The sequence below is a fragment of the Actinomadura hibisca NBRC 15177 genome (assembly GCF_001552635.1).
Classification (GTDB): domain Bacteria; phylum Actinomycetota; class Actinomycetes; order Streptosporangiales; family Streptosporangiaceae; genus Spirillospora; species Spirillospora hibisca.
Genome location: NZ_BCRO01000031.1, coordinates 169,171 through 215,278 on the forward strand (window position 1 = coordinate 169,171; position 46,108 = coordinate 215,278).

Genomic DNA, 46,108 nt, shown 5'->3' on the forward strand with positions numbered 1-46,108 from the left:
CGTTCAACGTGGCCGCCCGCGGCGACGTCCACGGCACCCCGCTGCTGGAGATCCCGGCCGCCGACTTCGTCAAGCCCGTGACGCGGGGCATCACCGGCTCCTTCCACACCGCCCGCGCCGCCGCCCGGCAGATGGTGGCGCAGGGATCGGGCGTCGTCGTCGAGCTCGACAGCGCGTCGGGACGCGGCAGCGGGCCGAACATGGGCGGCACCGGCGCGGCCGACGGCGCCAAGGACGCGCTGGTCCGCGACCTCGCCCAGGAGGTCGGACCGAGCGGCGTCCGGGTCGTCGGCATCTGGACCGCCGGGCTCACCGACAGCCTGACCGCCGAGAAGCTCGGCGCGACGCTGGGCGCTCCGGTGCCGCAGGAGATGGTCGACACCATCATCGCCAACCTCGACTCGTTGCGGATGACCCGGAAGTCCCCGGTGACGACGCAGATCGCCGCGACCGCCGCCTTCCTGGCCTCCGACGACGCGGCCGCGATCACCGCGACCTGGATCAACGCGACCGCCGGAATGTTCCCGAGCTGAACCACCACGACGCGCGGCAGCGCCGAGTCCGGTGGGACGCCGTATCAACAGATACGGCGTCCCACCGGATCACACTTCTCGGCGCGGCCTCGATCCCGTCCACGACGCCGAGAGCAAAGAAGACGACGATGTACGCCGCACGCGGGGAAGGCACGGCCAGCCTTGACCGCGAGCACGCAGAAAGCGGGCCGCGCACTCGGACCAGCCCGGCGCGACGCCACCACTCGGCGGCGCGGCGTTCGACGGGACGCAGGCCGAGAACGGAGTGGAACAACGCGATGTGGGCCATGAGATCATCGTGCTGGATGGAGCCGTTGTGCGGATATCGGCCCGATGGCTTGCGCCTGACGCAGGGTCAACCTTTCAGCATGGTCGACATGACCACGAGCGCTGAACGGAACATGACCATGCGTTACTTCACGATCCACCACGACGGCGTCACGATCCCGGTGACCCGCAGCGGTCAGGGGCGGTCGCTGGTTCTGTGCCCTGGGCTCAACTCCACGCAGGCTGACCTGCACGAGCTGGCCGGGCTGCTGCGGCGTGATCACGACGTCATCACCTTCGACCTCCGAGGCCACGGCCTCGCCTCGGCCGCCGACCGGTACTCCTTCGAGGCGTTCCTCAGCGACCTGGCCGCCGTACTGGCAGATCCGGAACGCCTCGGCCTGTCCGCGGCGCCTCTGCTCGTGGGCTACTCGCTGGGCGCGGATCTGGCCGTCCACTACGCCTCCGAGCATTCGGATGTCGTCGCCGGGCTCGTTCTCATCGACGGGGCCAACCCGGTGCCCGAACCGTTCATCACCAAGGCCGATCGGCCGGAGTTCCGCGCCATGTGGGACGGCCTGGCCGCGCAGCAGCAGGCCAGGCGGGGCACCGAGCGTCAGGTCCTGCTCACCGGCCAGGAGATCCTGGACGTGAACGTCGAGATCGACGCCGTGCGGTCGCGGATCCTCGACCGGTACCGGAAGATCGACCTGCCCATCAGCATGATCATGTCGACCTCGATGACCGGTGACGGCGGCGACGACCGCGCGGCCCGGTTCAACCGCAACTGGCGCGCGGGCGTCGAGCGGCTCGTCCGGGAGCAGCCACGCATCTCCACCACCTGGCTCGACGCCGATCACCGGCTCGTCTTCACCCACGCCCCAGAGATCGCCCAGATCATCCGGAGCGCCCGCACGGCCCCTGGGACACTGGCCTGATGCTGACCATCGGCGAGCTGGCGTCGTACGCCGGAGTGACGGTGCGCGCGGTGCGGCACTACCACGCCAAGGGCCTGCTGCCCGAGCCCGAGCGCGATCATTCCGGCTACCGCAGGTACGACGCCGCCGCCGTGATCGAGCTGATCAGAATCCGCACCCTCGCCGGGGCCGGCGTCCCTCTGGCGCGGGTCCGGGAGCTGTTGCGCGCCGACGAGGATGAGTTCGCCGCAGCGGTCGCCGACATCGACAGGCGGCTCCAGGCGGAGATCCGCGAACGGCAGCGGCACCGCGAGCAGATCGCCCGGCTCGCCGCCGGAGACAGCCTGGCGCTGCCCCCAGAGGTGGTCGCCTTCCTCGACCGCCTGCGGGCGCTCGGGATCGACGAGCGCATCGTCGAGGTCGAACGTGACGGCTGGATCCTGCTGGCCGCGCGCTCACCCGAACGTGTCCCCGAGTGGACGGCGCGCAAGCAGGAGCAGATCGCCGACCCCCGCTTCATCGACTTCTACCGCACGCTGGGCCGAGCCCTCGACTGGCCCGCCGACGATCCGCGGCTGGTCGAGCTGGCCGACGAGGTGGCCGCCTACATCACCCGGATGGCCGACGAGAGAGGCGAGGACTACGTCAACGACGTCGATATCGAGCCACCGTTGATCAAACTGATGGACGCCCTGGCCTTCGACACCGCGCCGCCGGCCCGCCACCTGATCGAGCTGTTGAAGAAACGCGGCTGGCGTGGCTGGACCAAGCTCGAACGCGTTGAACAAGCCTGAGCCGCCTCACCTCCCGTCCTGAGGGAGACGTCCGGCGGCGACGCGGCGTGGGTCTGGCCACTTCACCTCGCGCGCCCACCCCGCCTGCTCGAAAAGGCGGATGAGGCGTGCGCTGGGGTCGAACTGGCCTGGCAGGACGCCGTGCCGCGCGCAACTCGGGTCGGCGTGATGCCAGTTGTGCCACCCCTCGCCGAGCGTCAGGAACGCGACCCACCGGACGTCAGCCGACCGGTCCCGGGTCTTGAAGTGCTGGGTGCCGAAGGTGTGCGCGATCGAGTTGACCGACCAGGTCACGTGGTGCACGACGGCGTAGCGCACCAGGCCGCCCCAGAACAGCGCCGTCCAGAACCCCGACCACGCCCCGGCCCACAATCCGCCGACGGTGGCGGGCAGCAGCAGCGCCAGCGCCACGACGGCGGGGTAGGCCGCGTCGATGCGCCGCAGGTCGCGGTCGGCGAGCAGGTCGGGCACCCAGTGCCGCCGGTCGGACCGGCGGCGGGCGGTGCAGAACCAGCCGACCTGGGCGTGCAGCAGGCCGCGCAGCAGCGCGGTGCCGCCGTCGCCGTAGCGCCAGGGCGAGTGCGGATCACCGGGGCGGTCGGCGTACTTGTGGTGGCGGCGGTGCTCGGCCGCCCACAGGGAGACGGGCCCCTCCATCGCCATGCCGCCGGCCAGCGCGAGCACCGCGCGCAGCGGCCTGCCGCACTTGAACGAGCGATGCGTGAACAGCCGGTGGTAGCCGATGGTGATGCCGAAGATGCTGATCACGTACATGACGGCGGCGATCACCGCGTCGCGCGCGCCGAGCCCCCGTCCCCAGGCGACGGGCACGGCGGCGGCCAGCAACACGACCGGCAGCACGACGAGGACGACCAGGTAGGCGGCGCGCCGCCCGGCGGTGACGGGCAGGGTGCCGGGAGGGCTGTTCGGTGCCGGTGGGGCGGGCGACTCGGCGGGAGGCCCGGTGCTTGCTGACATGTCGCTCCTTGCCGCCCGGGTGCGTGTCACCGAATCATCAGGAGCCCGCCGACCGCAGGAACAGTCACCTGCCAGTGATGATTACGTTACGGGTGGAGTTGGTCGCTATCCGCTATTGCGACGCTCCGTGGTTGGTGGTGACAATGCGCAGACGCTCCATCACCACCTGACAGCAGCGCCCCAGAACTCCCCCGGAGGTGGCCCCGGCGTGAGCACGACCGACGAACGAGCGGAAACGGCCAGCACGGACCACCTGGCCGAGTACGACGCCGCGGCCGAGACCGATCCCGCCGTGGCGATGATGCTCGCCCTGGGCTGGTTGCGGTCGGACTGGCGGGCCTTCACCGCGGCGCTCCGCGCGCACCGTCCCATCCTGGTCACCCCCGCGTTCACGCTGGTGACGCGCTACGCCGACGTCACCGAGGTGCTGTCGCTGGAGCGGGTCTTCACCGTCGCCGACTACGCGCGGCGGCTCGACCCGGCGCTGGGCGGTCCCTGCGTCCTCACCCAGGACGGCACCGCGCTGAAGTGGCGCGAACGCGGCCTCATGCAGGTCATGCTCGCCCCCGAGGACGTGCCGCACGTCCGGACGCTGGTCGGGCGCGCAGCCGACGAGGCCCTCGACAGAGCACAACCGCTCGGCCGGATCGACGCCGTCCAGGACGTGTTCCGCCACGTCGCCCTGCGGGTCTGCGCCGACCATTTCGGCTTCCCCGGCCCGGATCCCCAGACGATGTCGCGCTGGTCCCGCGCGGTCATGACGCACGTCACCGCCAACCCGCTCGACGATCCCGCCGTCCGGGCCGACGCCCTGCAAGCCGGTGGCGAGATGATGGCCTACCTGCGCGAACTGCTCGCCCGACGGCGCGGCCGGGGCGATCTCGACGGCGACGTGGTGGCCCGGCTGCTGCACACCCGCCTGCCTCCCGGCGTCGCGCTCGACGACGAGAGGCTGGCGATCAACGTCGCGGGCCTGCTCCTGGGCTTTGTGGAGAACGCCTCCGGCTCCCTGGTCAACCTGGTCGAGCAGATGCTCACGCGGCCGGGCCTGCAAGCCGAGGCGGCGGCCGCGGCGTCCGGCGCGCCCGAACGCTTCGACCCGTACGTGTGGGAGGCCCTGCGCTTCAACCCGTTCCTCAAAGCCATCGCCCGCCGCGCCGGACGTGACCACGTGATCGCGGCGGGCACGTCCCGCGAGACGCCCGTGCCCGCCGGAACGCTGGTCCTCGCCGTCGTGGCGTCCGCCATGTTCGACCAGGCCGCCGTGCCGGAGCCCGACCGCTTCCGCCTCGACCGGCCCCGCCACGCCTACCTGCACTTCGGCCACGGCCACCACGACTGCGTGGGCGGCGACGTCGGCGCGGTCGTGCTGGCCGAGACCGCCCGCCGCCTGCTGGCGCGTCCCGGCCTGAGACCGCTGCCGCCCCCGGAGGGGACCGTCGTCCGCGACCGCGACGTCTTCCCCGACCACTGGACGTTGCGCCTGGACGGCACCGGCGCCGAGGAGGACTGACATGGCCGACGCCCCCGCCCCCCAGGGCCCCCGGCCGCGGAGCATCGCCAACGACGGCGCCCACAACCGGCTGCTCTACCTCGCCATGACCCACGCCAAGCCGCTGTGGCGCACGGTCGAGAGCGTCCCGCCGCTCCGGCTGCGCCTGAACGCCAAGCTGATCGACCGCATGATCGGCGAGGCGCCCCCGCGTCCCGAACCGCTCAGCACCATGGCGCCCTACACCTCGTGGGCCTCGCTCACCGACCGCACCTACAGCAGCCGCCACCTGCCGCCCGTGGCCGGTCTCGAAGGCCGCCAGCCCAGCGTGGAGCGGGCCGCCGACCTGTTCCTGCGGACCGGCGACACCGACCCGTGCCCCCGCTCGACGGTCCTGTTCGCCTACTTCGCCCAGTGGTTCACCGACGGCTTCCTGCGCGGCGACAGCAACGAGCCCCGCGACCCGCGCCGCAACACCTCCAACCACCACATCGACATGAACCCGCTGTACGGGCTCACCCCGGCGGCGACGGCGCAGCTGCGCTCCTTCGACGGCGGGCGGCTCAAGAGCCAGACCGTCGACGGCGGCGAGTTCCCGCCCTACCTGTGCGAGAACGGCAAGATCAAGCCGGAGTTCTCCGAGCTGGGCGTGATCCGCTTCGACGAGCTGCCCGACGCCCGCCGCGACACGCTGTTCGCGCTGGGCAGCGACCGGGGCAACGGGCAGATCGGCTTCACGATGCTCACCGTGCTGTTCCTGCGCGAGCACAACCGGATCGCGGGCGTCCTCGCCGACCGTTATCCGCGCTGGGACGACGAGCGGCTGTTCCAGACCACCCGCAACATCGTCATCGTGCTCCTCACCAAGCTGGTGATGGAGGACTACATCAACCACATCACCCCGTACCACTTCCGGTTCCTGCTCGACCCCCGGCTCGGCTCCCGGTTGTGCCGGGCCACCTGGAACCGCGAGAACTGGGCGTCGATCGAGTTCAACCTCGTCTACCGGTGGCACAGCCTCATCCCGTCCACGCTGACGGTCGGCGGCCACGACCTGCCCATGGCGCAGACGTTGTTCGCCGCCGACCGCATCACCGGGCCGGGCCTCGGCCAGGTGTTCGCGGAGGCGTCCGAGCAGCGGGCCGGGCGCATCGGCCTGTTCAACACCGACCCGGTGCTGCGGCCCGTCGAGATGGCCAGCATCGCCGAGTCCCGCGCGGTGCAGCTCGCGCCCTACAACAGCTACCGGCGGCACTTCCGGTTCCCCAGGGCGCGCGGCTTCGAGCAGATCTCCAGCGACGCGCGGGTCACCGAGGCGCTGCGCGAGCTGTACCGCGAGGTCGACGACGTCGAGCTGTACGTGGGGCTGTTCGCCGAGGAGCCCGCCTCGGCGGACGCCATCCTGCCGCCGCTCCTCACCAAGATCATCGCGATCGACGCCTTCTCGCAGGCCCTGACCAACCCGCTGCTGGCCCCGCGCGTCGCCAACGCCGAGTGCTTCACGCCCGAGGGGATGGCGATCATCGGCGGCACCCGGACGCTGGCGCAGATCCTGCACCGCAACGTCCCCGAGGACCCGCGTCCCCGCTTCGTCAGCCTCACTCAGCGCGGGGCGCTATGACCACGGCCCGCTCCGAAGAGGTCATCCGCCTCCTGGACGCCGCGCGCGAACTCGCCGAGATGGCGGTGGAGATCCGTGAATCGTCGCTCCGGGTCGCGGGGGCCGCCAGTTCCGGCCGCGACGCCGGGACGTCCGCCCGCTACCGGCTACTACGCGCGGTCGCCAACCCGCGTGGCCTCGGCTTCACCCCGGGCGGCGGCCGGTTCGGCGGGCTGACGGCCCGCGTCGGCGGAATGCTGGGCGCCGAGAGCATCGCGGTCCGGCTGCTGGTGGCCTCGCTCCGGCTGCGGATCGCCGCCGTCGCCCTGGAGAACCCCGAACTCGCCGACGACCCGCTGCTGCGCCGCCTGCTGGACGAGGTCGCCGCCGACCGCCGCGCCCAGGCCGCCCGCACCCTGCGCGCCCTGCTCCGGGAGCGCGGCACGATGGGCACGATCACCGCCGTCGCGCCCGTCTTCAGCGAGTTGCTCGCGCTGAACGCCCTGCTCGACGAGAACCCGTTCAACGACCGCACCGCCTGGCTGATCGCGACCGGCACCGGCACGGCCTGCGCCGACCCCGTCAGCGGTATCAGCAACATGGCCGTCGCGGTGCTCGACAAGGGGCGCGGCGCTGTCCGCCCGGCGACCCTGGACCGGGCCGAGACCGCGCGGCTGCGGACCGAGGGCTCGCTGCTGGCGTTCCTGGGCAACATCGCCGTGATCGGCACGACGGGCCGCATCCTCCTCCAGGCCGTGACCGGCCCCGACGGCGCGACCCGCTACGTGCTCCAAGCACCGGGCATGCGCGCCGGAAGGGCCAACAACGAATCCCCGCAGGACCTGCTCGGCGCGTTCAGCAGCACCCTGATCGCCCAGTCGCCCTACAGCCGGTCGCTGATCCGGGCGGTCGAGGAGTACGGCGTGCCCGACGGCGCGGAACTCGCGCTCATCGGGCACAGCGCCGGGGGAGCGGCCGTCATGAACCTCGTGCAGGACGCCGCGTTCTGCGCCCGCTACACCGTCACCCACGCCGTCGCGATCGGCTCCCCGATCGACTTCAAGGCCCCGGCCGACCCGCTCACCTGGGTCGCGGGCGTCGCCAACCAGCGCGACATCATCCCCAGCCTCGACGGCCAGGGCGCGGGCAACTGCTTCGACCTGCACCCCGGCTGGTACGTCGTGGACTACCCCGACCCGGCCGCGACGTTCCCCGAATGCCACTCCATCGAGCACTACATCGCCGACATGGAACGCCGCGTCCCCGAGGCGCGCGAGCACATCGACGAACAACTCGCCCCCTACCGGGGCCCGGTGACCCGCTCCCAGGTCTACCGCCTGTTCGACCGCGCGCCGCGTCCGGACGGCTTCCCGTTCCTGACTGTGCCGACCTACACGATGCCGTGCGCGGAAGAGACCCTCGAACTGCCGATCCGGTCACCGTCCGGCGCGACGCTCACGGCCTACTTCGCCGCCGACACGACCACCGCACGGGACCTCCTCGCCGACACCGGCCTCACCGACGTGATCGCGTTCGGCCGCCGCTGCCTGGTCGCCGTCCACGCGTTCGCCCACCCGCAGGCCAGCATCGGCGCGCACAACCGGATCGACCTCACGATTCCGGTGCACGATCCCTGGTCGCCGCAGCGCCTGCCGGGCTGGCCCGACCTGCTCCGCCCCGTCGATCGCCGCCGGGGCGGCGACTTCGTCACCGACTCGGCCGTCAGCACCGCCGGAGCACGCCTGGCCGTCCAGGAGATCTGGGGCCACCCCGCGTTCGAGACCCACGTCGACGTCGCCGTCGGCTCCCGCAACGCCTGCCTGAAGATCGGCGACGTCGCGGACCGCGTCCTCACCCTGACCGGCCAACTGGGCTTCGGCCTCCCCACCAGCGCCCGCGACCTGCTCACCTACTCCCAGCGCGACGGGACGATCCTGCGCGCCGGTACCGAACTCCGGGGCCGCGCCCGACTGCACCCCCGCCCACGACTCCGTCTGCGCGTCACCGCGTCCCCCCACCCGATGGCGGCCCACCTGCGCGCCCTGGGCCTGGACGGCGCGCGCCCGCTCTTCTGCCTGTCGGTGCCGAACTGCCAGTCCAGGGCGTCAGCGGGAGTTCCGATCCAGCTCACCTGAAGGAAACCATGGCCTACGAAGACCTGATCGCCGAATCCGAACTCCTAGCCCGGTGCGCGGCCCGGCTGGACGAGATGGCCGCCGAACTGGGCGCGACGACCGCCGCACCACCCTGGCTCGCCACCACGCTGACGGGCCTGGCCATCCGCTGCCGCGTCGGCACATCGGACATCCGCTCCGCCGCCCGAGCCCTCCAGGACCACCGTCCCGGCCGAGACTCGAACTGAAGGCTACTACGACCGCCCGGCCGGGGCGTCCGCAGCGGTGTGCAGGAAGGCCGCGAACTCCCGGGCGAGCGCGGTTGGCCGCCGACGTTGCACGATGCAGATCTCGCGCGCGGGAGCGGTCCCGCGCAACCCGTGGACCGAGATCCCGGAGCGGTCGGCACTACCGATCATGCTCTCGGGCACGAGCGCGACCCCCAACCCGGCACCGACCAGCGCCAGAATGACGTGGTAGTCGGCGGACTCGTAGGCGACACGGGGCTCGATGCCCACATGCCGAGCGAGGGTTTCCAGGCAGACCCTGTTCGGAATGCCCGGCGCACCGGAGATCCACGTCTCGTCCGCGAGCCGGTCGAGACCGATGCCCCCGGACGGGGCGTCCTGGGCAAGCGGGTGCCCGGCCGGGAGCACCAGCCGGAGCGGATCGTCGAGCAGTGGCCGCCGGTCGAGCCCGGGGTGCGGTGTCGACGTCATGCCGGGGTAGCGATGGGTGATCAGCACGTCGAGATCGCCCGACATCACCAGCCCGTAGCCGTTGGGCGGCTCGATGTCGACGAGCGACAGTTCGGCCCGGGGATACCGGCGTCGGAGGGCGGCCAGCGCAGTCGGCACCAGCACCTGCGCCGCGGTGGCGAAGGAGCCCACCGCCAGACGCAGCGGCTGCGCTCCCATTGCGGCCTCGACGGCGGCGCGCGCCTGCCGGAGTTCTCCGATCACACGCTCCGCGTGCTCGACCAGGACGGCGCCGACCGGTGTCAGGGCGACGCCGTTCGGGCGGCGTTCGAGCAGGCGGGCGCCGAGTTCCGCCTCCAGCTTGGAGATCTGCTGGGACAGCGCCGACGGGGTGAAGGAGAGGGTGCGCGCCGCCTCGGCGATGGAACCGGCGTGCGCCACCTCCATGAGGACCCGTAACCGGTTGACGTCCAGCTCTCCCACCATACGCCCATCGTAAGCACTGCTAATGGTGGCTTACCGATCGTTGCTGGCGCTAAAGCCAAGGCCTCTGGAACATGGACGGCGTGCAGACCCAGACCCCCGCGCTTTCGGCCGCCGACGTCCAGACGGCCGCCGCCAGAATCCGTCCCTACGCCCGTCGCACCCCGCTGCTCGATCTGGAGATCGACGACCGGCGCGTCCTGCTCAAGCTGGAGCACCTCCAGCGCAGCGGCTCGTTCAAACTGCGGGGCGCGCTCAACGCGATGCTCTGCGGATCGCCGGACGACCATGTCGTGACCGCGTCCGGCGGCAACCACGGCCTGGCGGTCGCGACGGCCGCCTCCCTGCTCGGCGTCTCGGCGACGGTCTACGTGCCCGAGACGGTTCCGGCGGCGAAGGCCCGCCGCATCGAAGCTGCGGGCGCACGCCTCATCCGGCACGGCGCCACCTTCGCCGAGGCAGCTGCGGCGGCGTCGGACGCCGCGACACGACCGGGACACCGGTTCCTTCACCCTTACGACGCCCCGGCCGTCGTCGCGGGACAGGGCACCGTGGCAGCCGAGATCGTGGCCGACGCACCCGGGGTGGACACGATCGCCGTGGCCGTCGGCGGTGGCGGTCTGGCAGCAGGTGTCGCGCTCGCGAGCGGCGGACGCCACGTCGTCGCCGCCGAGCCGGAGCACTGCCGCTGCCTGCACGACGCGTTCGCCGCAGGGAAGCCGGTGGACTCCGCCGTAGACTCCGTCGCCGCCTCCGCGACAGGGGCGAGCAGGGTCGGCGCGGTCCCTTTCAGCGTCCTGACCACGCACGACGTGTCGTCCGTGCTGGTGGACGAGAAAGAGATCTTGGAGGCACGCGACCGGCTGTGGGAGGAGTGCCGGATCGCGGTCGAACCGGCCGCGGCGATCCCGTTCGCGGCGTGGCTGGCAGGTCGGGTCCCGGGAGACCTGCCATGCCTGGTCCTGTGCGGAGCGAACGCCGACTGGACCGCCGAGTGAGGGACGACGCCACGCCGATCGAGTGGAAGGGGAACTAGGTCAGCTTCCGGCGAGCCACCACCGCGTGCACGCGCGAAGTGCATCTGGCTCCGATCATGGCGGCAGGGCGCCCTGGCTAAGGGGCCTCGACGTCGGAGATCCGGTACTTGTTCACCTCCGCGTCGTGGATCTGAGCCGTCTGCTCGGGCTCTGGTCCCGTGCCACGGAAGTGTGCGAGTGCCTCGTCTGTCTCCCACCGTTCGTACACGTTGATCCGGTCCGGCTCGATCGGGTCGGGTGACAGAGCGAAGTCAAGGCAGCCGGCGGTTGCCCGGGCCTGCTCCATGACCTTCGAGCATCCGGTCAGGTAGGCGTCGCGGTCGGCGGCGGCCACCCACAACTTCCCGGCAATGATGATCATGATGCTCCTCGCCTGACGGTGTGTGCAGCGTGACCGCCTATCGGCATGGCCACTGGGAGGTTGGACCGCGGCGGGTCACGAGAATCATCGGTGGTATGAGCCGCCAGAGCGAAGAGACAGGCCCACGTCGGACCGCGCGCTCACGCGTCGGCGGTGCGAGCCAGTTCGCGCAGTACGGCGTTGTAGGGAGCGGGATGCTCCAGCGGTCCCAGGTGGGCTGCCCCCGGGACGCCGACCGTCCTGATGAGGTTCGGTAGCAGCGGGGCGTAGCGGTCGGTGCAGACTGAGGGGACGGCGCGGTCCCGCTCGCCGTAGACGGCGACGGTGGGCACCGTGAGCGAGGGGACCAGGTCGTGCTGGTCCAGGTGGGTCCAGCAGGTGATGTCGCCGATGCGGGCGGAGGACGGGCAGGCCAGCAGGATCGAGGCGGTCTCGGTGCCGATGGCCGCGGCCGTCCGGGAGCCGATCATGCCGCCGCGGAGCAGCAGCGTGGTCCCGGAGCGGAACGCGCGGTGGCGGGGCAGGCGGCGTGGCGTCAGCATGAGCCGGCGGGTCAGCTCGCGGGTGCGGGGGTTGCGCAGCAGCAGCGGCAACATCAGCGTGTCCAGGAGCGGGTCGCCCATGGTGGTGTGCAGTAGGGCGGCCGCGCGTACCCGCCGCTCGGGCCGGTGGCGGGCGGCCCAGGCGACGACGATGATGCCGCCCAGCGAGTGCCCCGCCAGGACGGCCCGCTCGCCGGACGGGACGCACTCGGCGAGGACGGCCTCCAGGTCGTCGGCGTAGGCCCGGAGGGTGTGGCCGTCCGGGCCCGCCGGGCCGCTGTCGCCGCGGCCGCGCAGGTCGTAGGTGATGACGCGGTGGTCGGCGCACAGGCCGGCCACCTGGCGTCGCCAGAACGCCCGGGTGATGCCGGTGCCGTGCACCAGGACCACGGTCGGCGCGCCGTCCGGGCCCTGGATCTCGACGTGCAGCCGGGTGCCGTCGGGGGTGGTGACGCGGTGGCCGGTCACGAGCGGTACATCTCCTCGATCAGGTCGGCGTACTTGGCGGCGATCGGTCCGCGGCGCGGCTTCAGCGTAGGGGTCAGCTCGTCGCCCGGCAGCCAGGCGCCGTCCAGCACCCGGTACTTCCTGATCTGCTCGACCCGTGACAGGCGGGCGTTGCCGCGGGCGACCGCGGCCGCGATCTCGGCGACGGCCTCGGGGTCGTCGGCGGTGCGGCCCGCCTCGGGGTCCAGCGCGATCAGCGCGACGTTGTAGGGGCGGCCGTCGCCGACGCACACCACGTGGGCGATGAGCGGGCTCTGCGCGTGCACGGCCAGTTCGATGTTGGCGGGCGACATGTTCTTGCCCCCGGCGTTGATGATGATCTCCTTCTTGCGGCCGATCAGGGTGTGGTAGCCGTCGGCGTCGATGGTGGCCAGGTCGCCGGAGTGCAGCCAGCCGTCCTCGTCGAGGGCCTCGGCGGTCCGCGCGGGGTCGCCGCGGTAGCCGCGCATCAGGCCGGGGCTGCGGATCAGCAGCTCGCCGTCGCCGGTGAGCCGGGTCTCCACGCCGGGCATCACGCGGCCGACGGTGCCGGGGCGGTTGTCGCCGAGGCGGTTCAGCACGCCGACCGGGCTCGCCTCGGTCAGCGACCACGCCTCGCGGATCGGGACGCCGAGCGACAGCACGAACTCCAGCGCCGCCAGGGAGATCGGCGCGGCGCCGGTGAAGGCGATCAGTGCCCGGTCCATGCCGATCCGCCGCCGGATGCCGGACAGCACCAGGCGGTCGGCGAGCCGGTGCCGGGCCCGCAGGGACGGCGACAACCGCTCGCCGGACGCTTCGGCGCGGGCCGCGGCCAGGCCGAGGCGCAGCGCCTGGCGGCCGACGCGGGCGCGCGGACCGGACTCGGCGGCGACGGCCCGCTCGACCCCGGCCTTGATCTTGTACCAGAGGGCCGGGACGCCGAGGAAGACGGTCGGGCCGACCTGCGGGAGCACGGCCGCGACAGTCCTCAGGTCGGCGACCGTGGTCACCTCGACGCCGCCGGCGAGCGGGGCGTAGTGCGCGAACCAGCGGTTGGCCAGGTGCGCGTCCGGCAGGTAGGAGAGCGCGCGGCCGCCGTTCAGGGCCGCGCCGAGCTCGGGCACCTCCAGCGCCGACGCCAGGCTGAACAGCGTCGCCCCGTGCGTGATCTCCACGCCCTTGGGCGGGCCGGTGGTGCCGGAGGTGTAGATCAGGGTGAGCAGGTCGTCGGGGCGGACGGCCCGCCAGGCGGCGTCGAAGTCGAAGCCGGGGTCGGCCCCGGCCTCCAGGTCGGCGAGGTCCTCCACCAGGACGACGCGCTCGACCGCCGTGCCCTCGGCCGCCTCCCGGACCCGGCCCAGGAACTGCTCCTCGCACACCACGACCCGGTTCCCGGCGTTGCCGAACAGGTGCGCGATCTGCTCGGCGGCGCTGGTGTTGTACACCGAGAACGGGACCGCGCCCAGATGGAACGCGGCGGTGTCGATCAGGTGGAACTCCGGCCGGTTGGTCAGCATGAGCCCGACGGTGTCGCCGCGCCGGACGCCGAGCGCGTGCAGCCCGGCGGCGATCCGCCGGACCCGGTCGCCGTACTGCCGCCAGGTCAGCTCCGTGCGGCCGTCGGACGAGCGCAGCGCCACCCGGTCCGGCAGCGCGGCGACGGTGTCCTGGAACAGCTCGCACAGTCCGGCGGCGGACCGGACACGATCGGCGGTGAGGCGGAACCGCGCCATGTTCTCTTTCCGTCCCTGTCCGGACGAGCCGCTCACAACGACCGCCCGATGATCTCCTTCATGATTTCGTTCGTGCCGCCGTAGACCTTCTGCACGCGGGCGTCGGCCCACAGGCGCGCGATCGGGTACTCGGCCATGTAGCCGTAGCCGCCGAACAGCTGCGCGCACTTGTCCACGACGACGCACTGCTGCTCGGTGAGCCACCACTTGGCCTTGGCGGCGCCGACGATGTCCAGGCGGCCCGCCATCGCCCGGACGATGCAGTCGTCGGCGAAGGCGCGCGCGACGGTGACGATCGTGGCGACCTCGGCCAGCTCGAACCGGGTGTTCTGGAAGGCGGTCAGCGGGCGGCCGAAGGCTTCGCGCTCCTTGGCGTAGGCGAGCGTCAGCTCCAGCGCCTTCTCCATCTGGGCGACGGCGCCGACCGCCAGGACCAGGCGCTCCTGCGGGAGCTGCTCCATGAGCTGGACGAACCCCTGCCCCTCGGCGGCGCCGAGCAGGTGACCGGCGGGCACCCGCACGTCCTGGAAGAACAGCTCGCAGGTGTCCTGGCCGTGCTGGCCGACCTTCTCCAGGTTGCGGCCGCGGGCGAAGCCGGGCCGGTCGGTCTCGACCAGGAACAGCGAGATGCCCTTGGCCTGCCCGTCCGGGTCGGTCTTGGCGACGACGACGACCAGGTCGCACAGCAGCCCGTTGGTGATGAACGTCTTGGCACCGTTGATGACGTACTCGTCGCCGTCGCGGATCGCGGTGGTGCGCACCGACTGCAGGTCCGAGCCGGTGCCGGGCTCGGTCATCGCGATCGCGGACACGACCTCGCCGGTCGCCATCCGCGGCAGCCAGGTCCGCTTCTGCTCCTCGGTGCCGTAGGCGTTGATGTAATGCGCGATGATCCCGCTGTGGACGGGACCGCCGAAGCTGGTCGCCAGCGCGTGCAGCTGCCCGAAGCCGATGGCGGCCTCGTGCGCCAGCGTGCCGCCGCCACCGCCGTACTCCTCGGGGATGCTGGCGCACAGCAGGCCCAGCTTGCCCGCCTCGGTCCAGACCTCCCGGTCGACGTGCTGCTGGCGGGCGTAGCGCGGCTCGTGCGGTGCGACCTCCTTGGCGAAGAAGTCGTGCGCGAGCCGCTGCAGCGCCTCGGTCTCGTCGTCCATCCAGCGCGGACGTTCGGTCATGGCGGGTCTCCGGTTCCGTTGAGCGGGCACGGAACCGATGGTGCTGACCCGGCCGGGACGGCGGCCATGACCGGGGCGCGCCCAACCCGTGACCGTGGCGCTCAGCCGGTGCCGCGGTAGGCGCCGGGCGGGCTGCCCGTCCAGCGCCGGAAGGCCCGCCGGAACGCGCTGGCCTCGGAGAACCCCAGCCGTGCCGCCAGCTCGTCGATGCCCTCCTCGCCCCGCACCAGGCTGGTCACCGCGGCGTCCCGGAGGATCTCCTCGCGGATGCGGGTGACCGAGGTGCCCTCGTCGTGCAGCAGCCGGCGCAGGTGTTGCGGGCTGACCGCCAGCCGGGCGGCGATCTCGGCGGCGGTCGGCCAGGCGCCGCCGAGCCCGTGCTCCAGGATGCTGCGGACCCGGTCGGCGGTGGTGGAGCCGTAGTCGCGGACGGCGTAGAAGTCGGCCGGGGCCCGGCCGATGTAGTCGGTCAGGTCGGCCTCGCCGCGCACGACCGGCGCGTCCAGCAGCCCGCTGTCGAAGGCGAACGCGGTGCGCGGCGCGGCGAACACCGGCGGCCGGCCGTAGATCGACACATAGTCGGCGGCGTGCGGCGGCGCCGGATAGGGCAGCTCCAGCGAGCGCAGCACGATCCGGCTGCCGACCAGCCAGCCGAGCAGGCGGTGGCCGAGCGCGACGGTCCACTCGGTGACCAGGCGCTCGGGGTCGTCGAGCCCGCCGGTGTCGATCTCCAGCACGGTCAGCGACCGGCCGTACTCCACCGTCACGCGCGGCACGCCCGCCACCACCCGGCTGCCGTTCACCAGCCGCTCCAGCGCCGACCGCAGGTCGGGGGCGTGCACCAGCGTGAGGCCGAGCATCTGGAAGGTGCCGCGCGGCACCGGCGGCCCGCTGCCGAACAGCTCGTCGTCGGTCAGCCGCCACAACTCGCGGGTGACCCGCACCATCTGCTGGGCGGTGATGCGCGCCCGCGGGTTGGCCGCGACGTCGGCGGGGATGCCCGCGTCCCGCAGCACCGGCCGCACGTCGATGCCGCGCCGCTGCCCGATGAGCAGCAGGCGGTGCGCGAAGTGGATCGGCACCGTCGGGTCCGGCCCGGCTGGGCCCGGCACGGGGCGGGGCGGCATGACCCGAACGTAGCAGCGCGGCGTGCGCGCTCCGGTCATCGACTCCGCGCACACCGGTCCTGCGGCGCGCGCGGGGCGGCCTCCTAGCGTGCCGGGGGAGAGCTGAGGAGCACCATGAGCGAAGCGTTGATCTACGACGCCGTGCGCACGCCGCGCGGCAGGGGCAGGAGCGGTTCCCTGCACCGGGTGAAGCCGGTCGCGCTGGCGGCCGGGCTGCTGCGGGCGCTGGCCGGCCGCAACGGACTGGACACCGCGCGGGTGGAGGACGTGCTGCTGGGCTGCGTGACGCCGGTCGGCGAGCAGGGCGGCGACATCGCGCGGACCGCCGTGCTCACCGCCGGCTGGTCCGAGACCGTGCCGGGGACGCAGGTCAACCGGTTCTGCGGGTCGGGCCTGGAGGCGGTGGCGCTGGCCGCGGCCAAGGTCGCGTCCGGGTCGGAGGACCTGGTGGTCGCGGGCGGCGTGGAGTCGATGTCGCGGGTGCCGATGGGCTCGGACGGCGGCGCCTGGTACGCCGACCCCGAGACGGCGGTGACCACCGGGTTCATTCCGCAGGGCGTCGCGGCCGACCTGCTGGCGACCCTGCGCGGCCATTCGCGCGAGGCGCTGGACGCCTACGCGCTGGAGTCGCAGACGCGGGCGGCGGCGGCCCGCGACAAGGGCCGCTTCGATCGTTCGCTGGTGCCGGTGATCGACCGCAACGGGCGGCCGGTCCTCGACCACGACGAGGCGATCCGCCCCGAGGCCATCGCCGCCGGGCTGGCCGGGCTCAAGCCCGCGTTCACGGTGCCGGGCGAGTTCGGCTTCGACGCGGTGGCGCTCGGCCGGTTCCCCGAGCTGGAGGCGGTCGAGCACCGGCACACGGCGGGCAACTCGTCCCAGATCGTGGACGGCGCGTCGGCGCTGCTGGTGGGCAGCGGCCGGATCGGCGGCGAGCTGGGCCTGACGCCGCGCGCGCGGATCGTCGCCTCGGCGCAGACGGGCGCGGACCCGACCCTGATGTTCACCGGCGTCGTGCCGGCGACGCGCCGGGCCCTGGCCAAGGCGGGGCTGACCCTGGACGACATCGACCTGTTCGAGGTGAACGAGGCGTTCGCCGCCGTCCCGCTGGACTTCCACGCCGCGACCGGCGTCCCGCTGGACAGGGTCAACGTCAACGGCGGCGCGATCGCGCTCGGCCACCCGCTCGGCGCGACCGGCGGCATGCTCCTCGGCACCGTGCTGGACGAGCTGGAGCGCCGTGGCCTGCGCCGCGGCCTCGTCACCCTGTGCGTCGCCGCCGGCATGGGCGTCGCCATGATCATCGACCGGGAGCCGTGATGACCGTCCGCCACGAGGAGTCCGACGGGATCGTCACGCTCACCTTCGACGCGCCCGGCCGGGAGGTCAACACGCTCGACGCGCGGTTCCGCGCGGCGTTCGCCGAGGCCGTCGGCCTCCTGGAGGCGGACCGCGAGCGGCTGCGCGGCGTCGTCCTGACCTCGGCCAAGAAGACCTTCGCCGCCGGCGCCGACCTGACCGAGGTCATCGGCATCACCCGCGACGACCTGGACCGGCTGGACTCCCTGGAGGAGTTCCGGGGCGCGCTGCGCCGCCTGGAGCGGCTCGGCCGCCCCGTCGCCGCCGCCCTGACGGGCAGCGCGCTCGGCGGCGGCCTGGAGATCGCGCTCGCCTGCCACCGCCGTTTCTGCGGCACCGATCCGGCCATCCGCCTCGGCCTGCCCGAGGCGATGCTCGGCGTGCTGCCGGGCGCGGGCGGGCTGGTGCGGACCGTCCGCCTCCTCGGCCTGCAAGAAGCGTTGCCGCTGCTGCTCCAGGGCACGGCGCTGCGGCCCGAACAGGCGCTGGCCAAGGGCATCGCGGACGAGCTGGCCGACGACCCGGTGGCCGCCGCGCGGGCCTGGATCGCGTCCGGGCCCGAGGCCGTCCAGCCGTGGGACCGGCCCGGCCACCAGATCCCCGGCGGCACGCCCGGACCGGACAACTACCAGCTGCTGGCCGTCGTCCCGGCCATGCTCCAGAAGGAGACGCACGGGGCCTTCCCCGCCCAGCGGCGCATCCAGGCGGCGGCGGTGGAATCCCTCGCGGTGGACTTCGACACCGCGCTGCGGATCGAGCTGGAGTACTTCGTCGAGCTGCTCACCGGCCAGACCGCCAAGAACATGATCGGCACGCTCTGGTTCCAGCTCAACGCCTTGAACGGCGGCGCGTCCCGCCCGGACGTCCCGCCGTCCCCGACCCGCCGGCTCGGCGTGCTCGGCGCGGGCATGATGGGCGCGGGCATCGCCTACGTCGCCGCCCGCGCCGGGATCGACGTGGTCCTCAAGGACGTCTCGGCCGAAGCCGCCGAACGCGGCCGCGACCGCTACCGCGCGCTGCTCGACCGCCGCGTCGAGAAGGGCCGCATGACGCCCGAGGAGCGCACCGGGATCCTGGACCGCATCCGGCCCACCGGCGACGCCGCCGACCTGGCGGGCTGCGACCTGGTCGTGGAGGCCGTCTTCGAGGACCGCGACCTGAAGAACGCCGTCCTGGCCGAAGCCGCCGCCGCAGTCGGTCCCGGAGCCGTCCTGGCCTCCAACACCTCCACCCTGCCGATCACCTCGCTGGCCGAGGCGGTGCCCGACCAGTCGCGGTTCGTCGGCACGCACTTCTTCTCCCCGGTCGACCAGATGCCCGCCCTGGAGATCGTCCGAGGCGAGCGGACGGCGCCGGAGGCGGTCGCCAAGGCGGTCGACCTCGCCCGCGCCCTCGGCAAGACCCCGCTGGTCGTCGGCGACGGCCGCGGCTTCTTCACCACCCGGGTGTTCACCGCCTACGTGCTGGAGGCCGCCATGCTCGTCGGCGAGGGCGTCCCGGCCGCCCTGATCGAGAACCTGGCCCGCCAGGCGGGCATGCGCGTCGGCCCCCTGGCCGTCCTGGACGAGGTCGGCCTGGACCTGGCCCTGCGCGCCAAGGCGGCCACCGAAGCCGATCTGGGCGAGACCGGCGTCACCGAACCCGCCCGCCGCGCCTTCGCGGTGATCGACCACCTGGCGACCGGCTCCGGCCGCACCGGTCGCGCCGGGGGTGCGGGCTTCTACGACTACCCGACCACCGGCCCGAAGCGCCTGTGGCCCGCCCTGGCCGAACATTTCGGCCGCGCTGACCACGGCGTCGACCACGCCGACGTGCGCGACCGCCTGATGTTCACTCAGGCACTGGAAACGGTCCGCGCCCTGGAAGACGGCGTGCTCACCGACGTCGCCACCGGCAACGTCGGCACCATCATGGGCCTCGGCTTCGCGCCCCAGACGGGCGGTGCCCTCCAGTTCATCAACGCCCAGGGTCTCCCGACCTTCACGACCCGAGCCCGGGAACTGGCCGACGCCTACGGCGAACGCTTCCTCCCGCCCCGCCTCCTCTGCGACAAGGAGGCCGTCGGCGAATCCTTCTGACCTCGTGTCGACGACCTCATCGAGCAGCTCACCGGCCCCGTTCACCGCGCGGCCGGTGAGCGTGCTGCCTGCCTGGTGGCAGGCGGGTTGGCCGATCGGGCGGTGTCGATGATCTTTTCCCAGGTCTTGTCACCGGGGTCGAGCGGCGGGAACGGCCGCGGCCTGCCCGCTCGGGCCTCGCAGAACGAGCAGGGTTTTCTCGCGATCACTCCGGCGGCGCTCGGCTAGGGACGCCGGGCCTGGACGGTGGCCGAGTGCAGGCCGTCCCCGGCGTCGGTGGTGGGAGTGACGGTGATGTCGGTGAAGCCGGTCACGGCCAGGAGTCGCTGGTACTGGACGACGGTGAGGGTGCCGCGGGCGCAGCCGACTCGGGCTTCGGCGGCGGCGCGCTGGGCGGGGTCCAGGTGCTGGTCGGCGATGACGTCGCTGATGCCGATGCGCCCGCCGGGGCGCAGGACTCGGAAGGTCTCGGCCAGCACGCGGGGTTTGTCGGCCGACAGGTTGATGACGCAGTTGGAGATGACGACGTCCACGCTGGCGTCGGGCAGGGGGATGTCCTCGATGCGGCCGTGCAGGAAGTGGGTGTTGGTGGCACCGGCCTGGGCGGCGTTGGCGCGGGCCAGCTCCAGCATGTCTTCGCTGGCGTCCAGGCCGTAGGCGGTGCCGGTGGGGCCGACGCGGCGGGCCGACAGCAGCACGTCCAGGCCGCCGCCCGAGCCCAGGTCCAGGACGGTTTCGCCGGAGTGCAGGTCGGTGACGGTCAGGGGGTTGCCGCAGCCCAGACTGGCGCGCAGCGCGGCCTCGGGCACGTCTCCGCGCTCAGCCGACTGGTCGGTGTAGGCGGCGGCGCCGAAGCCGCCGTTGGTGGAGTCGCCCGGGTCGCAGTCCAGCGGGGTGCCGCCCGCCTGAGCGAGGCGGGCCAGGCCGGAGTAGCGCTCGACCACCTGATCGGCGGGCCGGCCGGTGGCGGGGGTGGGGGTGGGGCCGGTCATCGGGGTTCTCCTGTGGTGGGGGCGCCGGAGGCCGGGGTGGCGGGTGCGGGGCGGCCCATGATGATGTCGGCGGCCGAGGGGAAGCACCGCACGCAGGCGTCGTTGATCCGGTAGAAGCGGGCGGTGCCCTGGGCTTCGGCCAGGACGAAGCGGACCTCGGCCAGGACCTTCAGGTGGGCCGAGACGGTGGACTGGCCCACGTGCACCTGCTCGACGATCTCGCCGACGTTCATCGGGCGGCCCCGGCGGGCCAGCAGCGAGACGATCTGCACGCGGGTGGGGTCGGCCAGGGCCTTGAACCAGGAGGCGTACTCGGTGGCGGTGGGCCGGTCCAGCGGCCCTTCGATCTTATTCATCGTTCATCGACGATAGACGATGAAGCGAGAAAGGGGAAGCCCTGGAACAACGACGGCGGCGGCGCTCACCGCAAGGTGGGCGCCGCCGCAGGGCGTGCGAGATCTCAGGGCAAGGCCGGGACCAGCTCGGCGAGCAGTTCCCGGACGCGGGTGTCGATGGCGTCGCGGATGGGGCGGACCGACTCGATCGGCAGTCCGGCGGGGTCGGGAAGCCGCCAGTCCAGGTAGCGCTTGCCGGGGTAGAAGGGGCAGGCGTCTCCGCAGCCCATGGTGATGACCACATCAGCGGCGCGCACCGCGTCATCGGTGAGCGGCTTGGGGAACGCGCGGGTCAGGTCCAGGCCGATTTCGTTCATCACGGCGACCACGGCGGGGTTGATGGTGTCGGCGGGCGCGGACCCGGCCGAGCGGACGCGGACGCGTCCGGCGGCGTGGTGGTCCAGCAGGGCGGCGGCCATCTGGGAGCGCCCTGCGTTGTGCACGCACACGAACAGCACCTCGGGCACGTCGGCGGGCCGGGATGTGGAGGCGTCAGGCATGAGAGCTTCCTTCGGAGGACCGGCCGGGGGCGGTGGCGCGCCAGGTGAGGCGACGGCGCAGGGCCAGGGAGACGTACACCAGAGCGACCAGGACGGGGACCTCGATCAGCGGGCCGACGACCCCGGCCAGGGCCTGGCCGGAGGTGACGCCGAAGGTGGCGATGGCGACCGCGATGGCCAGTTCGAAGTTGTTGCCCGCCGCGGTGAACGCCAGCGTCGTGGTGCGCTCATACCCCAGGCCGATGGCGCGGCCGATCGCAAACGACCCGGCCCACATGAGCGCGAAGTAGACCAGCAGCGGCACCGCGATGCGCGCCACGTCCCACGGGCGGGCGGTGATCTGCTCGCCTTGCAGCGCGAACAGGATCACGATGGTGAACAGCAGTCCCCACAGCGCGGCCGGGCCGACGCGCGGCAAGAACTCCTGCTCGTACCAGGCCCGGCCCCGGGCGCGCTCGCCCAGGCGGCGCGTGAGGTATCCGGCGACCAGCGGCACCCCGAGGAAGATCAGAACGCTGCGGGCGATGTCCCAGGCCGAGGCGTCCAAACGGGCCTGTTCCAGGCCCAGCCAGCCGGGCAGCACGCTCAGGTAGAACCAGCCCAGCACGCCGAACGCGACCACCTGGAACACCGAGTTCAGCGCGACCAGCACGGCGGCGGCCTCGCGGTCCCCGCACGCCAGGTCGTTCCAGATGATCACCATCGCGATGCAGCGCGCCAGCCCGACGATGATCAGGCCGGTGCGGTAGGCGGGCAGGTCGGGCAACAGCAGCCAGGCCAGCGCGAACATCACCGCCGGACCCAGCACCCAGTTGACCACCAGCGAGGGGATCAGCAACCGCCGGTCGCCGGTGACGGTCTCCAGCCGGTCGTAGCGGACCTTGGCCAGCACCGGGTACATCATCACCAGCAGCCCGGCGGCGATCGGCAACGAGATCCCGTCGAGCTTCACGGCGTCCAGCGCGCCGCCCAGACCGGGGATCATCCGTCCGGCCAGCAGGCCGATCACCATGGCCGCGCCGATCCACACCGGCAGGAACCGGTCCAGCCGCGACAGCCGCCCTGCTACCGCCTGTTGCTGGGCATGGGCGATCGTCGTGGTGGGAGCCTTCTCGGTACTGGTCACGCCGGGACCGTCGCGGTGGCGCGCGTTCCCAGGATCGCCGACAGGCGCTCCAGCACGCCGGGGTTGAGCCAGTAGTAGACCCAGGTGCCGCGCCGCTCGGAATCGATCAGCCCGGCCTGCTTGAGGACCTTCAAGTGGTGGCTGATCGTCGGACCGGTGAGGTCGAAGGCGTCGGTCAGGTCGCACACGCACGCCTCCCCGCCCTCGTGGCAGGCGATCAGCGACAGCAGCCGCAACCGCACCGGGTCGGCGATCGCCTTGAACAGCGGGGCCAGCTCGGCGGCCTCGCCTTCGGTGAGCGGCTCGCACACCAGTGGCACGCAGCACGCCTCACCCTGCTGGTCTGCGGTGACCTGGCTCGTGGTGACGGCGACGACCGGCAGCTCTTGCTTCGACATGCCTCTAATTTGACATCCATCTATGCAGCGGCGCAAACTCGGGCCACCCGGCTGATTAGACAGCCATCGAAACAGGAGGTCGCGATGTCCCGCGTCCAGCTCGCCCTGCGCGTCCCCGACCTGGAAGGCTCGATCGCCTTCTACGCCAAGCTGTTCAACACCGAACCGGCCAAGCTACGCCCCGGCTACGCCAACTTCGCCATCACCGAGCCCCCGCTCAAGCTCGTGCTGATCGAGGGCGAGGGCGACGAACCCACCCGCCTGGACCACCTGGGCGTCGAGGTCGAGGACTCCGGCATCGTCACCGACGCCGCCCAGCGCCTGACCGCCGCCGGCCTGGCGACCCTGGAGGAGAACGACACCTCCTGCTGCTACGCCCTGCAGGACAAGGTGTGGGTCCACGGCCCCGGCAACGAGCCCTGGGAGGTCTACGTCGTGAAGGCCGACGCCGACACCCTGGAAAAGGCCGAAGACTCCGCCTGCTGCGCCACCACCACCTCCGAGACCACCGACAACGGCGTCCCGCTGCCGGTGGCATCGACGACCGGATCGTCCTGCTGCTGAACCACGCGCCCAACAACCTTCAGGTGCCGGTCCGCGTATCGCGGACCGGCACCTGGTCGCAAAGGAATGATCCGGCTGCAGCCCGCTCCTCGGATGCAACTGAGCCGCAGGTCGGGAGGGGGAGCGGTGGACGGTCGGAAACGTGCGCTCCGCTTCCAAGCCCGGCCTTGGGGCTGCGGTCAGCTCTGGGAGCGGGACGCCGACTACGCGGGTAAGGGCGTCTCCGGCAGTCGGCACCGGTCATCCCACCACTTTGGGGTAGCTGGTCATGTCACCGGCGTATGTCCGCGTCAGCCGCCGGTTCGCTCACCCACCCGCTATGGCGCTTCAACCCTGGTTAGGGCTGGTCAAGTGGGCTTCATGTACCAGCGGTCGGCGGTGCCGTTGATGAGGGAACGCATCCGGCGCTGGAGTTCTTGGCGGGAGAAGGGGTCGCCGTGGGCGTTGCGGATGTGGATGCCGATGGCGTAGAGGTCGCGGATGTGTTGGAGGGTCTCGTAGCCGGGCCATGTGCGTAGGTCGTGGCCGTAGGCGGTGGCGAAGGTGTTCACGTCGTGCTGGTTGAGGCCGAAGCGGGTTTGGCCGTGGTAGCTGTGGATCAGGTCCCATTCGCGGGGACCGAGGGCGACGCTGTCCCAGTCGCCCAGGACGACGTGGCCGTCGCGGTGGCGGAACAGGTTGTCGATCCAGGCGTCGCCGTGAACCAGAGCGGGAGGCCCGACGAACGGCAGGTGCCCCCACTGCTCGGTGAGGTCGGTGATGCGGTGGTTCAGCCAGTCGCGTTCACCGGACGTGAGGCTTTCTGGATGTTGCTGGAGGTTGGCGCGGACGCTGGCCAGTGGGTCGTCCAGGCGGCACAACGCGACCGGCGGGGCGGGGAGGGCGTGCAGTTCGCGCAGTAGATGGCCGAGTTCGCCGGTGGTGGCGGGCACGTCGTTGCCCGGCACGTAGTTCCAGAAGGTGACCGCGACGCCGTTGCACATCACCGGTTGGTCGGCGACGTGGTCGGCGGGGCGGACGGTGGGGAAGCCGTGCTCGTCGAGCCAGCGCGTGACGGCCAGGACGGCGGGCAGCCGCTCGGTGGCGGTGGGCGCGGTGGCGATCCGGACGATGATCGGGTCTTTGAGCTTGTAGACGGCGTTGCTGCGCAGCCGCAACAACTCAGCGCCGCCATGGTCCAGCCCGACGGTTTGGCAGACGGCGTGCAGGATCTGTTGGGCGCGTTCGGCGAGGCTGGTGACGCCGGCCGGTGATTCAGCCATGGAGCCTTTCGCGGTGGCCATCAGGAGCGGTGGGTTGGGTGCCCAGTACCTCATCCAACCTACGCAGTTCCCGGGGCGAACGAGGGCCGGAGCCGATGACGCGTCGGACGTCTCGGGCACGAACGAACACGATGGATTTACGGCACAGGGCGAGGGCGTGTTCCTGGACGGCTCGGGCCTGCCGTGCGTCGGGCATATGGGCGTGGGCACCGCTGAGGTACAGGTAGAGACGCTCTTCGGTGAAGTCGAACGCCAGGTCCGCCGAAGCGGAGGCTTTGATCTTCGAGAAGATCCGCTGGGCTTCGGACAGTGCTTGCCCGGCCCTGCCGTGGTCACCGAGGCGGGCGCGGGCGCGGCCTTCGGCTGCGGCGGCGAGCGCGGCGGGGGAACACGGGATGGCCCGTGCGATCGACTGGGCTTCAGGTGCGTTAGCGGGTCAGCGTCCAGAGGTGGTTGTCCCAGCCGATTTCTTGGGTGGTCAGTACCTTCAGGCCCGCCTTCGTCAGGAGTTCCGTCACCTCGGACGGGGTGCGCAGGCCGCTGCCGAAGGCGCACTTCAGGCGCAGGTGGTGCAGCGTGTCCTCCGGGTCCGGCGTCCGGGTCTGCTCGATGACCAGCAGGTTCCCGTCGGCGGGCAGGCGGGCTGCCGTGGTCGCCAGCAGGTGGATCGCGTCCTCGTCGGGCAGCCAGGGCAGCGCGTTGGCCAGCAGGTACGTCGTGTCGCCCTCCGGCGGGGCCTGGTCCGTCTGGGGGAGCAGGTCCAGGCGGGGGAGGATCTCGGGGGACAGGATCGTCTCGCGGATCAGGCGCAGGGTTGACGGGGCGGCCGTGATCCGGGCCTTGAGGGCGGGGTGGGCCGTGAGGAGGGCGTTGGTGATCGACGCTGCGCCGTGGCCTGTGGACGTCAGCGTTTCCACTGTTGACCAGTCGTAGGACGTCAGGACGCTGGGGGCTACCCAGAGGGCCTGGTCTTCGATGGCCGTTCGTGAGGTCTCGGCCAGCTGGGGGTCGGTGAGGAAGGCTTCGGTTAGGGGTTCGCCGGTGGGGGTGCGGTAGTTGCCCTGGTTGGTCAGGGTGGGGACCAGTGCGGTCAGGGAGAGGTCCAGGGCGGCGGTTGCGCCGTTCAGGTCGTACTCGTCGGCGGAGTGGTCGTCTTCTGCGATCTCCTCGCCTACCGGGGACAGCGTGTAGCCCTCGGTGGTGGGAGTGAGGATCTCTATTTCGGCTAGGTAGGCCAGCAAGGCTTCTAGGGTGGATGGTTCGCAGGACGTCTTCCGGGCCAGGTCGGCGGGGGTGGTGACGCCCTTGTGGATCAGGTCGATCAGGCCCAGCGTCACGGCGGCGCGGATGGCCAGGGGCGGGGCCAGGTCCGTCAGCTCGTGGAGGCGGTCGTGCGCGTCGTCCTCGTCGTGGGCGTCCGCGGTCTCGGTGCGACGCCAGTAGCCCGTGATGTGCATCTGGTCGCGCGACAGCTCGCGCTCGGTCTTCAGGTGGCGGCGGATCGGCTTGAGCGTCACCGCTTCGCCGCCCGCCCAGACGAAGACCTTGCCCGGCAGCCATTCCAGGTCGCGCAGCGCGTCTTCCAGGAGGGTGGTCGTGCCCGCCGGGGCCCCGTTGCGGTACAGCCAGGTGATCTCGACGTCGGCGCGGGTCGGGAGGTGCTGGCGGTGCGACTTGGCCGCCACCTCGATCAGCACCTTGGCCCGGGTGCCCTCCGGCATCTCCTCCAGCCAGCGGCCGATCGCGGGCAGGGCCGTCTCGTCGCCGATGGCCAGGATCCAGTCGGCCTCGGGGTGGCCCTCGGCCATCTTCGGGCCCGCGATCCACGCCTTCTGGCCGGGGACGGCCTGCTGCGCCCAGGTGGAGGCGACGCCGTGGCCGTGGCGGACGAAGTCGAAGTCCACCTCGCCCGCCACCGGGTCGAAGCGGCGGGGCGTGTAGTCCTTGGCGAGCGGGCGGGCGTCCTCCGGCCAGTCCAGGCTGCTGATGTTCTGGCGGGGCAGGACCGGGTGCTCCTCGCCCTCGGCCGTGAAGAAGAACTTCACGTGGTCGTCGAAGCCCTCGGTGACGAACGGCGGCATGTCGAAGCCGTTGCTGCGGAACGCCTTGAGCTGCTCGCCGCCCAGCGTGACGCGGCGCATTCCCGGGGTGATGTCGGTGACGCGCAGGACGGTCAGTTCCCGGAGGACGATCGGGAACGTGACGAGCTTTCGGGACGACATCGCGGGAGGCTCCTTCACCTGGTTGACCAGGTGAAGGCTATGGCGAACCCGATGGTGCCGATCCAAGCCAGCGGCCAGATGCTGTGAACGAACGCCGACTTCGACAGGTCGTGCTTTGTCTTGGATGCGGAGCGCGTCCGGTTTTCTAGGCTTCCCTGGTGACGACGACCCTTCTGCGTAGCTCCCTGGGAATGGCGCGGCCCGACCTGGTCCGGGCGTTCGGTTCGGCCGCGGTCCGGCAGGTCGCCTTCCTCAGCCTGCCCTGGCTGCTCGGCAAGGCCGTGGACCGGGGGGTCCAGGCCGGTTCGGTGACGGCGGCGGCCTGGTGGGCCGCGGCGTTCCTCGTCGCCGCCGTCGTGGAGTACGCCGGGATGTGCGGCTGGCAGCGCTGGGCGACCCTGGCCGGGGTCCGGACCGGGGCCTGGCTGCGGGGACGGCTGCTGCGGGCCGTCCTGATGCTGGACACCGAGACCATGCGGTCGGGGGAGGCCGACGACCTCACGACCCGGGCGACGCGGGACGTGGACGCCGTCGACCGCTGGGTGCACGGCCTGGCCACCTGGATCGTCATCGGGATCACCGTGGTGGTGCTGGTGCCCGCGCTGGCCGGGCTCGACCCGTTGCTGCTGGTGGCGGCCCTGGTGACGGTGCCGGTCCTGGTGGTGGTCAACCGCTTCTTCCCGCCGCTGTTCGACCGGCGGGCCCAGCGGCTCTCCCAGGCGCACGGGCGGCGGGAGAGCGTCACCGAAGAGTTGCTGACCGCGCTGCTGCCGCTGCGGGGCGTCGGGGCCGAAGGGCTGATGGTCGCCCGGCACCACGAGCGCAGCGGGGAGGTCACGCGGCGCACGATGCGGCTGGCCTCGGTCAGCTCGTTGTGGGAGGCGACGGTCTACCTGGTGCCCAACCTGGCGGTGGCCGGAGGCCTGCTCGCCGGGGGGCTCGCCGTGCTGGACGGCCGGATCACCGTGGGCGCGCTGACGACCTTCGTGTTGTGGATGGGGACGGTCTCGGTCGCCACCAACGTGCTGATCGCGCGGCTCGGCGACCGGGCCGAGGCGCGGGTCGCGGCGGCCCGGATCGAGGAGATCCTGGCGATGTCCGGGGAGCCGGGCGGGACCGCCGTGCTGCCGGAGTCGGGGGAGTTGGCGGTGCGGGGCCTGACCGTGCGGCGTCCCGGACGGGCCGTGGTCGGGCCGCTGGACGTGGTGGTCCGGCCCGGCGAGTGGGTGGTGCTGACCGGGGCGACGGGCGCCGGGAAGAGCACCTTGTTGCGCGCCGTGGCCCGGCTGGTGCCCGCCGAGGGGGAGGTGACGTTCGATGGCGTTCCGCTGGAAGAGGCCAAGGACCTTTACGAAACGGTCGGGTTCGTTCCAGAAGGGCCTCTGCTATTGCACGGCACCATTCGTGACAATCTGCTTTTGTGCGGAGACCGCAGTGAGGATGAATTGCGGGCTGCCGCCCATTCGGCCGGGCTCGATCTCGCCGGACTTGAGGACGGCTGGGACACCGAGGTCGGGGAACGCGGTGGGGCCCTGTCCGGCGGGCAGCGGAAGATCGTCGCCCTGACCAGGGCTTTGTTGCGCGACACCCCCGTCCTGCTGCTCGACGACGTCACCTCCGCACTGGACGCCGTGACCGAGGCCGAGGTGCTGCGACGGCTGCGCGCCGCCACCGAAGGGCGCGTTGTGCTCTTCGCCGGGCATTCCCCGGCCGTCCTTTCCCAAGCCGACCGTGAGGTGCGCCTGAGCGGCCTTTCCGACGATGTGAGGACCGCGCGTGTCTGAGAACGTTCGTGTGCTGAGCGACCTGCCCGACGAGGGCCATGTCTTTCGGCGATCGTTGCCTTTCCTACGCGGGCACTGGGCCGGGCTGACCGGCGTCGTCGTCCTCAACCTGGTGGGGACGGCGCTGGCCGTCGGCGTGACCGCCGTGATCGGACGCGTCATCGACGCGGCGGGCGACGGGCGGCGCGACGACCTGGTGTCCTGGGCGGTGACGCTGCTGGCGATGGTCGTGGCCGGAGGCGTGCTGACCTGGCAGTCCCGGTACCGGATCGTCCGCGTCGGCGAACACGCGCTGGCCGGGCTGCGGGAGCGGGCCACCGCGTCGGTGGCGTCCGCGCCGATGCGGTTCCTGGAGGAGCACCGGCGCGGGGAGCTGCTGCGCAGGCTCACCGGGGAGATCAACGGGCTCGGCCAGTTCGTCGGCGGCACCCTGCCCGACCTGGTGACCACCGCGACCGTGCTGGTGTTCACCGTGATCATGCTGGCGGCGCACTCGCTGGTGCTGACGGGCCTGCTGCTGGTGTTGTTCGTGCCGCCCGCCGTCCTGGTCGTGCGGGGGTTCAAGCACCGGGCCGGGCCCGCCTACGGGGAGGTCGCCGAGGCCGAGGCGGGCGTGGCGTCGGCGTTCTCGGAGTCGGTGCCCGCGCACGAGCAGCTGCGGATCACCGGGGCCGTGCCGCGCTGGCTGGAGCGGTTCGGCCGCGCCAACGACCGGCTGCTGGCGGCCGAGGAGGTGCGGGTCCGCACCGAGCTGCGGCTCAACCGGCTCGCGCTGGTGCAGGCGTGCGGCGTCGGCGCGCTGCTGGTGGCCGGGGCGGCGCTGGTCGGGTCCGGGTCGCTCAGCGTCGGCGTGGCCGTGGTGTTCGTGCTGGCCACGCGGGACATCTTCAGCCGGTTCGACGACCTGGCGGGCCTGGTCGGTGACGCGCGGGAGGCCCAGGTGCGGCTGGCGCGGGTGCTGGACCTGGTCGAGGCGTCGGGCGGCGAGCCCGCCGGGGACGCGCCGCTGCCCGAGCGGGGCGCGCTGGCGGTGGACGGCGTCGGGTTCGGCTACGACGCCGGGCGGCCGGTGGTGGAGGGGTTGTCGTTCCGCGTGGCGGCCGGAGATCACTTGGTGATCGCCGGGGCGACCGGGTCCGGGAAGTCCACCGTCGGCAAGCTGCTGGCCGGGGTCTACCGGCCCGGCGCGGGGTCGGTCGCGTTCGGCGGCGTCGATCTGCGCGACGCCGACCCCGCGCAGGTCCGGGCGCGGATCATGACGGTGCCGCAGGAAGTGCTGCTGGTGGACGGCACGCTCGCCGACAACCTCGCCATGGTGCCCGGCGAGCCGGGCCGCGAGCGGATCGCGGAGGTGCTGGAGCGGCTGGGGCTGGCGGAGTGGGCCGACGCGCTGCCCGACGGCCTCGACACCCGCGTCGGGCGGAACGGGGCCCGGCTGTCGGCGGGGGAGCGGCAGCTCGTCGCCGTGGCCCGCGCCGCGCTGGCCGAGCCCGCCGTGCTGATCCTGGACGAGGCCACCGCCGACGTGGACCACGCGACGGCGGCCCGCCTGGAGACGGCGTTGGCGGTCGCGGCGGGGGACCGGACGCTCGTGATGATCGCGCACCGGGCCGCCACCATCGCGCGGGCGCGGCGGACCCTGGCCATGCCCGAGGGCCGGATCAGCGCAGAATGAGCGAGGCCCCGGCGCGGATGTCCGCGCCGGGGCCGTCGAAGCCGGTCAGGGTCAGCCCTTCTTGACGACCTTCTCCAGGATCGGCGTCAGCTGCTGCACCACCCACGGGTAGCTGAGCGCGTCCGGGTAGGCCATCGTCGAGGCCAGGCCGTTGTCGGACGGCAGCACCGCGAAGCGCTTCTCCTTCACCGACGGCAGCGACGTGAAGATCTTGTTGCTCTCCAGCTCCGAGGCGCTCAGCAGGCCCCGGTCACCGAACGGGTAGGCCACCAGCAGCACGTCGGCGTCCAGCTTGTCGAGGTTCTCCAGGCTGATGGCGTTGGAGTTCACCTTGTACTTGGCGGCGTTGGCCGTCTTCTGGAAGCCGAGCTGCTCGAACACGCCCGGGTCCTGCTCGCCGTACGACATGAAGCTGACCTGCTCGGGGTGCACGACCGCGTAGGTGTAGGTCTTGCCCTTGAACTGCGGGTGCGTCGCGACGGCGTCGTCCACGACCTTCTGGTTGGCCTTGATGACCTCTTCGGCCTTGCCGGACAGGCCCAGCGCCTTGGCGGCGGTGCGCAGGCGCTCCTGCCAGGTCAGGGTGTCGGCGTGCTTCTTGTCGGTGTAGGTGACGACCGGGGCGATCGGCGACAGCTTGGCGTAGTCGGTGTTCACGTCCCAGCTGTTCATGGCCAGGATGACGTCGGGGGCCTCGGCGGCGATGGCCTCGTAGTCGGTGCCGTCGGCGGTCTTGTAGGTCTTGAGCTTGCCGCCGGCGACCTTGGCCACGGCGTTCTTCTTGTACTCGGCCATCGGCGAGCCCGCCTCGACGTCCGGCGCGATCACCGGGGTGATGCCGAGCGCGAGCGCGATGCTGATGTCGCCGTCGGACACCACGGCCACGCGCTCGGGCTTCTTCTTCACCTCGGCCGAGCCCCAGGCGTTGGCGAGCTTCATCGGGTACGCGGCGTCGGCGGGCGCGGCGGTGCCCTTGGTGTCGTCGGTGCCGCCGCAGCCGGTCACCAGGGCCGCGCACACCGCGGTGGCGGCCAGCAGGCGGGCCGGGACGCCGAATCGGAACGATCTCATTTTCTGCGTGTTCTCCTATACGAGGTCGCGGCGGCCCAGCGGGAAGATCTGCGGGGCTCCGTCGCGGGGATGGGGGACGACCAGGGCCGACAGGCCGAACACCTCGGCGACGGTCTCCGCGGTGAGCACCTGGTCGGGCGGGCCCTGCCGGACGATGCGGCCGTCGCGCAGGGCGACGATCGTCGAGGCGTAGCGGGCGGCCTGGTTGAGGTCGTGCGAGACCAGCACGATGGTCTTGCCGGTCTGCTCGTTGAGGTCGGCGAGCAGGTCCATGACCTCGATCTGGTGGGCGATGTCGAGGTAGGTGGTGGGTTCGTCCAGCAGCAGCGTCGGGGTGTCCTGCGCCAGCGCCAGCGCGATCCAGACGCGCTGCCGCTGCCCGCCCGACAACCGGTCCACCGGCCGGTCCACCAGGTCGGCGGTGCCGGTCGCGGTGAGCGCCTCGGCGATCACCAGGTCGTCGGCGGCGGTGCGGCGCTGGCCGAGCCGGCGGTGCGGGTGGCGGCCCCGCCACACCAGGTCGCCGACGGTGATGCTCTCGGGGGCGATCGGCGCCTGCGGCAGCACGCCGAGCCGCCGGGCGACCTCGCGGGTGGGCAGCGCGTGCACGTCCGCGCCGTCGAGCAGCACCGACCCGGCGGCGATCGGCAGCAGCCGGGCGATCGACTTCAGCAGCGTGGACTTGCCGCAGGCGTTCGGGCCGACCAGCGCGGTGATCTGCCCGGCCGGGATCTCCAGGGAGAGCCCGTCGATGATCAGGGATTTGCCGTAGCCGGTGCTGATGCCGCGGGCTTCGAGCGCGGGGGTCGTCATGTCGGGTCTCCGGTGGTGCGTCGCAGGATCAGCCAGACGAAGTAGGGCGCGCCGATCAGCGCGGTGCAAGCGCCGGTGGGCACGGGGCTGATCACCGGGGCGTGCTGGGCGATGACGTCGGAGGCCAGCACCAGGACCGCGCCGACCGGGGCGGCCAGCCAGCCCGCGCGGTCGGCCCCGGCCAGCCGCGCCGCGATCGGGCCGCTGATCAGCGCGACGAAGGCGATCGGCCCGACGACGCTGGTGGCTAGGGCGGCGGCGGCCGCGCCGAGCAGCAGCGTCGCCGTCCGGGCCAGCGGCACCCGGGCGCCGAGGCCGGTCGCCATCTCGTCGCCGAGGGTCAGGCCCGACAGGGGGCGCTCCAGCAGCACCGCGCCGAGCGCGCACGCGCCCAGCGACCAGGCCAGGATCGTGACGCTCGTCCAGTCCGCGCCCGCCGCGCTGCCCACGAACCAGCGCATCGCGGTGGCCTGGTCCTGGTCGTCGGCCAGGGTGAACAGGTAGGTGTGGTAGGAGGTGAACAGGGCGCTGAGCCCGATGCCGACCAGCACGACCCGGTAGGTGTCCACGGTGCCGCGCCGGCGGCTGAGCGTGTGGATAACGCCGACGGCGGCGAACGCCCCGGCGAGCGCGGCCAGGGTCATGCCGTGCGGCAGGGCGGGCAGTAGCACCAGCATGGTGAGCGCGCCCGCGCCCGCCCCCGCCGAGACGCCGATGATGTCGGGCGTGGCCAGGGGGTTGCGGATGAGGCGCTGGTAGAGCACGCCCGACAGGCCGAACAGCGCCCCGGCGAGGACCGCCGTCAGCGCCCGTGGCATCCGGATCTTGAAGATCACGTAGTCGGCCAGGCCGTCGCGCAGGCCGAGCGCGGCGGGCGCCACCTCCGACAGCGGGACGCGCTTGAGGTCCACGGTCAGCGCGACCGCCAGCAGGCCGACCAGCAGCGCCGCCAGCAGCGTCACCAGGGCGGCGGTGCGGCGGGCCGCAGCGTGGCGACGGCGGCGCAGGAGAGCGGCGGTCTCGGTGGGCGAGGTCTTCGCGGCGTGGTCGAGGACGGTCATCACACCCGCACCAGGTCCGCGCGCCGGGCCAGCCACACGAAGAACGGCGTGCCGATCACGGCCGTCATCACGCCGACCTGGACCTCGCCGTCGCCGCCGGCCAGCCGTCCGGCGATGTCGGCGGCGCACAGCAGCACCGCGCCGCACACCATGGACATCGGCAACGACCAGCGGTGGTCGGGGCCGACCAGCAGCCGGGCCGTGTGCGCCCCGACCAGCCCGACGAACGCCACCGGGCCGACCGCCGCCGTCGCCGCCGCGCACAGCAGCACGCCGATCGCGGCGCCGACCAGGCGGGCGCGGGCGACGTTGACGCCGAGGCCGGTGGCGGTATCGGCGCCGAGGCCCAGCACGTTGAGGGTGCGGCCGAGCGGCAGCGCCGCCAGCAGCCCGACGGCGGCGAACGGCAGGATGTCGTCCAGCACGTCGGCGCGGCCGGTGAGCTGCCCGACCGACCAGAACCGCAGCTGGGCGAAGGCGGCCTCGTCCCGCACGACCAGCAGCGTGATCACCGAGACGGTGAGCGCGGCGACCGCGACCCCGGCCAGGACCAGGCCGAGGGTGGCGCTGCCGGTGTTGGCGCGCACGCCGATCGTGTAGACCAGCAGCGCGCTGACCGCCGCTCCGGCGAGCGCCAGCCAGAAGTAGTCGTGCGCGTCGTTCAGGTCCAGGAACAACACCCCGCACACCACGAACAGCGCCGCGCCCTGCTCCACGCCCAGGATGCCCGGGTCGGCGAGCGGGTTCATCGTCAGCGCCTGCATGATCATCCCGGAGCCGCCCAGGGCCGCGCCGACCAGCACGGCCAGCAGCGTGCGCGGGATGCGCTCGGTCCACAGGACGTGGGCGTTGTAGCCCTGCGCGTCGGGGTGCAGCAGGATGCGCACGGTGTCCCAGGGCGCGATGTCGCGCGCCCCGAGGCCGATGCCGCCGACGACCACGACGATCAGTGCGACCGCGCCGAGCAGCAGCACGGCCGCGCCCCGGGCGGGCCGGGCCGCCGGGGGTGATGTATCGGACATCGCTCGTTTACCGCTCTCTACCAGGCATAAGGCGAGTTAGGTTAGCCTTACTTCGTCATCGCCCGTCCAACGGTGGAACCGACCGGTCCCACTCAGCGGCCATCACCCGGAGGTCCACTACCGTGATCCAGGACGTTCTGCCCCGCCCGGAACTCGTGGTGGACGGGGACGAGGTGGAGGCGTGGGGGCACCTGACGCACGTCCACGAGTTCCACCAGTTCCTGTACGTGCCGCTCGGCTGGATCTCGGTGACGGCGCTCGGCCGCAGCCACCGGCTGTCGGGCGCGACCGCGCTGTGGATCCCGGCGGGCGTGCCGCACAGCGCCCGGTTCGGCGACGACGCGCTGATCATCTCCGAGGACTTCGACGCCGACCGGCACCGCCCGCCGTTCGATGCGCCCACCACCGTGACCGTCACCGAGCCGCAGCACCGCCTGCTGCTGAGCGGGTTGCGCGGCACGCCCCCGAGCGACGACGAGCTGTTCGCCGCGCTGATGACCGGGCACCGGCCGTGCCTGCCGCTGCCCCGCCCGACCAGCGCCGTCGCCGCCGCCGTGGCCCGCGACCTGGACCGCGAGCCGGGCGACGCGCGCACCGTGGAGGAGTGGGCGCGGGACTACTACACGAGCTCGACGAGCCTGCGCCGGGCCTTCCGCGTCGAGACGGGCCTGCCGTTCTCCGAGTGGCGGACGCGGCTGCGCCTCAACCGGTCCCTGGACCTGCTGGACCAGGGGTACCGGGTCGGGGCGGTGGCGGCACGCATCGGGTTCGCGAGCACGAACGGGTACATCCTGGCGTTCCGACGACACTTCGACCAGACGCCGGGCGCTTACCTGCGCGACACGCTGCCTGCGCCCCGTCGCGCCACTGCCTGAGGCTTCGGTGAGGAAACCGGGCTCTGCTTGATGCGGGCCCGGGGTGTTCGCGTGCCCTCCCGCCGTCACCGTTCGTTCCGCAGCGATTTACGCGAAAGCCTTTCCGAAGAAGGTTTAGGTAATAGTTGGCGAAGCGACTTGTCCCATCGTGGTCAGAGTCGAGTCAAGTAGCTAGTAAACAAGTTCGCTTGGTGAAGTCGTCCGCGAGCGATAAAACATGGCCTGACGTCGGAGTCTGTGCGGTCGAATCATGGTGTGCGGCCGAGGGCGGTCATCGGCGTAGCTAAATTTCCGACGTTACTGAAATGCTTTGGCGCGTAAGTCCCCCCGAGGAAGGGTTGGAAATGCGCCAAAGAAATGGTGCGCTACGGCGCCTGTTCATCGGCGGAATGGCGGGCGCCCTGGGCGCCTCGGCACTCGTCATGGGAGGCGCGCCGGCCGCGGTGGCGGCTCCGGCGGCCCCGGGCACGGCGGTCACCGCGGCGGCGCCCGTCAGCGCCGACGTCCAGAAGGCGATGAACACCAAGCGCATGTCCCGTGACGGGGCGGTCCAGGCGTACTGGACTCCCGAGCGGATGCGCGCGGCCATCCCGCTCGACCCGACGTCCAAGCGGACCATCGGCGGCCCCGCGCCCAAGGCCGGACCGGTGCGCACCGTGGCACCCGTCAAGGGCACGGCCAAGGCCCCGGCGGCCCGCAGGAGCGCGGGCAAGTCCCCCACCGCCAAGGCCGCCCTCGCCGTCAACGCCACCAGCACCGTCGGCAAGGTCTTCTTCCGCGACGCCACCGACGGGCTCGACTACGTCTGCTCGGCCGGCACCGTCAACAGCGGTTCCAAGCGGATGATCAGCACGGCGGGCCACTGCGTGCACCACGGGGCCGGCGGCGGCTGGCACCAGAACTGGACCTTCGTCCCCTACTACAACTACGGCAACCGCCCCTACGGCACCTGGAGCGCCAACCAGCTCGTCAGCTTCACCGGCTGGACCGCCAGCGGGAACCTCGACTACGACGTCGGCTTCGTGAAGGCGAACGACCTCAACGGCGCGCGCATCGTCAACAGCGTCGGCGGCAACGGCATCCAGACCGGCCAGTCCAAGACGCGCGCGATCACGATCCTGGGCTACCCCGCCGAGGCGCCCTACCCGGGCGACTGGCAGTACTTCTGCCAGGGCACCACGGCGGCGTCGGGCAACCGGATCTCCATGCCGTGCCCCCTCACCCGGGGGGTCAGCGGCGGGCCGTGGCTCTTCGGCTACGACAACAACACCGGCCTCGGCTACATCAACGGCACGGCCAGCACCACCAACGCCACGAGGACGACGTTGTGGAGCCCCTACTTCAGCAATGACGTCTGGAATCTCTACAACTACACCAACAACCTGGGCTAGGAACCACTAAGCCACTGCCCGCCAAGCCCGTCGCCCAAAAGGCGGCGGGTCTGCGCGGCATATCCTGGTCACCTGAGAAGGGAATTCTATGGCCCTCCCGCGCAAAACCGGATTGGCTGTTCTGGTCGCCGCCGTGGCGGTCGGACTCATCCTGGGTGCGACCCGCGCCCTCAACGCGTCGAACCGCCCTACTCCGCCCCCGAAAGATCCAGCGGCGCCGACCTCTCACCGTCCCGACCCGGCGCCGTCGGACTACTGGACCAAGGAACGCATGGAGAGCGCGCGGCCGGCGCCCATGCCGACCATCGAGGAGTAGCCGGCCGCTTCGTCGCGGACAGCTCCGGCGTCCGGGACTCGCGCATGAATATTAACAAACGCTGCGTGGTGGTACATTTACCTTCCGTAGCATCTTCCTCATGGTCAAACCCCCTCATGAGGCGATGCACCAGACCTTCCGTGACGACGATCTGCTGATCACGGCCGCCCTGCACTGCCTGAAGGGCGCCACCGTCGAGAAGGTCAGGCATGTCGACGAACTCCCCGGCGACATCACGACGCTGCTGCTGGAGGGCCGGGTCGACTCGGTGCTGATGGTGGAGCTGGACGGCGTCCCGTGCGTCCTGGCGGTGGAGGCGCAGAACGAGAAGGACGACGACAAAGAGACGCAGTGGCCGCTCTATGTGGCCTACCTGTACGCCAAGTACCGGGTCCCGGTGGCCTTGCTGGTGGTCACCAACCGGGCGAGCACGGCCGCGTGGGCCCGCCGCCCCCTGAAGGTCGAGGTGCCGCACCTGTGCACCACGATGACGGTGCACACGATCGTGTTCGGCCCGGACAACGTGCCGCTGGTGACCGACCTGGCGCAGGCCCGCGTGAACGTGGGCTTCGCGGCCTTCGCCGCCCTGGTGCACGGACGATCACCGGAGGTGACTGGCATACTGGAGACGCTGCATGTCGCCCTGGACAGCGTTGACATCAAGACTGCCAAGAACCTCGCCCGCATCACCTCGGCCGGTCTCATCAACCCGATGGCCAAGCAGAAGTGGAAGGAACTCATGTCCGCGCGAACCTTCGAATACCAGACCGACCTCGAAGCCGAAGGCGTAGCCAAGGGCGAAGCCAAGATGCTCCTGCACGTCCTGGACGGTCGCGGCATCACCCTGTCGGAGGAAGGCCGCGAGCGCATTGGCTCGTGCACCGACGAAGCCCAACTCCTGGCCTGGATGGACCGCGCCCTCAACGTCACCTCCGAAGAAGAACTCTTCGCCTGACACCACGCGGTGATCACACCTGAGGCCCGGACCATCCACGGTCCGGGCCTCACCCGTTATCGCCTCGCTGGGCCTGTATGAAGAAATAAGCGACTACCCGCGCAGTTCCCCAGTCACAGGCGATGACATTTCCGCTCAGCCGCTTTCCGGGGTGGGGCTCTGCCCGGGTAGGGGTGCGTTATCCCGAGCGGTGTCGCGGCGCTGGGTCAGCAGGAAGCGAGCTGCTGCCAGGAAGGCCACGAGCAGGGCGGCGACGAACAGCAGCGCTACGGAAGAGCCCAGATGGTGCACCGAACTCAGGTAGCTGGACTCCGTCCGGCCATCGCTCAGCTGCGTCAAGGTCAGTGCCTCGCGGCCCCCGATCGTCAGGGCCCCCGCGATCGGGCCCAGGACGGCCGGGGTTCCGCCCCAGCGTGTCGTCTCCGGGGCCACCGCAGCGACGGCGCAGGTCACCGTGGCCACCAGCAGAGCCAGGAGCAGGCCCGCCGGAATCCAGCGCGCCTGTGTGATCAGCTTTTCGGGAATTCCGCCGGTCGCCGCCACCAGCACGAGCAGCACCAGAGCGCTGGCCACCGCCCCGGAAGCCGCCAGGGCCGCTCGCCATCGGGTGAACCCGGCCGCGGCACCCGCCGCCAGTCCCACCAGCGCCGCCGCCACGGCGAAGACCCGGTGTTGCGGGGTCGCCGACAGGCCGAGCAACATCGGTGCAGCCATACCTGCCTGCACCGCCGCCACCGCGAGCGCGGCGACCCCTGCCCACACCCCTGCCAGCAGCGCGGCGAGCCCCGCGACGACCAGGGTTGCGAGGCCGAGCACCCCGACCATGACATACGAACGGCGTGCCAGCGAATCTCCGGATACCTCCAGCAGGCGGCTCACCCGGTCCAGCGTCACCACAGGCGGCAGGAACGCGATCAGTGTCGCCAGCGCTCCGGCCAGCGTGACGCGGATGCCCGGCCATCGTCCTGTCGCCCCTCGGAGCCGCGCCACCGCCACTCCGCCGCCCGCTATGGCAAGCACGGTGAGGGCGAGGAACAAGGCGTCTGTTCGCCACGGCAGGCTGAGCCAGGCGGCACCGACCAGCGTCGCGCCGACCAGTCCCGCTCCCACCGCGCAACCCGCCAGCGCCACCCCCGCCCCAACGGAACCGTCGTCTATGAGTTCCTGGGCTGCGGCCAGCACCGCCAACAGCACCAGCGCTGCCCCCGCCGTGCCCAGGGAGCCAACGGTCGGACGGGCTTGCAGCGCTCCCACGTAAGGCGTCAGGACGGCCGGAAGTGTCAGCGCCGCTCCCGCCAAGAGCAGCCACGACCACCGGCGGACCAACACCAGGCCGACGATGACCGCCACCACCGGCAGCCCCGCCAGCAGGAGGGCATCGCTGTTCCACGGGCCGCCCGCCGTCCGGACGGCGATCGCCCTCGGTATCGGCCCCTGACCCGCCCCGGTACCGACCAGCACTCCGATTCCGGACGCCGCCACGGCGAGGATCAGTCTCCGCCGCGCCACCCGCTCATCCGACCCTTGACCGTCCATGCCGACGACGGTCGCACGAAACGATCACCCTGTCGTGAGTACCGGTACTCATTCGCGGGCATCGATTCGATCACGGCCGCCCGCCCCGACCACCCCGGGACTTCCGATGAGCACCGACACCGCCGGTCCCGGCCCGGCCCGCGCCCGCCTCGCCGACCAGCTCACCGAGCACGGCGACCTGCGCTCACCTGCGATCCAGGCCGCGTTCCGCGCCGTGCCGCGCCACCTCTTCCTCCCGGGCACCCCGGTCGCCGACGCCTACACCGACGAGGTCGTGGTCACCAAGCGCGACGCCGACGGCAACGCGCTCAGCTCCGCCAGCCAGCCCACCATCGTCGCGCGCATGCTGGAGCAGGCCCGGCCGCGGCCGGGTCAGCGCGTCCTGGAGATCGGCGCGGGCACCGGCTACAACGCCGCCCTGTTGCGCGAGCTGGTCGGCGGAACCGGCCAGGTCACCACCATCGACATCTACGACGATGTCGTGCACGATGCCCGCCGCAACCTGGCCGCCACCGGCTACGGCGACGTCCAGGTCCGCAAAGGCGACGGCGCGGACGGCGCGCCCGACCGTGCCCCCTTCGACCTCATCGTGGTGACCGCCGGAGCCTGGGACATCCCCGCCGCCTGGTGGGCCCAGCTCGCCCCGCACGGCCGCGTCGTCGTCCCGCTGCGCTGGCGCGGCCTCACCCGATCCCTGGCCCTCGACCACCGGCCCGGCCCGCCCGCCTCGCTCACCGCCACCTCCCTGCACCTGTGCGGCTTCATCGCCATGACCGGCCCCAGCGACGGCGAACGCGCGGTGCCCATCGCTGACGACGTGGTGCTGATGGCCGACGAGGACCAGGACTTCGGCGACCTGCACGGCGTCCTCGACCAGCCGCGCGCCGAGGTCTGGTCCGGTGTGGTCATCGGCGGCGACCAGTCCTTGGAGGGGATCTGGTTGCGCATGGCCGCCGCCGAACCCGGCACCTGCCGTATCAAGGCCGCCCCCATCGCCGTAGCCACCGGTCGCGTCAACCCCGCCACCACCGTCAACCCCGCCCTCGCCGAACACGGTTCCTTGGCCTACCTGGCGATCCGCCGCACCGCCGAGGACAACTCGCGCGGCGAGATAGGCGCGATCACCCACGGCCCACACGCCGAAGACCTGGGCGAACGCATCGTCGCGCAGGTCCGGGCCTGGGCCGCCGCCCCCGACGCCCACCCCGCCATCACCCTGTACCCGGCGGCCACTCCTGCCCACGGGCCGACCGTCCCCAAGCGGGACAGCGTCCTTCTCATGAGCTGGTGACCACCGGGCTTGCGCGCCTCGTACCCCAACTGCCAGACGGTGCTCCTTGACCTTCGCGCTCGGACGGCCGCCCAGGTGGAACATCACCGCGGTCGAGGCGGCGATGACGGGCCGCCGATCACGATGACTTCGGTGTTCTCCGTCATGGTGTCTCCGTTTTCGGGGACTCGACGTCAGGACTCCGCGCCGCCGACAGATGTGACACCGTGTGAGGCGGATCACCTGCGTGGGCGGCGCCGCTCCGGGAGCGGCGCCGCCCCTCGCGTCACTGGAACGCGGGCATCAGGTGCTCGTGCACCAGGCGCAGCTGGGTGTCGACGTCCGCGACGCCCTCCAGCTCGCGGCCGGTGAACGACTTCACCAGCGCCGAGTCGGTGATGGCCAGGATCATGTGGTTCACGCCGGTCGGCGCGATGTCCTTCTCGATCTTGGCGCGGACCTCGTCGGGGGTGCCGGCGATCGACAACTTCTCGGTGATCTCCGGGGTGGTCAGCTCGATGCCGCGGGCCAGGTCGCCCGCGCCGATCGCCTCGATGATCGGGGCCACGTCGGCGGGCGAGACGCCGTTGCGCTCCAGCTGCTCGGCCGGCATCGCCGAGGCGTACAGGCCGACCATGCTGCGCGCGGCCTGCTTGGCGGCCTCGGAGTCGGGGCCGGTCGCGAACACGACCCAGGCGCCGATGTCCAGGGAGCGCCAGTCCTTGCCCGCCCGCTCGGCGCCGATGCGGAAGTGCTCGACCGCGTACTCGTACGCCTCGCGCGAGTAGCTGAGCGCGTGGTGCACGCCGTCGGACAGCTCACCGGCCGCCTCGAACGACTTCGGCCCGCGCATCGCGCCGATCTTGACGGGCAGCCGCTCCTGCACCGGGCGGGCGAAGGTGAACAGCCCGTCGTAGGAGTAGAACTCGCCGTCGCGGGTGATGGTGCCCTCGTCCAGCAGCGTGCGGACGACCGCGACGGCCTCCTTGACGCGGGTCAGCGGCTTGGTCTTCGTCCAGTCGATCTTGTACTGGGCCAGCACGCCGAAGTTGCCCGAGCCCAGCACGACCTCGGCGCGGCCGCCGGTCAGCTCGTCCAGGGTGGCGGCGGCCTGGGCGATCAGGGTCGGCTCGCGCAGCGTCACCGCCGACACGCTCGGGCCCATCTTGATCTGCGAGGTCTGCGCGGCGGCGGCGGCGAACAGCAGCCACAGGTCCTTGTGCCAGGGTTCGTCGGCGGCGTAGACGGCGTGGTAGCCCAGCTCGTCGGCCAGCCTGATCGAGGCCAGCGACTCGGTGAGGGGGTAGTCGGGGAGCATGGCGTAGCTGAACTTCACGGACAGGCCTTTCCTTGTTGGGGGGATGGAACGGTTCCTGTGTGGTTCGGGGTCAGCCCTTGATCTGCGTCCATGCCTGGGACCAGCGCGCGTAGTCCACGCACGTGTCGTCCCGGTCGTCGCCGCAGTCGCGGACGGGGGTCTTCCAGAACGCGACCCGCTTGTAGAAGGCGGCGTCGCCCACGTGGAAGGTGTTGCAGAAGCCCCGCGCGGTGTACCGGCACGCCTGCGGGTTGGCGGGCGCCTGGCCGAACCACTGGCCGACCTGGGCCTGCACCTTGGCGGTGGTGATCCAGTTCATCCAGCGGTACATGCAGTTGGGGTGCTGGGCCTTGGAGGAGACCATCCAGGTGTCGGACCAGCCGGTGGCGCCCTCGACGGGGATGGTGGTGGCGACCGGGGCCTTCTGGTCGCGGGCCAGGTTGGCGGTCACCTGCCAGGCGGTGCCCGCGTGGATGTCACCGATCTTGAACGACTGGATCTCGTCCAGGTAGCTGTGCCAGTACTGCACGACGTTCGGGCGCTGCTTTTTCAGCAGGTCCACCGCCGCCTCGAACTGCTCGTCCGACAGCGCGTAGGGGTCGGTGATGCCGAGATCGGGCCGGTGCGCCTTGAGGTACAGCGCGGCGTCGGCGATGTAGATCGGCGAGTCGTAGGCCGCGAGGTTGCCCGCGGCCGGCGAGTCGGGGTCCCACATCACCTTCCACGAGGTGAGGCCCTGCGGGAACTTGTCGGTGCGGTACATCAGCATGTTGGCGCCGTAGCCGTGCGGCACCCCGTACATCTGGCCGCCCGCCGAGTTGTAGGGCTGGTCCTTCAGGAACGGGGCGATGTCGCCGTAGTTGGTGAGCAGCGCGGTGTTCACCGGCGCGACGTCGCCGCCGTAGATGAGCCGCACGCTGGCGTCGCCGGAGGCGGACACGCCGTCGTAGCGGCCCGACTTCATCAGCGCGACCATCGAGTCGGAGGTGTCGGCGATCTTCGCCGACACCCGGCAGCCGGTGGCGCGGGTGAACGGGGTGACCCAGTCGACCTTCTTGTCGCTGGAGCCGTTCTCGGCGTAGCCGGCCCACACCACCAGGTCGAGCCGGCCCTCGCCGGGGCCGATGGTCTGCTGCACGGCGATCCGCGGCAGGGGCGTGCCCTGGCCGCCGGAGGAGCCGCTGCACGCGCCCGCCGTCGCCGCCGTGAGCAGGGCGAGCAACGCCGCCAGGCGGGTGGGGCGGCCGGCTCCGCGCGGGCGGGGTCGTCGGGGGCGCCGTCCCAGGGGGAGCCGGGCGGGAACGGCGCGCGGACGGTCTTCGGGCGGGGTCCTGAAGATCACTGAACGGGATTGTAGAGGGACAGGGCGCGTCCGTGTCACGCGAAACGACAAGATCGATTCCTTTGCCGGTCGGGTGCGCAAACCGGTGCGAACGGTTGTAGGGTCTCCTGCATCCAGTGACCGACAGCTCCCGACACGCCCGTCTCCGTCACCGTCAAGGGACCGTTGAGTGGGATCACGCACCAGCCGCCGGCGGCCCCGCCCGGGGACCGCCCGCTTCCGCACCGTCCGTTTCAAAGTCGTCTCGCTCGTCCTGGTCTCGCTGGTCTCGCTGGCCACGCTGTGGGCGTTCGCCGCGAGCCTGACGCTCGGCGAGGGCCTGAACCTGCGCAACGTCCGCACCGTCCAGGAGCACTTCGCCTACCCCTCCGGCGCGCTCGGCAGCGCGCTCCAGGCCGAGCGCCGCCTCACGCTGGTGTTCCTCGGCAGCCGCGCCCCCGGCGACCGCGCCGCGATGGAGTCGGGCCGCCTGGTCACCGACCGGCAGGCCGCGCTGTTCCGCCGGCTGGCCGGCGACCGGGGCGCCCAGGACGTCGCGCCCGACCAGGCCCGCCGCCTCGCCGGCGAGGTCACCGGCGGGCTGAACGCGCTGCCCGCCCGCCGCGCCGCCATCGACTCCGGCGCCACCGCCCGCCCGCAGGCGTTCGCCGACTACAGCGGGCTGCTCGGTGGCATCGGAGCGCTCCAGGGCTCGTTGTCCACGCTCAGCAACCCCGAGGTCGCCAAGGACGCCCGCGACCAGCTCGCGCTGGCCCGCGCCCGCGAGGCGCTGGCGCAGGAGGACGCGCACCTGGCGGGCGCGCTGGCCGCCGGCCGGATGACGCGCGCCGAGCACGCCGACTTCGTCAAGCTGGTGGGCACCCAGCGCTCGTTGTTCGGCCTCGCCGCGCCCGAGCTGCGGCCCGGCGACCGCGCCTACTTCGGCCGCGTCACCGGCACCCCCGAGTACGCCCGGCTGCGCTCGCTGGAGGACCGCGTCACCACCGCGTCCCGGCTCTCCCGCGTCGCCCAGGACCTGCCGGTGTTGTGGAAGACCACCGCCGACGCCAACCTGACCCGGCTGCGCGGCCTGGAGCTGTCGCTGTCCGCGCAGGCCGAGCGGCGCGCCGAGCCGATCTCCGACACCATCCTGCTGCGCGTGGTGCTGGCCGGCGCGCTCGGCCTGGTCGCGGTGGTGGCGACGGTCGTGCTGGCGATCTGGGTCGCCCGCTCGGTCATCCGCGACCTGTCGGGGCTGCGCCGCGAGGCCCTGGACCTGGCCGACCGCCGGCTGCCGGGCGTCATCGCCCGGCTGCGCCGCGGCGACGAGGTGGACGTGGCCGCCGAGGCGCCGCCGCTGTCGTTCCGCACCGGCGAGATCGACGAGGTCGGCCAGGCGTTCAACGCCGCCCGCCGCACCGCCATCCAGGGCGCCGTCGAGGAGGCCGCGCTGCGCCGCGGCATCGGCGAGGTCTTCGTCAACCTGGCCCGCCGCAGCCAGACGCTGCTGCACCGCCAGCTCAAGCTGCTGGACGCCATGGAGCGCCGGGTCGCCGACCCCGACGACCTGGAGGACCTGTTCCGCATCGACCACCTCGCCACCCGCATGCGCCGGCACGCCGAGGGCCTGATCATCCTGTCCGGGCAGACGCCCGGCCGCGGCTGGCGCAATCCGGTCGGGGTCATCGACGTCGCCCGCGCCGCCGCCTCGGAGGTGGAGGACTACACCCGGGTGTCGGTCGCGCCGATGCCGCCCGCCGCCATCTCCGGCGTCGCGGTCGCCGACGTCGTGCACCTGCTGGCCGAGCTGATCGAGAACGCCGCCGCGTTCTCGCCGCCGCACACCACCGTGCAGGTCACCGGGCAGCAGGTCGCGCACGGCTTCTCCATCGAGATCGAGGACCGCGGCCTCGGCATGGACCCCGAGCGGCTGGCCGAGGCCAACGCCCGGTTCGCCGCGCCGCCCGAGTTCGACCTGTCCGACAGCGCCCAGCTCGGCCTGTTCGTCGTCGGCCGGCTGGCGCGGCGGCACAACGTGCGGGTCACCCTGCGCACCTCGCCGTTCGGCGGGATGACCGCCATCGTGCTGCTGCCCGAGGAGCTGGTGGTGCGGGCCTGCGACGGCCGGGACGAGCCCGACGACGCGCCGCTCGCGCTGACCCGACGCAGCGAGGACGCCCTGGTCACCGCCGGTGTCGTGCACGGCCGCCGGCACGTCGCCGAGCTGTCCGCCGGGCCGCCCGACCGCGACGCCGACCCGCTGCTCGCCCCGGTCGAGCGGCTCATCACCGCCGCCCCCGAGCCCGACGAGCCGCCGCCGCCCCGGCCGCTGCGCTCGCCCGAGCAGATCCGGGGCCGCGAGCCGTCCCGCCCGCAGGCCGTGTCCCACCCCGAACCCCCGCCGGGCGCGCCGCGTCCGGAACGTCCCCCGGCCGCGCCGCGCGGCGAGCGCCTGCCGCCCGCGCAGCGCCCCGAACGCCCGCCC

39 protein-coding genes (1 of these 39 cut by a window edge) are annotated in these 46,108 nt (G+C 72.2%); 18 read left to right on the forward strand and 21 right to left on the reverse strand.

Going from position 1 to position 46,108, the window contains the following annotated elements:
* The 3 genes from AH6_RS16250 to AH6_RS16260 form a co-directional block, all read left to right on the forward strand.
* Nucleotides 1-533: the 3' portion of an SDR family NAD(P)-dependent oxidoreductase gene (locus AH6_RS16250; protein ID WP_067480241.1), read on the forward strand. 247 nt of this gene lie to the left of the window's left edge; only the last 533 of its 780 coding nucleotides appear in the window; its start codon lies beyond the left edge, outside the window; the stop codon is at nucleotides 531-533.
* 377 nt (nucleotides 534-910) lie between these two features.
* Nucleotides 911-1,738 carry an alpha/beta fold hydrolase gene (locus AH6_RS16255; RefSeq protein ID WP_245679332.1) on the forward strand — a complete coding sequence of 276 codons (828 nt, stop codon included), beginning with the start codon at nucleotides 911-913 and terminating at the stop codon, nucleotides 1,736-1,738.
* Nucleotides 1,738-2,511, forward strand: coding sequence for a MerR family transcriptional regulator (locus tag AH6_RS16260; protein ID WP_067480247.1), 774 nt, complete (start codon nucleotides 1,738-1,740; stop codon nucleotides 2,509-2,511). Before AH6_RS16255 ends, AH6_RS16260 begins: the two co-directional genes overlap by 1 nt.
* A 6-nt stretch (nucleotides 2,512-2,517) precedes the next feature.
* Here the strand turns inward: AH6_RS16260 and AH6_RS16265 are convergent, their stop codons facing one another.
* Entirely contained in the window at nucleotides 2,518-3,489 is a 972-nt protein-coding gene (locus tag AH6_RS16265; protein WP_067480249.1) for an acyl-CoA desaturase, read from the reverse strand.
* 208 nt (nucleotides 3,490-3,697) lie between these two features.
* On the opposite strand from AH6_RS16265, the gene AH6_RS16270 reads away from it, so the two are divergent.
* Genes AH6_RS16270 through AH6_RS16285 form a run of 4 tightly spaced genes read left to right on the forward strand, consistent with a single transcriptional unit; the run spans nucleotide 3,698 to nucleotide 8,943 of the window.
* Nucleotides 3,698-5,002 (forward strand): cytochrome P450, encoded by a 1,305-nt coding sequence (locus AH6_RS16270; RefSeq protein WP_067480252.1) that lies wholly within the window; start codon nucleotides 3,698-3,700, stop codon nucleotides 5,000-5,002.
* Between the two features lies 1 nt (nucleotide 5,003).
* Complete coding sequence (locus AH6_RS16275) at nucleotides 5,004-6,602, forward strand: peroxidase family protein (protein WP_067480255.1); 1,599 nt, start codon at nucleotides 5,004-5,006, stop codon at nucleotides 6,600-6,602.
* Entirely contained in the window at nucleotides 6,599-8,716 is a 2,118-nt protein-coding gene (locus tag AH6_RS16280; protein ID WP_067480258.1) for a hypothetical protein, read from the forward strand. The genes AH6_RS16275 and AH6_RS16280 overlap by 4 nt, the downstream gene beginning before the upstream one ends.
* A gap of 8 nt (nucleotides 8,717-8,724) precedes the next feature.
* The gene (locus tag AH6_RS16285; protein WP_067480261.1) at nucleotides 8,725-8,943 is read left to right on the forward strand and encodes a hypothetical protein; all 219 of its coding nucleotides are present in this window, start codon (nucleotides 8,725-8,727) and stop codon (nucleotides 8,941-8,943) included.
* Between the two features lie 6 nt (nucleotides 8,944-8,949).
* On the opposite strand, the gene AH6_RS16290 is transcribed toward AH6_RS16285, so the two are convergent.
* The gene (locus tag AH6_RS16290; protein WP_067480264.1) at nucleotides 8,950-9,879 is read right to left on the reverse strand and encodes a LysR family transcriptional regulator; all 930 of its coding nucleotides are present in this window, start codon (nucleotides 9,877-9,879) and stop codon (nucleotides 8,950-8,952) included.
* Nucleotides 9,880-9,959: 80 nt separating this feature from the next.
* Here AH6_RS16290 and AH6_RS16295 point away from each other — a divergent pair, with 80 nt between their 5' ends.
* Nucleotides 9,960-10,874, forward strand: coding sequence for a serine/threonine dehydratase (locus AH6_RS16295; RefSeq protein WP_245679333.1), 915 nt, complete (start codon nucleotides 9,960-9,962; stop codon nucleotides 10,872-10,874).
* Nucleotides 10,875-10,989: 115 nt separating this feature from the next.
* On the opposite strand, the gene AH6_RS16300 is transcribed toward AH6_RS16295, so the two are convergent.
* The 5 genes from AH6_RS16300 to AH6_RS16320 all read right to left on the reverse strand — a co-directional run bounded on the left by AH6_RS16300 (nucleotide 10,990) and on the right by AH6_RS16320 (nucleotide 16,319).
* Nucleotides 10,990-11,274 carry a putative quinol monooxygenase gene (locus tag AH6_RS16300; protein WP_067480269.1) on the reverse strand — a complete coding sequence of 95 codons (285 nt, stop codon included), beginning with the start codon at nucleotides 11,272-11,274 and terminating at the stop codon, nucleotides 10,990-10,992.
* 140 nt (nucleotides 11,275-11,414) lie between these two features.
* Nucleotides 11,415-12,284: an alpha/beta fold hydrolase gene (locus AH6_RS16305; protein ID WP_067480272.1), complete on the reverse strand. Its 870-nt coding sequence runs from the start codon at nucleotides 12,282-12,284 to the stop codon at nucleotides 11,415-11,417.
* Entirely contained in the window at nucleotides 12,281-14,017 is a 1,737-nt protein-coding gene (locus AH6_RS16310) for an AMP-dependent synthetase/ligase (RefSeq protein ID WP_067480275.1), read from the reverse strand. The genes AH6_RS16305 and AH6_RS16310 overlap by 4 nt, the downstream gene beginning before the upstream one ends.
* Before the next feature lie 32 nt (nucleotides 14,018-14,049).
* Entirely contained in the window at nucleotides 14,050-15,192 is a 1,143-nt protein-coding gene (locus tag AH6_RS16315) for an acyl-CoA dehydrogenase family protein (protein WP_067480278.1), read from the reverse strand.
* A gap of 101 nt (nucleotides 15,193-15,293) precedes the next feature.
* The gene (locus AH6_RS16320; RefSeq protein ID WP_067480392.1) at nucleotides 15,294-16,319 is read right to left on the reverse strand and encodes an AraC family transcriptional regulator; all 1,026 of its coding nucleotides are present in this window, start codon (nucleotides 16,317-16,319) and stop codon (nucleotides 15,294-15,296) included.
* 114 nt (nucleotides 16,320-16,433) lie between these two features.
* On the opposite strand from AH6_RS16320, the gene AH6_RS16325 reads away from it, so the two are divergent.
* Both AH6_RS16325 and AH6_RS16330 read left to right on the forward strand, forming a co-directional pair.
* Nucleotides 16,434-17,639, forward strand: coding sequence for an acetyl-CoA C-acetyltransferase (locus AH6_RS16325; protein ID WP_067480281.1), 1,206 nt, complete (start codon nucleotides 16,434-16,436; stop codon nucleotides 17,637-17,639).
* Nucleotides 17,639-19,756, forward strand: coding sequence for a 3-hydroxyacyl-CoA dehydrogenase NAD-binding domain-containing protein (locus tag AH6_RS16330; RefSeq protein ID WP_067480285.1), 2,118 nt, complete (start codon nucleotides 17,639-17,641; stop codon nucleotides 19,754-19,756). Before AH6_RS16325 ends, AH6_RS16330 begins: the two co-directional genes overlap by 1 nt.
* A gap of 224 nt (nucleotides 19,757-19,980) precedes the next feature.
* Here AH6_RS16330 and AH6_RS16335 read toward each other — a convergent pair whose 3' ends face one another.
* From AH6_RS16335 to AH6_RS16355, 5 genes are all read right to left on the reverse strand, one after another.
* Nucleotides 19,981-20,748, reverse strand: a complete 768-nt coding sequence (locus AH6_RS16335; RefSeq protein WP_067480288.1) for a methyltransferase domain-containing protein — start codon at nucleotides 20,746-20,748, stop codon at nucleotides 19,981-19,983.
* Complete coding sequence (locus AH6_RS16340) at nucleotides 20,745-21,104, reverse strand: ArsR/SmtB family transcription factor (RefSeq protein ID WP_067480291.1); 360 nt, start codon at nucleotides 21,102-21,104, stop codon at nucleotides 20,745-20,747. The genes AH6_RS16335 and AH6_RS16340 overlap by 4 nt, the downstream gene beginning before the upstream one ends.
* 104 nt (nucleotides 21,105-21,208) lie before the next feature.
* Nucleotides 21,209-21,643: an arsenate reductase ArsC gene (locus tag AH6_RS16345; protein ID WP_067480294.1), complete on the reverse strand. Its 435-nt coding sequence runs from the start codon at nucleotides 21,641-21,643 to the stop codon at nucleotides 21,209-21,211.
* Entirely contained in the window at nucleotides 21,636-22,655 is a 1,020-nt protein-coding gene (arsB, locus tag AH6_RS16350; RefSeq protein WP_245679337.1) for an ACR3 family arsenite efflux transporter, read from the reverse strand. The genes AH6_RS16345 and arsB overlap by 8 nt, the downstream gene beginning before the upstream one ends.
* A gap of 110 nt (nucleotides 22,656-22,765) precedes the next feature.
* On the reverse strand, nucleotides 22,766-23,167 hold the full coding sequence (locus AH6_RS16355; protein WP_083982927.1) for an ArsR/SmtB family transcription factor: 402 nt from the start codon (nucleotides 23,165-23,167) through the stop codon (nucleotides 22,766-22,768).
* 84 nt (nucleotides 23,168-23,251) lie between these two features.
* Here AH6_RS16355 and AH6_RS16360 point away from each other — a divergent pair, with 84 nt between their 5' ends.
* On the forward strand, nucleotides 23,252-23,731 hold the full coding sequence (locus AH6_RS16360) for an ArsI/CadI family heavy metal resistance metalloenzyme (RefSeq protein WP_067480297.1): 480 nt from the start codon (nucleotides 23,252-23,254) through the stop codon (nucleotides 23,729-23,731).
* Between the two features lie 347 nt (nucleotides 23,732-24,078).
* On the opposite strand, the gene AH6_RS16365 is transcribed toward AH6_RS16360, so the two are convergent.
* Nucleotides 24,079-24,993 carry an aminoglycoside phosphotransferase family protein gene (locus AH6_RS16365; protein ID WP_067480401.1) on the reverse strand — a complete coding sequence of 305 codons (915 nt, stop codon included), beginning with the start codon at nucleotides 24,991-24,993 and terminating at the stop codon, nucleotides 24,079-24,081.
* A gap of 428 nt (nucleotides 24,994-25,421) precedes the next feature.
* Nucleotides 25,422-27,215, reverse strand: a complete 1,794-nt coding sequence (locus AH6_RS16370) for a siderophore-interacting protein (RefSeq protein WP_067480299.1) — start codon at nucleotides 27,213-27,215, stop codon at nucleotides 25,422-25,424.
* A gap of 158 nt (nucleotides 27,216-27,373) precedes the next feature.
* On the opposite strand from AH6_RS16370, the gene AH6_RS16375 reads away from it, so the two are divergent.
* Together AH6_RS16375 and AH6_RS16380 are read left to right on the forward strand one after the other, a co-directional pair.
* Nucleotides 27,374-28,999: an ABC transporter ATP-binding protein gene (locus AH6_RS16375; RefSeq protein WP_218005844.1), complete on the forward strand. Its 1,626-nt coding sequence runs from the start codon at nucleotides 27,374-27,376 to the stop codon at nucleotides 28,997-28,999.
* Entirely contained in the window at nucleotides 28,992-30,674 is a 1,683-nt protein-coding gene (locus AH6_RS16380; RefSeq protein WP_067480305.1) for an ABC transporter ATP-binding protein, read from the forward strand. The genes AH6_RS16375 and AH6_RS16380 overlap by 8 nt, the downstream gene beginning before the upstream one ends.
* A 51-nt stretch (nucleotides 30,675-30,725) precedes the next feature.
* Here the strand turns inward: AH6_RS16380 and AH6_RS16385 are convergent, their stop codons facing one another.
* Genes AH6_RS16385 through AH6_RS16400 form a run of 4 tightly spaced genes read right to left on the reverse strand, consistent with a single transcriptional unit; the run spans nucleotide 30,726 to nucleotide 34,641 of the window.
* Nucleotides 30,726-31,745: an ABC transporter substrate-binding protein gene (locus AH6_RS16385; protein WP_067480308.1), complete on the reverse strand. Its 1,020-nt coding sequence runs from the start codon at nucleotides 31,743-31,745 to the stop codon at nucleotides 30,726-30,728.
* A 15-nt stretch (nucleotides 31,746-31,760) separates the two neighbouring features.
* On the reverse strand, nucleotides 31,761-32,558 hold the full coding sequence (locus tag AH6_RS16390) for an ABC transporter ATP-binding protein (RefSeq protein ID WP_067480310.1): 798 nt from the start codon (nucleotides 32,556-32,558) through the stop codon (nucleotides 31,761-31,763).
* Nucleotides 32,555-33,619 carry a FecCD family ABC transporter permease gene (locus AH6_RS16395; protein WP_067480313.1) on the reverse strand — a complete coding sequence of 355 codons (1,065 nt, stop codon included), beginning with the start codon at nucleotides 33,617-33,619 and terminating at the stop codon, nucleotides 32,555-32,557. Before AH6_RS16395 ends, AH6_RS16390 begins: the two co-directional genes overlap by 4 nt.
* Nucleotides 33,619-34,641, reverse strand: a complete 1,023-nt coding sequence (locus AH6_RS16400) for a FecCD family ABC transporter permease (protein WP_067480316.1) — start codon at nucleotides 34,639-34,641, stop codon at nucleotides 33,619-33,621. The genes AH6_RS16395 and AH6_RS16400 overlap by 1 nt, the downstream gene beginning before the upstream one ends.
* A gap of 122 nt (nucleotides 34,642-34,763) precedes the next feature.
* On the opposite strand from AH6_RS16400, the gene AH6_RS16405 reads away from it, so the two are divergent.
* From AH6_RS16405 to AH6_RS16415, 3 genes are all read left to right on the forward strand, one after another.
* The gene (locus tag AH6_RS16405; protein ID WP_218005845.1) at nucleotides 34,764-35,516 is read left to right on the forward strand and encodes a helix-turn-helix transcriptional regulator; all 753 of its coding nucleotides are present in this window, start codon (nucleotides 34,764-34,766) and stop codon (nucleotides 35,514-35,516) included.
* Between the two features lie 422 nt (nucleotides 35,517-35,938).
* Nucleotides 35,939-36,907, forward strand: a complete 969-nt coding sequence (locus AH6_RS16410) for a trypsin-like serine peptidase (protein ID WP_157431513.1) — start codon at nucleotides 35,939-35,941, stop codon at nucleotides 36,905-36,907.
* 416 nt (nucleotides 36,908-37,323) lie between these two features.
* Nucleotides 37,324-38,178 (forward strand): hypothetical protein, encoded by an 855-nt coding sequence (locus AH6_RS16415; RefSeq protein WP_067480323.1) that lies wholly within the window; start codon nucleotides 37,324-37,326, stop codon nucleotides 38,176-38,178.
* A gap of 135 nt (nucleotides 38,179-38,313) precedes the next feature.
* Here AH6_RS16415 and AH6_RS43780 read toward each other — a convergent pair whose 3' ends face one another.
* On the reverse strand, nucleotides 38,314-39,714 hold the full coding sequence (locus AH6_RS43780) for a hypothetical protein (RefSeq protein WP_157431514.1): 1,401 nt from the start codon (nucleotides 39,712-39,714) through the stop codon (nucleotides 38,314-38,316).
* A 106-nt stretch (nucleotides 39,715-39,820) separates the two neighbouring features.
* On the opposite strand from AH6_RS43780, the gene fxlM reads away from it, so the two are divergent.
* Nucleotides 39,821-41,005, forward strand: a complete 1,185-nt coding sequence (gene fxlM / locus AH6_RS16425) for a methyltransferase, FxLD system (protein ID WP_067480329.1) — start codon at nucleotides 39,821-39,823, stop codon at nucleotides 41,003-41,005.
* Between the two features lie 265 nt (nucleotides 41,006-41,270).
* Here the strand turns inward: fxlM and AH6_RS16430 are convergent, their stop codons facing one another.
* Nucleotides 41,271-42,320 carry an LLM class flavin-dependent oxidoreductase gene (locus AH6_RS16430; protein ID WP_067480332.1) on the reverse strand — a complete coding sequence of 350 codons (1,050 nt, stop codon included), beginning with the start codon at nucleotides 42,318-42,320 and terminating at the stop codon, nucleotides 41,271-41,273.
* A gap of 52 nt (nucleotides 42,321-42,372) precedes the next feature.
* Complete coding sequence (locus tag AH6_RS16435) at nucleotides 42,373-43,644, reverse strand: ABC transporter substrate-binding protein (RefSeq protein WP_218005846.1); 1,272 nt, start codon at nucleotides 43,642-43,644, stop codon at nucleotides 42,373-42,375.
* Between the two features lie 169 nt (nucleotides 43,645-43,813).
* On the opposite strand from AH6_RS16435, the gene AH6_RS16440 reads away from it, so the two are divergent.
* Nucleotides 43,814-46,108, forward strand: a 2,295-nt coding sequence (locus AH6_RS16440) for a sensor histidine kinase (RefSeq protein ID WP_067480335.1), incomplete at its 3' end; no start/stop codon positions are given.

Bases quoted from the DNA above. Each gene is read 5' to 3' on its own strand.
- AH6_RS16370 (WP_067480299.1), bottom strand. From the start codon at position 27,215: ATGTCGTCCCGAAAGCTCGTCACGTTCCCGATCGTCCTCCGGGAACTG.
- AH6_RS16390 (WP_067480310.1), bottom strand. From the start codon at position 32,558: ATGACGACCCCCGCGCTCGAAGCCCGCGGCATCAGCACCGGCTACGGC.
- AH6_RS16260 (WP_067480247.1), top strand. From the start codon at position 1,738: ATGCTGACCATCGGCGAGCTGGCGTCGTACGCCGGAGTGACGGTGCGC.
- AH6_RS16255 (WP_245679332.1), top strand. From the start codon at position 911: ATGACCACGAGCGCTGAACGGAACATGACCATGCGTTACTTCACGATC.
- AH6_RS16285 (WP_067480261.1), top strand. From the start codon at position 8,725: ATGGCCTACGAAGACCTGATCGCCGAATCCGAACTCCTAGCCCGGTGC.
- AH6_RS16310 (WP_067480275.1), bottom strand. From the start codon at position 14,017: ATGGCGCGGTTCCGCCTCACCGCCGATCGTGTCCGGTCCGCCGCCGGA.
- AH6_RS16275 (WP_067480255.1), top strand. From the start codon at position 5,004: ATGGCCGACGCCCCCGCCCCCCAGGGCCCCCGGCCGCGGAGCATCGCC.
- fxlM (WP_067480329.1), top strand. From the start codon at position 39,821: ATGAGCACCGACACCGCCGGTCCCGGCCCGGCCCGCGCCCGCCTCGCC.
- AH6_RS16365 (WP_067480401.1), bottom strand. From the start codon at position 24,993: ATGGCTGAATCACCGGCCGGCGTCACCAGCCTCGCCGAACGCGCCCAA.
- AH6_RS16325 (WP_067480281.1), top strand. From the start codon at position 16,434: ATGAGCGAAGCGTTGATCTACGACGCCGTGCGCACGCCGCGCGGCAGG.
- AH6_RS16395 (WP_067480313.1), bottom strand. From the start codon at position 33,619: ATGACCGTCCTCGACCACGCCGCGAAGACCTCGCCCACCGAGACCGCC.
- AH6_RS16315 (WP_067480278.1), bottom strand. From the start codon at position 15,192: ATGACCGAACGTCCGCGCTGGATGGACGACGAGACCGAGGCGCTGCAG.
- AH6_RS43780 (WP_157431514.1), bottom strand. From the start codon at position 39,714: ATGGACGGTCAAGGGTCGGATGAGCGGGTGGCGCGGCGGAGACTGATC.
- AH6_RS16300 (WP_067480269.1), bottom strand. From the start codon at position 11,274: ATGATCATCATTGCCGGGAAGTTGTGGGTGGCCGCCGCCGACCGCGAC.
- AH6_RS16415 (WP_067480323.1), top strand. From the start codon at position 37,324: ATGGTCAAACCCCCTCATGAGGCGATGCACCAGACCTTCCGTGACGAC.
- AH6_RS16265 (WP_067480249.1), bottom strand. From the start codon at position 3,489: ATGTCAGCAAGCACCGGGCCTCCCGCCGAGTCGCCCGCCCCACCGGCA.
- arsB (WP_245679337.1), bottom strand. From the start codon at position 22,655: ATGGTGATCGGCCTGCTGGCCGGACGGATGATCCCCGGTCTGGGCGGC.
- AH6_RS16410 (WP_157431513.1), top strand. From the start codon at position 35,939: ATGGGAGGCGCGCCGGCCGCGGTGGCGGCTCCGGCGGCCCCGGGCACG.
- AH6_RS16340 (WP_067480291.1), bottom strand. From the start codon at position 21,104: ATGAATAAGATCGAAGGGCCGCTGGACCGGCCCACCGCCACCGAGTAC.
- AH6_RS16345 (WP_067480294.1), bottom strand. From the start codon at position 21,643: ATGCCTGACGCCTCCACATCCCGGCCCGCCGACGTGCCCGAGGTGCTG.
- AH6_RS16355 (WP_083982927.1), bottom strand. From the start codon at position 23,167: ATGTCGAAGCAAGAGCTGCCGGTCGTCGCCGTCACCACGAGCCAGGTC.
- AH6_RS16320 (WP_067480392.1), bottom strand. From the start codon at position 16,319: ATGCCGCCCCGCCCCGTGCCGGGCCCAGCCGGGCCGGACCCGACGGTG.
- AH6_RS16385 (WP_067480308.1), bottom strand. From the start codon at position 31,745: ATGAGATCGTTCCGATTCGGCGTCCCGGCCCGCCTGCTGGCCGCCACC.
- AH6_RS16280 (WP_067480258.1), top strand. From the start codon at position 6,599: ATGACCACGGCCCGCTCCGAAGAGGTCATCCGCCTCCTGGACGCCGCG.
- AH6_RS16335 (WP_067480288.1), bottom strand. From the start codon at position 20,748: ATGACCGGCCCCACCCCCACCCCCGCCACCGGCCGGCCCGCCGATCAG.
- AH6_RS16400 (WP_067480316.1), bottom strand. From the start codon at position 34,641: ATGTCCGATACATCACCCCCGGCGGCCCGGCCCGCCCGGGGCGCGGCC.
- AH6_RS16290 (WP_067480264.1), bottom strand. From the start codon at position 9,879: ATGGTGGGAGAGCTGGACGTCAACCGGTTACGGGTCCTCATGGAGGTG.
- AH6_RS16360 (WP_067480297.1), top strand. From the start codon at position 23,252: ATGTCCCGCGTCCAGCTCGCCCTGCGCGTCCCCGACCTGGAAGGCTCG.
- AH6_RS16330 (WP_067480285.1), top strand. From the start codon at position 17,639: ATGACCGTCCGCCACGAGGAGTCCGACGGGATCGTCACGCTCACCTTC.